This window comes from Clostridiales bacterium (assembly GCA_025757645.1).
Taxonomy (GTDB): domain Bacteria; phylum Bacillota; class Clostridia; order Oscillospirales; family Oscillospiraceae; genus CAG-103.
The window spans coordinates 615172-672108 of record CP107216.1; the positions used below are offsets into that span (position 1 = coordinate 615172).

At 60.5% G+C, this 56937-nt stretch carries 52 protein-coding genes, 3 tRNA genes and 1 riboswitch (2 of these 56 cut by a window edge); of the genes, 23 read left to right on the top strand and 32 right to left on the bottom strand.

The genetic code is table 11. The annotated features are described in order from the left end of the window. Positions 1-487, top strand: partial view of an insulinase family protein gene (locus OGM61_02895; protein UYI85031.1) — the end only. It extends 761 nt beyond the left edge of the window; the window shows 487 of its 1248 coding nt (coding positions 762-1248); the start codon falls outside the window, past its left edge; its stop codon occupies positions 485-487. 189 nt (positions 488-676) lie between these two features. On the opposite strand, the gene OGM61_02900 is transcribed toward OGM61_02895, so the two are convergent. The 8 genes from OGM61_02900 to recJ all read right to left on the bottom strand — a co-directional run bounded on the left by OGM61_02900 (position 677) and on the right by recJ (position 10530). Continuing rightward, positions 677-1684 carry an aspartate-semialdehyde dehydrogenase gene (locus OGM61_02900; protein UYI85032.1) on the bottom strand — a complete coding sequence of 336 codons (1008 nt, stop codon included), beginning with the start codon at positions 1682-1684 and terminating at the stop codon, positions 677-679. A gap of 18 nt (positions 1685-1702) precedes the next feature. After that, positions 1703-3013 (bottom strand): aspartate kinase, encoded by a 1311-nt coding sequence (locus OGM61_02905; GenBank protein UYI85033.1) that lies wholly within the window; start codon positions 3011-3013, stop codon positions 1703-1705. Positions 3014-3023: 10 nt separating this feature from the next. Further along, a complete protein-coding gene (locus OGM61_02910) occupies positions 3024-4163 on the bottom strand; it encodes a homoserine dehydrogenase (protein UYI85034.1) in 1140 nt (379 codons plus the stop codon). 175 nt (positions 4164-4338) lie between these two features. Further along, positions 4339-4962 (bottom strand): helix-turn-helix domain-containing protein, encoded by a 624-nt coding sequence (locus OGM61_02915; protein UYI85035.1) that lies wholly within the window; start codon positions 4960-4962, stop codon positions 4339-4341. Between the two features lie 115 nt (positions 4963-5077). Further along, a complete protein-coding gene (locus tag OGM61_02920) occupies positions 5078-5695 on the bottom strand; it encodes an MBL fold metallo-hydrolase (protein ID UYI85036.1) in 618 nt (205 codons plus the stop codon). 13 nt (positions 5696-5708) lie between these two features. After that, positions 5709-6152 carry a D-aminoacyl-tRNA deacylase gene (dtd, locus tag OGM61_02925; GenBank protein UYI85037.1) on the bottom strand — a complete coding sequence of 148 codons (444 nt, stop codon included), beginning with the start codon at positions 6150-6152 and terminating at the stop codon, positions 5709-5711. Beyond that, the gene (locus tag OGM61_02930) at positions 6149-8467 is read right to left on the bottom strand and encodes a bifunctional (p)ppGpp synthetase/guanosine-3',5'-bis(diphosphate) 3'-pyrophosphohydrolase (GenBank protein ID UYI85038.1); all 2319 of its coding nucleotides are present in this window, start codon (positions 8465-8467) and stop codon (positions 6149-6151) included. The genes dtd and OGM61_02930 overlap by 4 nt, the downstream gene beginning before the upstream one ends. A 47-nt stretch (positions 8468-8514) precedes the next feature. After that, positions 8515-10530 carry a single-stranded-DNA-specific exonuclease RecJ gene (gene recJ / locus OGM61_02935; protein UYI85039.1) on the bottom strand — a complete coding sequence of 672 codons (2016 nt, stop codon included), beginning with the start codon at positions 10528-10530 and terminating at the stop codon, positions 8515-8517. A gap of 211 nt (positions 10531-10741) precedes the next feature. Here recJ and OGM61_02940 point away from each other — a divergent pair. Both OGM61_02940 and OGM61_02945 read left to right on the top strand, forming a co-directional pair. Beyond that, positions 10742-10828 (top strand) — tRNA-Leu (locus OGM61_02940). 254 nt (positions 10829-11082) lie between these two features. Continuing rightward, entirely contained in the window at positions 11083-12207 is a 1125-nt protein-coding gene (locus tag OGM61_02945; protein ID UYI85040.1) for an acyltransferase, read from the top strand. Positions 12208-12263: 56 nt separating this feature from the next. On the opposite strand, the gene OGM61_02950 is transcribed toward OGM61_02945, so the two are convergent. From OGM61_02950 to OGM61_02980, 7 genes are all read right to left on the bottom strand, one after another. Then, positions 12264-13301: a flippase-like domain-containing protein gene (locus tag OGM61_02950; GenBank protein UYI85041.1), complete on the bottom strand. Its 1038-nt coding sequence runs from the start codon at positions 13299-13301 to the stop codon at positions 12264-12266. Between the two features lie 111 nt (positions 13302-13412). Beyond that, positions 13413-13742 carry an AzlD domain-containing protein gene (locus OGM61_02955; protein ID UYI85042.1) on the bottom strand — a complete coding sequence of 110 codons (330 nt, stop codon included), beginning with the start codon at positions 13740-13742 and terminating at the stop codon, positions 13413-13415. After that, positions 13739-14443: an AzlC family ABC transporter permease gene (locus tag OGM61_02960; protein ID UYI85043.1), complete on the bottom strand. Its 705-nt coding sequence runs from the start codon at positions 14441-14443 to the stop codon at positions 13739-13741. The genes OGM61_02955 and OGM61_02960 overlap by 4 nt, the downstream gene beginning before the upstream one ends. A 140-nt stretch (positions 14444-14583) precedes the next feature. After that, positions 14584-16053 carry a sodium-dependent transporter gene (locus tag OGM61_02965; protein ID UYI85044.1) on the bottom strand — a complete coding sequence of 490 codons (1470 nt, stop codon included), beginning with the start codon at positions 16051-16053 and terminating at the stop codon, positions 14584-14586. Between the two features lie 198 nt (positions 16054-16251). Beyond that, entirely contained in the window at positions 16252-17175 is a 924-nt protein-coding gene (locus tag OGM61_02970) for a DMT family transporter (protein ID UYI85045.1), read from the bottom strand. Positions 17176-17178: 3 nt separating this feature from the next. After that, on the bottom strand, positions 17179-18477 hold the full coding sequence (locus tag OGM61_02975; protein UYI85046.1) for a methionine gamma-lyase family protein: 1299 nt from the start codon (positions 18475-18477) through the stop codon (positions 17179-17181). 24 nt (positions 18478-18501) lie between these two features. Continuing rightward, positions 18502-18735 (bottom strand): AbrB/MazE/SpoVT family DNA-binding domain-containing protein, encoded by a 234-nt coding sequence (locus tag OGM61_02980; protein ID UYI85047.1) that lies wholly within the window; start codon positions 18733-18735, stop codon positions 18502-18504. A gap of 205 nt (positions 18736-18940) precedes the next feature. Here OGM61_02980 and OGM61_02985 point away from each other — a divergent pair, with 205 nt between their 5' ends. The 5 genes from OGM61_02985 (at position 18941) to OGM61_03005 (ending at position 24819) form a co-directional block, all read left to right on the top strand. Continuing rightward, a complete protein-coding gene (locus OGM61_02985) occupies positions 18941-19513 on the top strand; it encodes a xanthine phosphoribosyltransferase (GenBank protein ID UYI85048.1) in 573 nt (190 codons plus the stop codon). Positions 19514-19626: 113 nt separating this feature from the next. Further along, positions 19627-19726, top strand: a riboswitch (purine riboswitch). Positions 19727-19868: 142 nt separating this feature from the next. Continuing rightward, positions 19869-21080: a BMP family ABC transporter substrate-binding protein gene (locus OGM61_02990; protein ID UYI85049.1), complete on the top strand. Its 1212-nt coding sequence runs from the start codon at positions 19869-19871 to the stop codon at positions 21078-21080. A gap of 140 nt (positions 21081-21220) precedes the next feature. Next, positions 21221-22726 (top strand): ABC transporter ATP-binding protein, encoded by a 1506-nt coding sequence (locus OGM61_02995; protein UYI85559.1) that lies wholly within the window; start codon positions 21221-21223, stop codon positions 22724-22726. After that, positions 22719-23831 carry an ABC transporter permease gene (locus OGM61_03000; protein ID UYI85050.1) on the top strand — a complete coding sequence of 371 codons (1113 nt, stop codon included), beginning with the start codon at positions 22719-22721 and terminating at the stop codon, positions 23829-23831. The genes OGM61_02995 and OGM61_03000 overlap by 8 nt, the downstream gene beginning before the upstream one ends. After that, complete coding sequence (locus OGM61_03005) at positions 23824-24819, top strand: ABC transporter permease (GenBank protein UYI85051.1); 996 nt, start codon at positions 23824-23826, stop codon at positions 24817-24819. The genes OGM61_03000 and OGM61_03005 overlap by 8 nt, the downstream gene beginning before the upstream one ends. Before the next feature lie 120 nt (positions 24820-24939). Here the strand turns inward: OGM61_03005 and OGM61_03010 are convergent, their stop codons facing one another. After that, positions 24940-25173: a helix-turn-helix domain-containing protein gene (locus OGM61_03010; GenBank protein ID UYI85052.1), complete on the bottom strand. Its 234-nt coding sequence runs from the start codon at positions 25171-25173 to the stop codon at positions 24940-24942. Between the two features lie 262 nt (positions 25174-25435). Here OGM61_03010 and OGM61_03015 point away from each other — a divergent pair, with 262 nt between their 5' ends. Further along, complete coding sequence (locus tag OGM61_03015; GenBank protein UYI85053.1) at positions 25436-26581, top strand: hypothetical protein; 1146 nt, start codon at positions 25436-25438, stop codon at positions 26579-26581. A 79-nt stretch (positions 26582-26660) separates the two neighbouring features. Here OGM61_03015 and brnQ read toward each other — a convergent pair whose 3' ends face one another. Then, positions 26661-27989, bottom strand: a complete 1329-nt coding sequence (gene brnQ, locus OGM61_03020) for a branched-chain amino acid transport system II carrier protein (protein UYI85054.1) — start codon at positions 27987-27989, stop codon at positions 26661-26663. Positions 27990-28191: 202 nt separating this feature from the next. Between brnQ and OGM61_03025 the strand changes: the two genes are divergently transcribed. Further along, positions 28192-29052 (top strand): LysR family transcriptional regulator, encoded by an 861-nt coding sequence (locus tag OGM61_03025; GenBank protein UYI85055.1) that lies wholly within the window; start codon positions 28192-28194, stop codon positions 29050-29052. A gap of 113 nt (positions 29053-29165) precedes the next feature. Here OGM61_03025 and OGM61_03030 read toward each other — a convergent pair whose 3' ends face one another. The 3 genes from OGM61_03030 to OGM61_03040 are packed head-to-tail and all read right to left on the bottom strand — an operon-like array spanning position 29166 to position 32392. Further along, positions 29166-31067, bottom strand: coding sequence for an FAD-dependent oxidoreductase (locus OGM61_03030; GenBank protein UYI85056.1), 1902 nt, complete (start codon positions 31065-31067; stop codon positions 29166-29168). Positions 31068-31127: 60 nt separating this feature from the next. Then, entirely contained in the window at positions 31128-31889 is a 762-nt protein-coding gene (locus tag OGM61_03035; protein ID UYI85057.1) for an SDR family oxidoreductase, read from the bottom strand. Continuing rightward, a complete protein-coding gene (locus tag OGM61_03040; protein UYI85058.1) occupies positions 31889-32392 on the bottom strand; it encodes a nuclear transport factor 2 family protein in 504 nt (167 codons plus the stop codon). Before OGM61_03040 ends, OGM61_03035 begins: the two co-directional genes overlap by 1 nt. A 353-nt stretch (positions 32393-32745) precedes the next feature. Here OGM61_03040 and OGM61_03045 point away from each other — a divergent pair, with 353 nt between their 5' ends. Genes OGM61_03045 through OGM61_03055 form a run of 3 tightly spaced genes read left to right on the top strand, consistent with a single transcriptional unit; the run spans position 32746 to position 35089 of the window. Beyond that, the gene (locus OGM61_03045; GenBank protein ID UYI85059.1) at positions 32746-34161 is read left to right on the top strand and encodes a helix-turn-helix domain-containing protein; all 1416 of its coding nucleotides are present in this window, start codon (positions 32746-32748) and stop codon (positions 34159-34161) included. 34 nt (positions 34162-34195) lie between these two features. After that, complete coding sequence (locus tag OGM61_03050) at positions 34196-34666, top strand: 8-oxo-dGTP diphosphatase (GenBank protein UYI85060.1); 471 nt, start codon at positions 34196-34198, stop codon at positions 34664-34666. Positions 34667-34696: 30 nt separating this feature from the next. After that, positions 34697-35089: a hypothetical protein gene (locus tag OGM61_03055; protein ID UYI85061.1), complete on the top strand. Its 393-nt coding sequence runs from the start codon at positions 34697-34699 to the stop codon at positions 35087-35089. Between the two features lie 145 nt (positions 35090-35234). On the opposite strand, the gene OGM61_03060 is transcribed toward OGM61_03055, so the two are convergent. The 7 genes from OGM61_03060 to OGM61_03090 all read right to left on the bottom strand — a co-directional run bounded on the left by OGM61_03060 (position 35235) and on the right by OGM61_03090 (position 41889). Beyond that, entirely contained in the window at positions 35235-35402 is a 168-nt protein-coding gene (locus OGM61_03060; GenBank protein ID UYI85062.1) for a hypothetical protein, read from the bottom strand. Between the two features lie 270 nt (positions 35403-35672). Further along, a complete protein-coding gene (locus OGM61_03065; protein ID UYI85063.1) occupies positions 35673-36899 on the bottom strand; it encodes a dicarboxylate/amino acid:cation symporter in 1227 nt (408 codons plus the stop codon). A gap of 36 nt (positions 36900-36935) precedes the next feature. Next, a complete protein-coding gene (locus OGM61_03070) occupies positions 36936-38225 on the bottom strand; it encodes an aminotransferase class V-fold PLP-dependent enzyme (GenBank protein UYI85064.1) in 1290 nt (429 codons plus the stop codon). A gap of 143 nt (positions 38226-38368) precedes the next feature. After that, positions 38369-39325: a LysR family transcriptional regulator gene (locus OGM61_03075; protein ID UYI85065.1), complete on the bottom strand. Its 957-nt coding sequence runs from the start codon at positions 39323-39325 to the stop codon at positions 38369-38371. 48 nt (positions 39326-39373) lie between these two features. Then, positions 39374-39541 carry a hypothetical protein gene (locus OGM61_03080; protein UYI85066.1) on the bottom strand — a complete coding sequence of 56 codons (168 nt, stop codon included), beginning with the start codon at positions 39539-39541 and terminating at the stop codon, positions 39374-39376. Positions 39542-39662: 121 nt separating this feature from the next. Further along, positions 39663-39739: transfer RNA gene (locus tag OGM61_03085), tRNA-Arg, on the bottom strand. Between the two features lie 584 nt (positions 39740-40323). Continuing rightward, the gene (locus tag OGM61_03090; protein UYI85067.1) at positions 40324-41889 is read right to left on the bottom strand and encodes a helix-turn-helix domain-containing protein; all 1566 of its coding nucleotides are present in this window, start codon (positions 41887-41889) and stop codon (positions 40324-40326) included. 248 nt (positions 41890-42137) lie between these two features. Here OGM61_03090 and OGM61_03095 point away from each other — a divergent pair, with 248 nt between their 5' ends. From OGM61_03095 to OGM61_03110, 4 genes are all read left to right on the top strand, one after another. Continuing rightward, on the top strand, positions 42138-44075 hold the full coding sequence (locus OGM61_03095) for an NAD(P)/FAD-dependent oxidoreductase (GenBank protein ID UYI85068.1): 1938 nt from the start codon (positions 42138-42140) through the stop codon (positions 44073-44075). 24 nt (positions 44076-44099) lie between these two features. Next, a complete protein-coding gene (locus tag OGM61_03100; protein UYI85069.1) occupies positions 44100-44939 on the top strand; it encodes an SDR family NAD(P)-dependent oxidoreductase in 840 nt (279 codons plus the stop codon). A gap of 81 nt (positions 44940-45020) precedes the next feature. Continuing rightward, positions 45021-45881 carry an SDR family oxidoreductase gene (locus OGM61_03105; protein UYI85070.1) on the top strand — a complete coding sequence of 287 codons (861 nt, stop codon included), beginning with the start codon at positions 45021-45023 and terminating at the stop codon, positions 45879-45881. 29 nt (positions 45882-45910) lie between these two features. Next, positions 45911-46444: a hypothetical protein gene (locus OGM61_03110; GenBank protein ID UYI85071.1), complete on the top strand. Its 534-nt coding sequence runs from the start codon at positions 45911-45913 to the stop codon at positions 46442-46444. Positions 46445-46895: 451 nt separating this feature from the next. On the opposite strand, the gene OGM61_03115 is transcribed toward OGM61_03110, so the two are convergent. Both OGM61_03115 and OGM61_03120 read right to left on the bottom strand, forming a co-directional pair. Further along, positions 46896-48611, bottom strand: a complete 1716-nt coding sequence (locus OGM61_03115) for a hypothetical protein (protein ID UYI85072.1) — start codon at positions 48609-48611, stop codon at positions 46896-46898. Between the two features lie 160 nt (positions 48612-48771). Then, complete coding sequence (locus OGM61_03120) at positions 48772-49548, bottom strand: YpbF family protein (GenBank protein ID UYI85073.1); 777 nt, start codon at positions 49546-49548, stop codon at positions 48772-48774. Positions 49549-49658: 110 nt separating this feature from the next. Here OGM61_03120 and OGM61_03125 point away from each other — a divergent pair, with 110 nt between their 5' ends. Both OGM61_03125 and OGM61_03130 read left to right on the top strand, forming a co-directional pair. Beyond that, positions 49659-49877, top strand: a complete 219-nt coding sequence (locus OGM61_03125) for a helix-turn-helix transcriptional regulator (GenBank protein UYI85074.1) — start codon at positions 49659-49661, stop codon at positions 49875-49877. A gap of 47 nt (positions 49878-49924) precedes the next feature. Beyond that, positions 49925-50554 carry a hypothetical protein gene (locus OGM61_03130; GenBank protein UYI85075.1) on the top strand — a complete coding sequence of 210 codons (630 nt, stop codon included), beginning with the start codon at positions 49925-49927 and terminating at the stop codon, positions 50552-50554. A gap of 81 nt (positions 50555-50635) precedes the next feature. Here the strand turns inward: OGM61_03130 and OGM61_03135 are convergent, their stop codons facing one another. The 3 genes from OGM61_03135 to OGM61_03145 form a co-directional block, all read right to left on the bottom strand. Continuing rightward, a complete protein-coding gene (locus OGM61_03135) occupies positions 50636-51850 on the bottom strand; it encodes a site-specific integrase (protein ID UYI85076.1) in 1215 nt (404 codons plus the stop codon). Positions 51851-52007: 157 nt separating this feature from the next. Continuing rightward, positions 52008-52084, bottom strand: a tRNA-Arg gene (locus OGM61_03140). A 90-nt stretch (positions 52085-52174) separates the two neighbouring features. Further along, positions 52175-52354: a hypothetical protein gene (locus OGM61_03145; GenBank protein UYI85077.1), complete on the bottom strand. Its 180-nt coding sequence runs from the start codon at positions 52352-52354 to the stop codon at positions 52175-52177. A gap of 190 nt (positions 52355-52544) precedes the next feature. On the opposite strand from OGM61_03145, the gene OGM61_03150 reads away from it, so the two are divergent. The 4 genes from OGM61_03150 to OGM61_03165 form a co-directional block, all read left to right on the top strand. After that, on the top strand, positions 52545-53318 hold the full coding sequence (locus tag OGM61_03150) for a YmdB family metallophosphoesterase (protein ID UYI85078.1): 774 nt from the start codon (positions 52545-52547) through the stop codon (positions 53316-53318). Continuing rightward, on the top strand, positions 53315-54418 hold the full coding sequence (locus tag OGM61_03155; protein UYI85079.1) for a metallophosphoesterase: 1104 nt from the start codon (positions 53315-53317) through the stop codon (positions 54416-54418). Before OGM61_03150 ends, OGM61_03155 begins: the two co-directional genes overlap by 4 nt. Beyond that, positions 54415-56334, top strand: coding sequence for an AAA family ATPase (locus OGM61_03160; GenBank protein UYI85080.1), 1920 nt, complete (start codon positions 54415-54417; stop codon positions 56332-56334). Before OGM61_03155 ends, OGM61_03160 begins: the two co-directional genes overlap by 4 nt. Positions 56335-56466: 132 nt before the next feature. Next, positions 56467-56937 carry the 5' portion of an NCS2 family permease gene (locus tag OGM61_03165; protein UYI85081.1) on the top strand. Its footprint extends 957 nt past the window's final position, so 471 of the gene's 1428 nt are visible here — the first part of the coding sequence; it begins with the start codon at positions 56467-56469; its stop codon lies off the right edge, out of view.

The window sequence follows — 56937 nt, forward strand, 5'->3', positions numbered from 1 at the left end:
GCTCTCGTCCATCCTCGGCGGGAACATGTCCTCGCGCCTGTTTCAGACCGTGCGCGAGAAAAACGGTCTGTGCTACGCCATCTACACCTACACGGCGAGCTTTCTCGACTGCGGCATGTTCGGCATCTCCGCCGCCGTCGGCCGCGAGACGGAGCAGCGCGCGCTCGCGCTCATCCGCGACGAGCTCGAGCGCTTCCGCACCGACGGCGTCACGCAGTCGGAGCTCGACCGCGCGCGCGAACAGGTGCACGCGAGCGTGCTCATGGCGGAGGAATCCACCGCCTCGCGCATGAACAAGCTCGGCTATTCCGAGCTGTACCTCGGCCGGGTGCTCCCGGCGGACGAGGTGCTCGCGCGCTACGACGCCGTCACGCGCGAGGACATCCTCGGCCTTGCGCGCGAGACGCTGGACTTTGACCGCGTGTCGTTCTCGGCCGTCGGCCGCCTGCGGCCGCAGGAGGAATACGCGCAGCAGCTCAGGGGATAACAAAAACGCCGCGGAAGCCTCCGCGGCGTTTTCCTTTTCAGTCGTCCGACTCACCGGCCATGACCGTGTGCCGGATGCGGCGGATACCACACCCGCGCCGCTTGCGCAAGGGGGCGGATCCTGTCGCCATGTATCGCAAAACGTCCCCCGGCGGCTTCAAGAAGAAGCCGCCGGGGGCGTTTTGCTTTTTCAGGCGTTTTGGATCAGCAGCTCCGCGATCTGCACGCAGTTGGTGGCCGCGCCCTTGCGCACCTGATCGCCGCAGCACCAGAGGCACAGGCCGTTGGGGTCGGTCAGGTCGGGGCGGATGCGGCCGACGAACACGAGATCCTGATCCGACGTGTCGAGCGGCATGGGATACTGCAGCGCGTCGAGATCATCCACAAGGCGGCAGCCGGGGGCGGCGGCGATGGCCGCGCGCGCCTCGTCAACGGAGATGTGGTGCACGAAGTGCACGGCGGCGGAGATGGAGTGACTGCGCACGACGGGCACGCGCACGCAGGTGCACGAGACGTTCATGTCCGGCAGGTGCAGGATCTTGCGGCCCTCGTTCTGGAGCTTCATCTCCTCGGAGGTGTAGCCGTCGCACTGCTCGCCGCCGATCTGCGGGATGACGTTGTAGGCGATCTGGTGCGCGAACACCTTCGGCGCGTAGCTCTTGCCGGCACGCAGGGCGTCGACCTCGTTTTGCAGCTCGATCGGGCCGCCCGCGCCCGCGCCGGATACGGCCTGATACGTCGACACGACCATGTCGCGGATGGGTGAGAGCTTGCGCAGCGCGTTGATGGCGGTCAGCGTGATGATGGTCGAGCAGTTGGGGTTCGAGATGATGCCGTGGTGCAGCTTCACGTCTCCGGCGTTGATCTCCGGCACGACGAGCGGTACGTTTGGGTCCAAGCGAAAGGCCGAGGAGTTATCCACGAACACGGCGCCGGAGCGCACGATCGCAGGGGCGAAGCGCTCGGCAATGTCGTTTTCCGCCGCGCCGAGGACGATGTCCATGCCGGAGAAGGCGGCGTCCGTCGCCTCCTCGAGGGCGATATTCTGTCCCTGCCACGACACGACCTTGCCGGCCGAGCGGGCGCTTGCGAGCAAGTGCAGCTCCCCGACGGGGAACTTGCGCTCGGCGAGGATCTTCATCATTTCCTGCCCGACGGCGCCGCTGGCGCCGAGAATGGCTACGCGATACTGCTTCATATTTGAAAACTTCCTTTCTTATTTCACAAAGCTGTTGTACAGGACCTGGATGGCGGGCGCGAAATCCTTCGTATCCACGCCGACGATGATGTTGAGCTCATCCGGCCCCTGCGAGATCATGCGGATGTTGATGCCGTGCTCGCCGAGCGCGGCGAAGATGCGGCCCGACGTGCCGGGGCGGAAGGCCATCTTCCGGCCGACGGCCGCGACGATGGAGATGTTCTCCGTCATGTGCAGATTGTCCGGGTGCAGCTGCTTTTCCAGCTCGCCGAGGATGGAGTACAGGCAGGGGGCGACCTTTTCGCTCGAGACGACGAGCGACAGGCAGTCGATGCCGCTAGGGGCGTACTCGATGCTCACGCCGTGGCGCTCGAACACTTCGAACACATGCCGGAACGTGCCCACGCTCGAGGACATACCGGACTTGGCGATCGTGATGATAGAGTAGTTTTTCTTGCCCGCGATGCCGGTGATGAGCCGACCGTCGTCCACGTCGTCGAACGACTCCATGATGAGCGTGCCGGGGTGGTCGGGGTCGTTGGTGTTGCGGATGTTGAGCGGGATATTCTTCTCGCGCACGGGGAAGACCGTGCCCTCATGCAGCACCTGCGCGCCGACGAAGCTCAGCTCACGCAGCTCGTTATAGGTGATGCGCTCGATGGGCAGCGGGTCGGGCACGATGCGGGGGTCGGCCATAAGGATGCCGGACACGTCCGTCCAGTTTTCGTACACGTCGGCATCGAGCGCCGCGGCCGCGAGCGCGCCGGTGATGTCGCTGCCGCCGCGGGAAAAGGTGCGGATCTTGCGGTCGGGCGTCACGCCGTAAAAGCCGGGGATGACAACGCTGCGCCCGTCGGCCAGCCGCCGGAGCGCGGCGTAGGACGCCTCCTTGTCGATCGAGCCGTCAAACTGAAAGCGCACCCACAGCTCCGCGTCCAGAAACGAGTAGCCGAGGTAGTCCGCCATGAGCAGGGCGGAGAAATATTCGCCGCGCGACACGAGCTCCTCTTCCGAGATGCCGGCGCGCATCTGCCGGCGCAGCACGTCGAGCTCGGCCTCGATATCGACGTTCAGGCCGCATTCGTCGCGGATGGCGATGTAGCGATCGCAGATCATCTGAAAGACGGCGTCGCAGTTCACGCCGTACTGCAGGTGCGCGTAGCACAGGTACAGCAGGTCTGTGAGCTTGTGGTCGTCCGCGCTGCGCTTGCCGGCGGCGGACACGACGATCACCTTCCGCGCGGGGTCGGCGCGCACGATGTCGCGCACTTTTTCAAACTGCTTGGCGTCCGCCATCGACGAGCCGCCGAATTTTGCAACCTTCAGCATGGGGCCCTCCTTACTGCAGCGCGGCAAAGAAGCTCTCGCTGTCCTGCACCAGCGCCTGCGCCATGAGCGCGTGCATCCGGCTCACGGGCACGGGCTGCGTGATGACCGCACCGTCCCAGTCGCCCTCGGCGAGGGCGGCCAGCTCCGGCAGCGCGGCGCGCGTGCGCACGTAGTAGCGGTGCTGCACGCCGGAATTGTCCGGTACGGCTGGAACGAACGAGTCGGTGTAAAACGCATGCACGCCGCGGCGGATATCCACGAGATCCTGCACGACGTTGTAGGCCGTCGGGTAGCGGCCCGCGCCCTGACCGAAGAAGCTCTGCACGCCCATGCGGTCGCCCTCCATGCTGATGAGGTTGAAGTTCGCGGGCACGGCTGCCTCGAGCGCGTCATGGCTCAGCAGCGTCGGCTCGACGTAGGCGCGGATGCTGCCGCCTTTCTGCTCGGCCGCTGCGATCAGCTTGCACGTGCAGCCGTGCGCCTGAAAGCGGGCGATGTCCGCCTTGCGCACATTGCGGATGCCGAACACCGGCACGTCCGCCTCGCGCAGCGACACGCCGAAGGCCACGTTGGCGGACAGGATCAGCTTGCGCTGAATGTCCAGCCCGTCGATATCGGCCGAGGGGTCGGCCTCGGCATAGCCGAGCGCCTGCGCCTGCGCGAGCACGTCGGCAAAGTCGGCGTCGCTGCCGTGCATCGCGTCCATGATGTAGTTGGTCGTGCCGTTGAGGATGCCCCAGACGCGGGAGATGTGGTTGGCGTGCGCGGCCTTTTCAAGATTCGTCAGCCACGGGATGCCGCCGCCGACCGCCGCCGTGCACCGCAGTGCTGCGCCGTGCTCATTGGCGAGCGCGGTGAGTTCGTCGTAGTACCGGCACATGAGGTATTTGTTCGAGGACACCACGTTCTTCCCGGCGCGCAGCGCGGCCGCCACGTATTCATACGCCGGGTGCAGGCCGCCCATAACCTCCACGACGGTGTCCACCGCCGGGTCGTCGAGAATGTCCTGCATCTCGTAGGTGGTTCGGGCCGTCAGCTCGCCGAGATCGCGCCGGCACAGCACCCACACCGCGCGGATATCGTCCCGGCCGGCGAGCATATCGTAAACGCCCCTGCCGACAACGCCAAAGCCCAGAAGTCCGATGTTCATGATGTTCCCTCACTTTGTTTTGATGAAAATTGCCCGCGTATAGCGGACAGATGTTTTTCGAGCGAGAACAATATACCACGTCTGCCCCCGGATTGCAAGGGCGCGCGGGCACATTTTCCCGAAACCGGCAAAAAACCGGCAGAAGCGCACTTCTGCCGGTTGCCTTTGTGCAGTTTTACGGCCCGGCGTCCGGCTGCGTCAGCCAGAGCAGCGCGCCGAGGAGGAAAAACAGCGCTGCCGTGGCGGCACGGCCGCCGTAAAGGCGCGGCAGCATCACGCCGGCCGTGGGCAGCGCGACGCTGACGACCAGAAACGCCAGCCACAGGCCGAACAGCGCCCAGACGAGCGGGTGCACCCAGGGCGCGCCGCGCCGCGGCCGCAGGCGCGTGACCATGCACAGCGCCTGCAGCAGTGTCCACGCCAGCGCGCACAGCAGCAGCGGCTCGGTTATGAGCATGGCTGCCAACGGCGTCATGTCCCCGTGCTGGTACTGCCGGAGGCAGACCGCGTGCAGGTACGCCCACAGCCCGGCCAGCACGAGCGTGACGGCCCCCATGATGCACAGCCTGCGCAGCGCCGCCCGGCGGGCATCGGCGGACGGCGCCCCGTCCAGCAGCTCCGTGAGCTCTACGCCGAGCGTGTCCGCGAGCCGCTGCAGCGTCTCTACGTCCGGGCGAGAGCGGCCGGTTTCGTAATTCGATATGGTCTGCCGCGTCGTGTGCACGGTCTGCGCCAGATCGTCCTGCGTCAGCTTCCGGCGCACGCGGGCGCGGCGGATGTTGGCTCCAATGTCGCGCATGGTGTTCACCTCGCCCAAAGCATACCATGCGCGGGCGCGATTTGTCACGCAAAGAACCTTTGCGCGCGCAAAAAACCGGCAGAAGCGAACTTCTGCCGGTCGTGTTTGTGCAGTTTTACTGTCCGCGGTTTTGCAGCGCGGTCAGGTAGGGGTTGAAGCGGCGCTCGGTCTCGAGCGTGGAGCAATCCATGTGGCCGGGGTAGACCTCGTAATCGCCGGGCAGAGCCGCGATCTTGGCCAGCGACTGCAGCTCGACCTCCATGCTGCCGCCGGCGAAATCCGTGCGGCCGCACGAACCGGCGAAGAGCGTGTCGCCGGTGAAGAGCGCGTCGCCGCAGATGAGCGTCACGCCGCCGGGCGTGTGGCCGGGCGTTTCCATGACGCGGAAGGTCAGATTGCCGACCTTGACCTCGTCGCCCTCCTTATAAAAGATCGTGCCCTCGGGCGGGGTGAACGTGTAGCTGTCGAAGGCGACGGCCGTGCCTGCGTCGAGCGCGTTCATGTACACGGGCGCACCGGTCTCCTCGTGCACGGCGTAGACGGCACCGGTGTGGTCGTAGTGGCCGTGCGTGAGCAGGATGGCGCGGCAGGTGAGGTGGTTGTCCTCGAGGTAGTAGAGGATGGTGTTAGACTCGTCGCCGGGGTCGATGACGGCGCACTCGAGCGTGGTCTCGTCCGTGACGATGTAGCAGTTGGTCATGAGGTGCCCGACGGGCAGACATTTGATGAGCATGGGGTGGCCTCCTTTATAAATGATCGGTATCGAGCAGGATGGTGACAGGGCCGTCGTTGACGGACGCAACTTTCATGTCCGCGCCGAACACGCCCGTGCGCACCGGGAAGCCGCGGGCCTCGCAGCCCGCGATCACGCGCTCGTAGAGCGGCACGGCGGTCTCCGGCCGGGCGGCGGCCGTGAAGCCGGGGCGGCGGGAGCGGCAGTCGGCAAAGAGGGTGAACTGGCTCACGATGAGCAGCTCTGCCCCGGCGTCGGCGGGGCTGACGTTCATTTTGCCATTGGCGTCCTCAAAGACGCGCAGGCCGCAGATGCGGTCGACGATGTGGTCGGCCTCGGCCGCCGTATCGGACACGTGCACGCCCAGCAGGACAAGGAAGCCCCTGCCGATGCGGCTGTATTCGGCGCCGTCGATCGTGACGGACGCCTCGGTAACGCGGGTGACGACGGCTCTCATGCTTTGCCCTCCTGTTTGGCCTTCTTTTCCTGTTCCGCCTGCAGCTCGGCGGTGTGCGCGGCGGCTTTTGCGGGGTCGGACGCGCCGCTGCGCGAGATGCGGATGACGCCGCGGATGGCGCTCAGGCGGCTGATGATCGTGCGCAGCTCAGCCAGGTCGTGCACCTCGACGGTGATCGTGATGGTCGAGCGGCCGCTGTCCACGTCGCGCGCGGTGAGCGTGCGCACCTTGGCGTTGAGCGTGTTGAGCGCCGTGGCCACGTCCATGACGAGGCCCGAGCGCTGCGCGCTGAGCATCATGAGCGTCGTGCTGTAGGCATCGGTGGTGCGCTCGGCCCAGCTCACGCGGATCCAGCGGCCGGCGGTCTCCGGATTGTCGCGGCTGGCGAGATAGTTTTCGCAGTCCGTGCGGTGGATGGACACGCCCGCGCCGCGCGTGATGAAGCCGATGATGCTGTCGCCGGGCACCGGCGTGCAGCAGCGGGAGAATTTGATGAGGCAGTTGTCCAGCCCCTCGACGAGGATGCCGTGCACGGCGTGGCGCGGGCGCTTGTTGCGGCGCTCGGCCGCCTCGTTGATGCGGTCGATGGCGTTTTTCTGGTTGGCCTTCTGGTTGCGCAGGATCTCATCGCGGATGCGGTTGACGGTGCGCGTGGCGGTCACGCCGCCGTAGCCGATGGCGGCGTACAGATCGTCGAGCGAGGTGAAGGCCAGCCGCTTGAGGATCAGCGGCAGGATCTCGTCGCCCATGATGTCGGCCGGGGCGATGCCGTTGGCGCGCAGCTCGCGCTCAAACTGCTCCTTGCCGTGGACGATGTTCTCCTCGCGGCGCTCTTTTTTGAACCACTGCTTGATCTTCGTGCGCGCGGCGCCGCTCTTGGCGAGGTTCAGCCAGTCGCGGCTCGGGCCGGGCGCGTTTTTCGACGTGCGGATGTCGACAATGTCGCCGTTTTGCAGCACGTAGTCGAAGTTCACGATGCGGCCGTTGACCGTCGCACCGACCATGCTGTTGCCGATCGCGGAGTGGATGCTGTAGGCAAAGTCGATCGGCGTCGCGCCGGCGGGCAGATTGATGACATCGCCCTTCGGCGAGAACACGAACACCTCGTCGGCGAACATATCCACCTTCAGGTTGTGGAAAAAGTCCTGCGCGTCGGACTCCTGCTGCGTCTCGAGCAGGCGGCGGATCCAGGCGAACTTCTCCTCGTCGCCGGGCTTCGTGCCCTCGCCGCTGCCGGTCTTGTATTTCCAGTGTGCCGCAACGCCGTACTCCGCCGTCATGTGCATCTCCCAGGTGCGGATCTGCACCTCGAACGGGATGCCCTCCGAGCCGATGACCGTCGTGTGCACACTCTGGTACATGTTCGGTTTCGGCGTGCTGATGTAGTCCTTGAAGCGGCCGGGCAGCGGCTTATACATATCGTGGATGATGCCGAGCACGTTGTAGCAGTCGGGGATCGTGTCCACGATGACGCGAAACGCGCACAGGTCGAAAATGCCGTTGATGTCGAGCTTTTGCGCGTACATTTTGCGGTAGATGCTGTAGATGTGCTTGATGCGGCTCGAGATCGTCGCGTGCACGCCGTCTGCCTCCAGACGCTCGCGGATCTGCGTGCGCATCTCGCCCATGAATTTTTCGAGTGTCGGCATGCGCTGATCGAGCGCGTCCGTGATGGCCTTGTAGCCCGTGGGGTCGAGATACAGCAGCGAGAGGTCTTCGAGCTCCCACTTGATCTTCTGCATGCCGAGGCGGTGCGCGATGGGGGCGTAGATCTCCATCGTCTCGAGGGACTTGATGCGCTGCTTTTCCTCGCTCTGGTAGGCCATTGTGCGCATGTTGTGCAGGCGGTCGGCCATCTTGATGAGGATGACGCGGATGTCCTTGGCCATGGCCAGGAGCATCTTGCGCATGTTTTCCATCTGCTGCTCTTCGACGCTCGTGTACTGCACGCGCGTGAGCTTCGTGACGCCCTCGACGATGTCGGCCACCGAGGTGCCGAAGCTGCGCGCAATGTCCTCGTGCGTGAGCGAGGTGTCCTCGATCGTGTCGTGCAGCAGCGCGGCGATGATCGAGTCCTCGTCGAGCCCCATCTCCGCCGTGATGATGGCGGCGGCGATGCAGTGCGACACGTAGGGCGAGCCGTCGCGGCGCTTCTGGCCGGAGTGGGCCCGGTCGGCGCACTCGAAGGCCGCGCGCACGCGGCCAAGATCGGCCGGGATGCCGGCGGCGGTGATCTTCTGTTCCAGCTCCTGATAGTGGGCCTCAAGGTCGTAGGGCTTCGGGGCCACGTTTTCGGCGCGGGTCGCTTCAGACATAGGGACAGCTCCTTTCCCGAACGGAATGGGGATTTCTTGCAAGTGTTTCATAGCAGGCTCTGGCGGCGCTCGCGCAGGGTCTGCAGCAGCTTCGACGCGCCAAGGTCCACCTTGCCGCTCGTCGGCAGGGGGCGCAGGCGCAGCGTTTCGCCGTCAAAGTCCACGGCGGCGAGACCCATCTCGGCCATGACGCGCAGGCACACGCAGAACTTCTCCGGCCGCATGGGCGCGCGCGCGGGCAGCTCCTCGAGCGGGAAGGCCACCGGCGCGTTCAGCCACCGCCACGCCACGGCGAAGTCCGCGCGCAGGGGATAGAGATCCACCGTGTCCCACGCGGGGATGCACTGATTTTTCAGCAGCGCGCGGCACAGGGGCAGCGGGTCACTCGGGCGCACGTCGGTCACGAGCAGCTGCACGCTGCGGCGGCCGCGGAATTCGTTGATCTGCGGCGTGAAGGCCACGTCCACCCACTGGCCGATGCGCACGCCCAGCTGCGCCGGGGTGCACGAGAAGAAGATGCCGGCATAATTATACCCGCCCTTGGCAAAATGCAGCCGCAGGTGGCGGCCGCCGCCGATGGGCACGGCGTTGACGAGCCGTGCGCCCGTGATGCACAGCAGGGGCTTGGGGTTGCCGTTGCCGCACGGCTCGAGCGCGTCGAGCGACTCGATGCACGGCATGGTCAGCAGGTGCGGATCGTTCACGCGCAGGTCGCACGTGAGCTCCGGCAGGTCGTCGGCCGGGTTCTGGCGGTAATACTCGCCGAGCGCGCGGCGGAAGCGGTCGATGTTCTCGCGCCGGATCGTCAGCCCGGCTGCCAGCGCGTGGCCGCCGAAGCCCTCGAGATACTCCGAACAGGCGCTCAGGGCATTGTACAGGTTGAAGCCGCCGAAGCTGCGGCACGAGCCCTTGCCGCGCTCGCCGTCGCAGCAGATCATGATCGTCGGCAGGTGGAACTCCTCGCTCAGGCGCGAGGCGGCGATGCCGATCACGCCTTGGTGCCACGAGTCGCTCGCAAGCACGAGCGGCATCCGCGGCGGGTAGCGGCACGCGATGGCCGAGGCCTCCTCCCAGATCTGCTGCTCGAGCGCCTGCCGCTCGCGGTTGAGCTGGCAGAGCCCGGCGGCGTAGCGGTCGGCCTCGCCGTCGTCATTCGTCAGCAGCAGCAGCGCTGCAACGGCCGTCTTGCCCAGTCGGCCGGCCGCGTTGATGCGCGGCGCGAGCGTGAAGCCGATGGTCGTGGCCGTGACGGGGCGGCCCTCAGCGCCGCACTCGTGCAGCAGCGCGCGGATGCCCGGCCGGGGGCGGGCGTTGATCTGCGCCAGCCCCTGCGCCACGAGATAGCGGTTCTCGCCCGTGAGGGGCATCACGTCCGCCACCGTGCCGATGGCGACGAGGTCGCCGTATTCGCGCAGCACCCGGTCGCTGCCGTCCTCGAGCGCGCACAAAAGCTTATATGCCACGCCCACGCCCGCGAGCCCGCTGTTCGGGTACTGCGAGCCGGGGCGCTTCGGGTCGACGACGGCCACGGCGTTCGGGATCGCCTGCCCGCTGCACTCGTGGTGGTCGGTGATGACCATGTCGATGCCGCGCTGCAGGGCGTAGTTCGTCTCGTCGATGGCGGTGATGCCGCAGTCGACGGTGATGATGAGCGTGATGTCGCTCGTGCGCTGGAGATTTGTGATCGCGTCCATGTTCAGGCCGTAGCCCTCTTCGATGCGGTCGGGGATGTACGGATGCACGGGCACGCCCTGCCGGCGCAGATAGTCCGTGAGCACGCACGTGGATGTGATGCCGTCGACGTCATAGTCGCCGAACACGGCCACGTTTTCCCTGCGCTCGATGGCAGTGCGGATGCGTGCGACGGCCTTGTCCATGTCCTGCAGGAGCATGGGGTCGAACGCGCTTTGGTCGCCGCCGCTGAGAAAGGCGCGCGCCTGCATGGGGTCAGCATACCCGCGCAGGGCCAGCAGCACCGCCAGCAGCGGCGAGTAGCCCGCGCGCAGCAATGCCTCCGGCGGCTGCGGCGCCGTGTATGGAATTTGCCAGTTGCGGTATTTCATAAGTGCAATGTGCCTCGAATCCCAAAACGATACCTATAGAAATAATTTATTATTTTATCAAATTTTCTGGCCGGATGCAAGAGGCGTGTGTCGGGTATCGGCGGCTGCCGCGCAGATTTGTCGAACAGATCGGGCGATGTGCGCGCGGCGGCCGTCCGGGTTTCCTGTGCTTGACAGGTGTTGGCTGCGGTGGTACGATGTGACGGAGCGTGCCGGCGTGGCGAAACAGGCAGACGCAAGGGACTTAAAATCCCTCGGTGGCAGCACCGTGCGGGTTCGAGCCCCGCCGCCGGCACCACGTCGGAGCGGACTGCATATCGTTCGCTCCGACCTTTCAGCAAGGCCGGAGCTCATTCATTTCGTCGCTCCTCCTTTTCAGCTGTGACCCGCTTGCGCTGGGCTCACATCTGAGATGCGCCGGGTTGTACGAGGCGCGTGGAGAGCGATGTGTGCGGACTGCATATCGTTCGCTCCGACCTTTACCATGACGGAAAACCTTTTTTTCGTACACAACGCAAGCCGCGCTTTCCGCGCGGCCGGGAGGGAACTGTTTTGAACGAACGACCGCACGTGGATTACTTTGACGGCCTGCGCATTTTCGCCGCGCTGTGCGTCATTTTCATGCATACGGCGGCGGGCCCGCTGCGCGCCGGCGTCAACACGGACTGGCACCTGCTCAACGTATGCACGTCGCTCGCTTTTACGGCGGTGCCGCTGTTTTTCATGATGTCGGGCTATCTGCTCATGACGAGCCGGAAAACGGCCGACATTTCCGTCCTGCTGCGCCACCGGCTGCCGCGGCTGGTCGTGCCGCTCGCGGGCTGGACGGTCGTGGCCGTGCTGTGGCAGATGTTTCTGGCGCACACGCTCACGCCCGGCGCCATCTGGGCGCAGCTCGTCACGGCGCTGCACGGTCCGGTCATGGTGCACTTCTGGTATCTGTATACGCTCATTGCGCTCTATGCGCTCTCGCCGATCCTCTACGGCGGGATCCAGGTGCTCGGCAAGTCCGGGCGGGTGTATCTGTTCGTGCTGGCGGCGGCCGTGTCGGCGCATACGATCCTGATGACGGTGCTGCCGGATGGTGCGGCGCAGTATGTCGATCTGGACATTTTCGACAAGCTCAAGATCTTCGGTGGGCACATGGCCACGTTCGTGCTCGGCTACCTGCTCGGCAGCTACGAAAAAGAGATCCCAAACTGGCTGCTTGCGCTCGGCGCGGTCGTGCTGCTCGCGGTGATCTCGGTCGGTACGTGGGTGCGCACGGTGCGCACGGGGGAGTTCAACCAGAGCTTCCAGAACCAGAGCGCCGGGTTCGAGATCGTGCTGGCATCGTGTATTTTCCTGCTGTGCAAGCAGACGTGCAATCGCCCGCCGCGCGCATGGGTCAAGGCCGTCACCGGCCCGGTCGTCGCGCTGTCGATGGCGATCTACCTCATGCACAACATCTTCCTGAGTATGCTGTTTTCCGTTGGTGTGTCGGTGCACTCGTTCGGCAGCACGGTGGGCGTGACGCTGCTGGCGTTCGCCGCCTGCTTTGTCGTGACCAAGACGGTCGCAACCATCCGGCCGCTGTGTTATCTCGCCACGGGCAAGACCTATGCCGAGGCGTGCCGCAGCTGCAACTGGGTGTATACGTTCCGCAGACTGCGCGGGCACAGCGCGGCGGAAAAGTGAAAACACAGCCGGCCGGAGGAAATCCTCCGGCCGGGCGCTTTTCATGTACATATATATCACGTTTCCGCGCGGCGCAGCGTCACGCGCTCGGCCACGACGGCGATGTAGCCCAGCACGATCGTGAGATAGTACGACGCCAGACGCCAGATGAGCATGGCGGTGGTCAGATAGTCGCCGAACAGCGGCGAGAAGGCGAGGTAGAACGTGCCCTCGCTCGCACCGGACGCGCCCGGCATGGGAAAGCAGCTTGCCCCGATGTACAGCAGCACCTGCGTGCCCGTGACCTGCCAGAACGGTACGCCGCGCAGACCGAAGCCGCGGTACGTGCAGTAGGCCACCGACATGTACGCCGCGCACTGCCCCAGCGCGAGCGCGAGCGCCCCGGCGAGCTTGCCGCGGTGGCGGATGCCGGCGGCGAACGCATCGTGATACTCCGCCACGAAGGCGCACCATTTTTCGGCGGCCGCCTCGGGGTCTGCGCCCCGGCGGACGAACGGCTTACGCCGGTACAGCCAGCGGATGCACGCCGTGCCGAACGCGGACATCGGCTTCGGGAAGATGGCCGAGAGCAGCACGAGCGACAGCAGCCCTGCGTGCACGAACAGGCCCAGCGCCAGCACGGGAATCCACGCCGCGCTCTGCGCTGCGAGCTTGCCGCCGCACAGGCACACGCCCACGATGCCGAGCGTCACGAGCGCGATGTTCCACAGGCTGTAGACCGTGCAGATGACGGACGTGGCCGTGCCGGTCGGGATGCCGCGGCGGTGCATGTGCAGCACCTGAAACGGCTGGCCGCCCGCGGCCGCGGGCGTCACGGCCGAGTAGAAGAAGCCGATCATTGACACGTCGATGCTGTCGCCCAGCGGCTGCGCGCAGCCGAACGCGCGCGTGATGAGCCGGTACTTGAGCGCGTCGCACAGATAGTACAGCAGCATGCAGCCCACGATCGCAGCCGTCCAGCCCGGCAGCAGCGCCGCGAGCGAGGCGCGCACGTCGCCCGCGTCGAGCGTCGCGGCGGCGAACACCGCCAGCGCCGCCGCGCCGAGCGTCAGCAGGCCGATCGAGAGCCATTGTTTTTTCTTGTCGTGTTTCATGGGCAGACCTCGCTGCAGGAGAAATTTCTTTTTAGGCCCTATATTATAACGGATATGCAGGAAAAGTGCAACCAGAAACCGGGCGCCCCAGTCGGGACGCCCGGTTTGGCATCAAAAGACGAGCTGCACGAGCAACATGTAGCACACGGTGCCGGCGGCGATGCTCAGCAGTGTGTTGCGCCGCCACCAGTGCAGACCCGCCGTCACGCCGACGGCGATGACCTGCGGCACCCACGCCCCGGCGGCGGTAAACTGCATCCCGCGCAGGCAGTAGACCAGCAGCGAGACCATGACGGCCATGGGCAGGATCTTGCCGAAGTACTCCACGACCTTCGGCACGGCGCGGTGGCCGAACAGCAGCCATGGCAGCCAGCGCTCCAAAAACGTGCACGCGGCGCAGACCGCGATGATGGCGATGCTCTGTCCGACGGAGATGGTCATGCCCCGGCACCTCCTTCGGCATACTTCGGCTCGAGCACCGGGCGCAGCAGCGTGAGCGCCGCGACCGTCACGAGCAGCGACGGCAGCAGAAACTTGTCCGGCCCGAGCAGCAGCAGCGCGCCGATGCTCGACACGGCGGCGACCGCGGCGGGGATGCGCGTGCGCGCGCCGCGCAACTGATCGACCACGATGACCGTGAACAGCGCCGTGAGCGCAAAGTCGATGCCCGTGGTGTCAAATGGGATGAGCGAGCCGACGAGCCCGCCGAGCATGGACAGCGCCACCCAGTAAAACGTCACGAACGCGGCCGTGAGCACGTAGGCCCACTTCTCGTTGACGTCGGGGCCGAAATCGTGCGAGCAGTGCAGCGAATAGTTCTCGTCGCACAGCGAGTAGATCAGAAACCAGCGCCACGGGCCGAAGGAGCGGAACTTGTCGATGAACGACAGGCCGTAGAAAATATGCCGGCTGTTGAGCAGCAGCGCCAGCACGGCCACCGTGGCAAGCGACACGCTGCCGGCAAAGAACGTGACCATCAGAAACTGCAGCGAGCCTGCCAGCACGAACAGGCTGCACGCGCCCGACCACAGGAAGTTATAGCCCGCCTGCTGCATGAGCAGCCCGTAGGCGAGGCCGACGGGGAAGAAGCCGATCAGGATCGGGATCGAGTGGTGGAAGGCGTAGGCGGCCGTTTTGTGCATGGCGGGTCGCTCCTTTCTGCCGCAGGGTGCGGCGCGGAGTCAGTATAACAGAGCGTTTTCGCTTTTTCAACAAAGGTTATAAAAATGTCAGCGCCCGCCCGTTGGGGCAGACGCTGACGGAACTTTTTGTGATGCGGGGTTCAGCTCAGGCCGGGGATCTTCAGGCCGAAGAAGTCGATGAGCTGGCAGAAGAGGATGAACGCGAGCAGCACCGGCACGATGAACTTGAAGCAGAGCTTGAAGTAGCCGGCGGCGCGGTACTTCAAGCCGCTCTGCTCGCACTCGAGCTGCACGACCTCGGGCTTGAGCACCCAGCCGATGAGGATCGTCATCACGAGCGCACCGAGCGGCATGAGGATGCCCTCGGCGACCATGTCGTACAGGTCGAGCCAGCAGTCGTTCCATCCGTGCACGCTCAGGCCGAACAGGGTGGCCGGCGTCTCGACGGCGGCGCCGCCGGCAACGCCCGCGCCCAGCCCGTCGAGCGCGACGAGCGAGCCCGCCACGAACACGAGCGCCGCGACGCTGGCCGTGTGCTTGGCGCGCTTGGGCGTGAGGCCCTTGTCGATCTGCTTATCGACGGCGTAGGCCGTGCACAGCTCGAGCATGGAGATCGACGACGTGAGCGCCGCGATCAGCACGAGCAGGTAGAAGATGAAGCCGATGAAATTGCCGATGCTGCCCATGTGGGCGAACACCGTCTGCATCGAGGCGAACAGCAGTCCGGGGCCGGCGCCGTACTCCACGCCGAAGGCGGAGCAGGCGGGCATGACGGCCATGCCGGCCATGACGGCGATGAGCGTGTCCGCGCCGCAGACGATGAGCGCGTTGCGCTGCAGGTGCTCCTGCTTGCCGAGGTAGGAGCCGTAGGTCATCATGACACCGAGACCGATCGACAGGGAAAAGAACATCTGCCCGGCGGCGTTTTTGAGCACGCGGCCGAAGCCAATTTCCGGATTGCTGAACACGGAGAAGTCGGGGCTGAACATGAACTTGTAGCCCTCGGCCGCGCCGGGCTGGCAGGCAATATAGAGGATGATGAACACGAGCAGGCAGAACAGCGCCGGCATGCCGACGTTGCAGAACTTCTCGATGCCGCCCTGCACACCGCCGGACACGACGAGGATGTTGAGCAGGATATAGAGCACGAAAAACAGGATCATGCTGTTCGTATCCGTCAGGAAATAGCCGAAAAAGCCCGTGCCCTGACCCGACCAGGCAAACTCACTCCCGCCAAAGATGGCCAGGAAGTAGCCGACGGCGTAGCGCAGGACGATGCCGCCGAGCACGAAGTAAAAGCACATGATGCAAAAGCCGCACACGATGCCCGCGTAACCGAGCCAGGTGTACTTCTTCGACAGGCCGCGGTAGGTGCTCACGGCGCTCTTGCCGCTGCGGCGGCCGAGCGCGAGCTCGCCGAGCATGACCGTCACGCCCACGAGCACGACGAGCACGAGATACAGCAGCAGGAACACGGCGCCGCCGCTCTTGCCCATCTTATACGGGAAGCCCCAGATATTGCCGAGGCCAACGGCCGAGCCGATCGAGGCCATGAGGAAGCCGAAGTTGCTGCCCCAGCCGCCGCGTTTGGATTTGATTTCCGTATCCACGAGATCCCTCCTGATTTTTCACATTTCTCCCAAAATACTGTACCGAAAGGTGCAGATATGCCATCATTATACCAGACAAACGGCCAATTGCAAGCCGCCGTTACACACTTGACAAATATTTGCGCAAAAACGCGGCCGCCCGATCGGGGCGGCCGCGTGGAACAGACCGGAAATCTACGCTGCGGGGGGGGGCAGCGCTCACAGGTCGAGAATGCCAATCAGCACGATGCCGACGACGATCAGCAGCAGCATGAGATAGTGCCGCCACGAGAGCTTCTCGCGCAGGAAGATGCGGCTCCAGAGCACGGACGCGGCGCAGTAGGCCGAGATGATGGGCGCGGCGTACATGACGTGGTCCTCGTCCGCGATGGCGTAGATGTACGCGAACTGGCCGGCCGTCTCGAACAGCGCGCCGACGTACTTCGGCCCCTCGCGTTTGGGCAGGAAGCGGTCGTGCCGGATGAACTTGACATACACGAATGACACCACCGCCGCGAACAGAAACGTCAGCTCATAGGCGCAGTTGGCGGCGTCCGGGTCAAGGCGCGTGAGCACGCGGCTGTCGGCAAACGTGCCGGCCGCGTCGAGCAGGCAGTAGGCCACCGGCAGCGCGAGGGCGAGCCAGCTCTTGGCGTAGCGGTAGTTCGAGGCCGCCTGGCGCGCGCGGCGCAGCTCGTCGTCCTCGCGCGACTCGACCACGCCGAGCCCGATCACGCCGACGCACACGAGCGCGATGGCCAGCAGCACCATCACGCGCATCCCGCCGCTGAGGTCTTCGTCCAGCCCGCCGAAGCACAGGTACAGCACGGCCACCACCGCGCCGGAGGCGTTGCAGATCGGCGACGAGATGGACAGCTCAATATAGCGCAGGCCGACATAGCCGAGCGCCATCGACACGATGTACAGCAGCGACACGGGCAGGTACGTCCAGATGACGTGCCACGTCACGCTCACGCCGCCGATGAAAATTTCATACGCCGCGTGCAGACCCATGACGACGCCGACGGCGATGACCATTTTTAAATGTGCCAGATGATCGTCCGCGTCGCGGCAGCCGATTTTTGAAAACAGATCCGAGCCCGACCAGCACAGCAGGGCAATGAGAGAAAGCCAGAACCACATACTTTATTTCTCCTCCAGTTGATCGAGTGTAACGAGACCGGCGTCCACGAGCTTCTGCAGGCTCATGAGGATGCCGAGTTTGGCGTGATACCACGTCAGGCCGCCCTGAAAATACACGGCGTAGGGCGGGCGGATCGGCCCGTCGGCCGACAGCTCAATGGACGAGCCCTGCACGAACGCACCGGCGGCCATGATGACCTCCGAATCGTAGCCCGGCATGGCCCAGGGAATGGGGTCGACATAGCTGTCCACGGGCGCGGCCGCCTGAATGCCCTTGCAGAAGGCGACCATGCGCTCCGGCGAGCCGAGCTCCACGCACTGGATGATGTCGTGCCGCGGCTCCGCCGCGTTCGGGATGCAGCGAAAGCCCAGCCGCTCGTAGACATTCGCCGCGAACACCGCGCCCTTGAGCGCGCCGGCCGTCACGGTCGGCGCGAGGAAAAAGCCCTGATAAAACGCCGGCATGAGCCCGAGGTTCGCGCCGACCTCCTGCCCGAGGCCGGGGGCGCTCAGGCGGTAGGCGCAGCGCTCGACCACATCCTTGCGGCCGCAGATGTAGCCGCCGATGGGCGCGAGCCCGCCGCCGGGATTCTTGATGAGGGAACCGACGATCATGTCCGCGCCGAGGTCGGACGGCTCGATCGTCTCGACGAACTCGCCGTAGCAGTTATCGACCATGCAGATGACGTTCGGGTCGATGCGCTTGCAGAACGCGATCAGCTCACCGATCTGCTGCACGGAGAACGTCGGCCGCGTGGCGTAGCCCTTCGAGCGCTGGATGGTTACGAGCTTGACGCCGCCGCGCAGCGCCTGCTCGATGGCCGGATAGTCAAAGCCGTAGTCCGGCAGCAGGTCGACCTGCCGGTAGTGCACGCCGTATTCCTTGAGCGAGCAGGCGCTCGGGCGGATGCCGATGACCTCCTCGAGCGTGTCATACGGCGCGCCGACGGGGCTGAGCAGCGTGTCGCCGGGCAGGAGGTTGGCGCTGAGCGCCACGGTCAGCGCGTGCGTGCCGCAGGTGATCTGCGGCCGCACGAGCGCGGCCTCCGTGTGGAAGCAGTCGGCATAGACGCGCTCGAGATTGTCGCGCCCGGCGTCGTTGTAGCCGTAGCCCGTGGTGGCGGCAAAGTGCGTCGCGTCGACACGGTTTTTCTGCATCGCGCCGATGACCTTGCACTGGTTATATTCCGCGACGCGGTCGATCTCGTCGAAGCGCGCGCGCAGACCGGCGAGCACCTCCTCGCCGAAGCGGTGCACCGCCGGCGTGATGCCGAGCGCGGTGTACATGGACTCTGTATTCATCGTTCCTCTCCTTATATCCTTATATCATTCGTCAGATTCGTCGAAAATTTTTGCGGCCACGTCGCGCATGACCTCCGGCCGCGTGACCACGATGCCGCGCGCCTCGTCGCCGAGCACGAGCAGCGTGTCTCCCGGTTGAATGCCGAAGACCGTGCGCGCCTCCTTCGGGATCACGATCTGGCCCTTTTCGCCGACCTTCACCGTACCGAAGATGTGCCGGTCGCGGCTCTGGCCGAGCACGTGCTTGCCTCCGGGCATAGCCTCGCCTCCTGTTGCGGAAATTCATACTTTTCCTACTTGTAGGAACCGATGATACCGCACATCGACGGGAAAGTCAACCGCGTCCGGCACAAAAACCGTCCATTCGGCGATTTGCCGGATTTTTTGCGAAAAACGGTTGCGCGCGCCCGGCGCGGGTGCTACGATAAAGACCATCTTAGTGATTGTGGGAGGATGGAGCGATATGCAGCTTCTCGAGCAGCGCATTCTCGCCGAGGGCGAGGTCAAATCCAGCGAGATCCTGAAAGTGGACCGGTTTTTGAACCATCAGATGGACCCGAAGCTGTTTCTGGCGATGGCGGAGGAATGGAAGCGGCTGTTCGACGGCTGCGGCGTGAACAAGCTCGTCACGATCGAGGCCAGCGGCATCGGCATCGCGGCCGTGGCCGGGCTCGTGTTCGACTGTCCGGTCGTGTTCGCCAAGAAAACCAAGAGCCGCAACGTCTCCGACGATGCGTACACGACGGTCGTGCACTCGTTCACGCACGGCAATGACAACACCATCCGCATCTCGCGCGAGTATCTCTCGCCGGACGACCGCGTGCTCGTCATCGACGATTTCCTCGCCAACGGTGCGGCGCTCGACGGACTCATCACGCTCATCGAGGGCGCGGGCGCGACCGTGGTCGGCGCCGGCATCGCGGTGGAAAAGGCGTTTCAGCCCGGCGGTGCGCGCATCCGCGCGCGCGGCTACCGCGTGGAATCGCTCGCCCGCGTGCAGAGCATGGACCCCGAGACGGGCATCGTGTTCTGCTGAGCGGCGTTGTGCAAATCGACGGGGAAAATGTTTCAAAAGTATGAAATTCGCTCATTTCGACGGTTGACAACCCCGTTCGCCCATGGTAACGTATAAGTGTTCCCGCGCTGCGGGAGCGATCGTAAATAGCAGTCGATATATACCAAAGGATATGGCTTGGCGTTTCTACCCGGCATCGTAAATTGCTGGACTATCGATGTGAAATTCCCCGCGGGAGATGGCAGTACCGGCATCTTCCCGGTTCCACATTGGCAGGAGCGCCGAAAGGTCAGCACCTGCCAATGTTTTTTTGTATCTTCTTTGCGCAAGCAATGCAGATAAATACAAAATTTGATGATTTGAGGGAGAGCTGAGAATGAAAAAGTTCGTTTCGATGCTGCTCGCGCTCGTCATGGTGTTCGCACTGTGCGCCTGCGGCAGCAAGACCGAGGACGGCGACAAAGCCGAGAGCATCAAGGTCGGCTTTATCTGCCTGCATGACGAGAACTCCACCTACGACAAGAACTTCATCGACGCCGCGAAGGCTGCCTGCAAGAACGCCGGACTGAGCGAGGATCAGTACATCATTAAGACCAACATCCCCGAGGGCCAGGAGTGCTACAACGCCGCGGCCGAGCTCGTGGACGCCGGCTGCAACGTCGTCTTCGCCGACAGCTTCGGCCACGAGGACTTCATGATCCAGGCCGCCAAGGATTTCCCGAAGGTGCAGTTCTGCCACGCCACCGGCACCAAGGCCCACACCGAGAAGCTCAGCAACTACCACAATGCGTTCGCCTCCATCTATGAAGGCCGCTACCTCGCCGGCGTCGCTGCCGGTATGAAGCTCAACGAGATGATCGAGGCCGGCAAGTTCACGGCGGACGAGGCCAAGATGGGCTACGTCGGCGCCTTTACCTATGCGGAAGTCATCTCCGGCTACACCTCTTTCTATCTGGGCGCCAAGTCCGTGTGCCCGACCGTGACCATGGACGTCACCTTCACCGGCTCCTGGTACGATGAGGCCCTCGAGAAGGAAGCTGCCAACAAGCTCATCGCCGGCGGCTGCAAGCTCATCAGCCAGCACGCCGACTCCATGGGCGCTCCGACCGCCTGCGAGACGGCCGGCGTCCCGAACGTCTCCTACAACGGCAGCACCGAGTCTGCCTGCCCGAACACCTTCATCGTTTCCTCCCGCATCGACTGGACCCCGTACTATGAGATGGTCATCAAGGCCGTTCAGGACGGCACCTCGCTCGATTCCGACTGGACCGGCACCCTCAAGACTGGCTCCGTCGTGCTGACCGATGTCAACGAGAAGGTCGCTGCCAAGGGCACTGCCGAGAAGATTGCCGAAGTCACCAAGCAGCTCGAGGACGGCACCCTGCACGTCTTTGACACCTCCACCTTCACCGTCAAGGGCGAGACCCTGACCAGCTACATGGCCGATGTTGACACCGACGCCGACAACGCCGGCGACACCGAGGCCATCAGCGACGGTTACTTCCACGAGTCCGAGTTCCGCGCCGCTCCGTACTTCAATGTGCAGATCGACGGCATCAACCTGCTCGACCAGAACTTTGGCAGCTGATATCTGAATCTACCGCAGAGGGAAGGCCTGTCAACCCGGGCCTTCCCTCATATGTACTTTAAAGCGCGCCGCCGTCGTGCGGCGTCTGCCGCCATTTCGGGAGGGACACCATATTGGACAACAAGATCGCAGCGGTCAAAATGCGCGACATTACCAAGCGCTTCGGCTCCGTCGTCGCCAATGACCGCGTCTGGCTCGATATCTACCGGGGCGAGATCCTGGCGCTGCTCGGCGAAAACGGCAGCGGCAAGACCACGCTCATGAACATGCTCTCGGGCATTTACTTCCCCGACGAGGGACAGATCCTCATCGACGGCGAGGAGGTCGTCATCCGCTCCCCGCGCGATGCCTACCGCTACGGCATCGGCATGATCCACCAGCACTTCAAGCTGGTCGACGTCTTCACCGCCGCTGAGAACATCACGCTCGGCCTCGATGAAAAGCTCGATCTCAAGGCCACGGCCGCGCGCATCCGCAGCATCTGCGAGCGCTACGGCTTCGACCTCGACCCGAACCAGAAGATCTACGATATGTCCGTGTCCCAGAAGCAGACGGTCGAGATCGTCAAGGCGCTCTACCGCGGTGCGGACATCCTCATTCTCGACGAGCCGACCGCCGTGCTCACCCCGCAGGAGACGGACAAGCTCTTCGCCGTCCTGCGCAGCATGCGCGACGACGGCAAGGCCATCGTCATCATCACGCACAAGATGCACGAGGTCGAGACGCTCAGCGACCGCGTGGCCGTGCTGCGCCACGGCCAGTTCGTGGGCGACATGCTCACGAAGGACACCAACGCGCAGGAAATGACGAACATGATGGTCGGCCACGCCGTGACGCTCAATATTGCCCGGCCCGACCCCGTCGACCCCAAGCCGCGCATCGAGGTCAAAAACCTCACCGTGCGCAGCATCGACGGCATCGTCAAGCTCGACGACGTGTCCTTCACCGCCAACTCCGGCGAGATCCTCGGCATCGCGGGCATCTCCGGCTGCGGCCAGAAGGAGCTGCTTGAGGCCATCGCCGGCCTGCAGCCGACCGAAAACGGCAGCATCTGCTACGTCGAGGACGACGGCACGCGCGAGGAGCTGCTCGGCAAAGATCCGCTGAGCATCGCCGAGATGGGCGTGGCGCTGTCCTTTGTGCCGGAGGACCGCCTCGGCATGGGCCTTGTCGGCAACATGGACCTGTCGGACAACATGATGCTCCGCTCCTTCCGCAAGGGCCGCGGCATCCTCACCGACCGCAAGTCGCCGCGCAAGCTGGCCGAGACCGTCGTCGAGGAACTCGACGTCAACACTCCGGGCGTGACCACGCCGGTGCGCCGCCTGAGCGGCGGCAACGTGCAGAAGGTGCTCGTCGGCCGCGAGATCGCCTCCGCCCCCACCGTGCTGCTCACGGCCTATGCCGTGCGCGGCCTGGACATCAACGCATCCTACACGATCTATGACCTCATCAACCGGCAGAAGGAGCGCGGCGTCGCCGTGATCTACGTCGGCGAGGATCTCGACGTGCTGCTCGAGCTGGCCGACCGCATCCTCGTGCTCTGCGGCGGCAAGGTCAGCGGCATCGTCCCCGGCCGCGGCGCCACGAAGCGCGACGTCGGCATGATGATGACGCAGTTGGGAGGGAACGAAGCCCATGCATAACAAAGTCCGGGAACCGCTGTTCCACATCGTCAAGCGCGACACGCTGCCCTGGTATCAGGCCTGGGGCATCCGCGCGGTCGCCATCGTGCTGGCGCTGCTGCTGTGCGCGCTCATCACGACGCTGTGCACCCACCTCAACCCCATCAAGGTGTTCGGCACCATGTTCAGCGGCGCGTTCGGCTCGCCGCGCAAGATCTGGATCCTGGGGCAGAACCTCGCCATCCTGCTGTGCATTTCGCTGGCCGTGACGCCCGCGTTCAAGATGCGCTTCTGGAACATCGGCGCCGAGGGCCAGGTGCTCGCCGGCGGCCTCGCCGCCGCGGCGTGCATGATCTGCCTCGGTGACAAGCTGCCCAACGGCCTGCTCATCGTGCTCATCGTGATCGCCGGCATCCTTGCGGGCGCGGTCTGGGCCGTCATCCCCGCCATCTTCAAGGCCAAGTGGAACACGAACGAGACGCTCTTCACCCTCATGATGAACTACGTTGCCACGCAGCTCGTGGCCTATTTCATCATCGTCTGGGAGTCGCCGAAGGGCTCGGGCAAGGTCGGCATCATCAACCAGAGCACCGAGGCCGGCTGGCTGCCGCAGATCGGCGGCTACAAGTACCTGCTGACGATCCTCGTCGTCGCGGTGCTGACCGTGCTCGTCTATGTCTACCTCAACTACAGCAAGCACGGCTATGAGATCTCCGTCGTCGGCGAGAGCGAGCGCACCGCCCGCTACGTCGGCATCAAGGTCGGCAAGGTCATCGTGCGCACGATGCTGCTGTCCGGCGCGCTGTGCGGCATCGCGGGCGTGCTGCTCGTGTCCGGCACGGATCACACGATCACGACCACCATCGCCGGCGGGCAGGGCTTCACGGCCGTCATGGTCTCGTGGTTGGCCAAGTTCAACCCACTCGGCATGATCTTCACGAGCTTCCTGCTCGTGTTCCTCGACCGCGGCGCGGGCGAGATCTCGACCGTGTTCGGCCTCAACCAGTCGTTCGCTGATATCCTCAGCGGCATCATCATTTTCTTCATCATCGGCTGTGAGTTTTTCATCACCTACCGGCTGAGCTTCCGCAAGCCGGCGAAGAAGGAGGCGGCGGAGCATGTTTGATTTTGTGTCCTTTATCCCCCGCGCCATCGTACAGGGTATCCCGCTGCTGTTCGGCAGCACCGGCGAAACGCTCACCGAAAAGTCCGGCAACCTGAACCTCGGCATCGCGGGCATCATGTATGTCGGCGGCATCAGCGGCGTCATCGGTGCGTTCCTGTATGAGCAGGCGGCCGGCGGAGCCGCCGGGATGAACGGCTTTCTCGCCATCATGATCCCGCTGCTGTCGTGCCTGCTCGGCTCGCTGCTCATGGGACTGCTGTACTGCTTTCTCACCGTCACGCTGCGCGCCAACCAGAACGTCACCGGCCTTGCCATGACGACGTTCGGCGTCGGCTTCGGCAACTTCATGGGCGGCTCGCTCATCAAGCTCACCGGCAGCGAGGTGCCGTCCATCGCGCTCTCGGCCACGAACAGTTACTTTTCCAAGGCGCTGCCGTTCGCGTCGAAGCTCGGCTGGTTCGGCCAGATCTTCCTGTCCTACGGCTTTCTCGCCTACCTCGCCGTGGCCATCGCGCTCATCGCGGCCTACGTGCTTAAACACACGCGCGTGGGTCTGCACCTGCGCTCCGTCGGCGAAAATCCGCAGACGGCCGACGCCGCCGGCATCGACGTCAAGAAATATAAGTATGTCGCCACCTGCGTCGGCAGCATGATCGCCGGCCTCGGCGGATTGTACTACGTCATGGACTACGCCTGCGGCGTCTGGTCCAACGACGCCTTCGGCGACCGCGGCTGGCTCGCCATCGCGCTCGTCATCTTCACGGTCTGGAAGCCAAACATCGGCGTGCTCGCGTCATTCCTCTTCGGCGGCCTGTACATCCTGCACATCTTCCTGCCGAGCGGCACGAACCTCGCCGTCAAGGAACTGTACAAGATGATCCCCTATGTCGTCACGATCATCGTGCTCATCATCACGAGCGTGCGTTCCAAGCGCGAAAATCAGCCCCCCGCAAGCCTCGGCCTGCCGTATTTCCGAGAAGAACGGTAAGTACGGGTGCAGCGGAAACAGAGAGATCAAAAAACAGGAGAGCAGACCGCTCTCCTGTTTTTTTCATGCCTGCTGCCTGCGCGTTTCGCTGCGCAGAGGATGCGGCGTTTGCCGCCGGGCTCATGTGTTTCTTTCCAACTCCGCCTCGATCTCCGCCAGCACCGCGCTTGGCCGCATATGCAGCGCCTCACCGATGCGGTAAAAGGTCTCCAGCGTCGGTTTGCGTTCCCCGCGCTCAATGGCGCTCAAATGCGTCCTGCCGATCCCGGCGAGACCGCTCACGATCTCCTGCGACAGCCCGCGCTCCTCCCGCAGCCGCTGCAGCACGCTGCCAACCACTTTTGCATCCAGCATCGTCCATGCTCCCTTCACTGTTTGTGCTTTCAGTGTAGAGAGAAATTCTGCAGATTATGAATACATATGTTGTCATTTGAACACAAATGTGTTATTATCGGTTTGGAAGTTTCCGCGATTTTCCGAAATTGACCGGAAACAGCCAAATTCGCCGGGCGCAGGGAAGAGAGAAACGCCCCGTTTTCCAACGTTTGTTTGGAAGAACAGGCCGGCGGCACCATGCCGCGCGGACAGAAAGATAAACCGAAAGGAGAACAGGAACATGAAATGCAGTCATTGCGGTGCAGAATTTGAGGGCAATTTCTGCACGGCCTGCGGCGCGAAGGCAGAGCCGTGCCCGCAGCCGTCGCCAGAGATCCCGGCAGACCGCCCGAGATCTCAAAAACCGAAGAAACCGATTTACAAGAAGTGGTGGTTTTATGTGATCGTCGCCGTGGTCGTGATCGCGATCGCCGGCAGGATCTCCGGAGGCAGCAAGTCGGAAAAAATAGATTGGGACGATATGGTCCTGGGCGCGCAGCTCCCGCAGCCGCCTGCGAAGAAAGGTCAGATCCATACCAACACGGCCGATGAGCTGTGGGTCGATATCGAAAAGATCTCCGACAAGCAGTATGCGGACTATGTGCAGGCGTGTCAGACGGTTGGGTTCACGGTGGATGCGGAGTCCAATTCCTCGTCGTTCGGCGCTTACAACGCTGAGGGATACAAGCTGGAGCTGAGCTATTACGGAAACAGGGAGGGATTGTCCATCCGGCTGGAAAAGCCGATGGAGATGGGCCCCATCACCTGGCCGGACAGCGAGGCCGGCCGACAGCTGCCCGCACCCAAATCCCTGACCGGCAAATTCTCTTTTGAGTATGATGACAATTTCTTCGTTTACATCGGCGGCACGAGCAGAGACGATTACAACGCCTATGTCAGCGCCTGCCGGGATAAGGGCTTTACGGTCGACTACAATAAGGGCGACAACTATTATCGTGCCAATAACGACGCGGGGTGGCAAGTCTCGATCGATTATGAGGGCAACCAGATCATGAGCATTCGTATAGACGCGCCGGACACGAGCGCGGGCAGCACGACTTCCGAGCCGTCGCCGGATTCCTCCACGCCATCCGCAACGGCGCAAAACGATGGCAAGCTCGTCAACGGCATGCGCAAGGATTTCAAAGAAGCCATGGACAGCTATGAGGCCTTTATGAACGAATATGTCGCGTTCATGAAAAAATACAACGCGAATCCGAACGATCCCACGCTGATGGCGGATTACGCACGCTACATGAGCAAGTATGCGGATGCGTGCGAGAAATTCAATCAGTGGGAAAGCGCGGACATGAACGACGCAGAGACCGCGTACTACATCGACGTGCAGGCGCGCGTCAGCAAAAAGCTGCTGGAAGCGGCGGGCTGACGGACAGCGCGGGCGCACCGTCCAAAGCGAAAAAATCCCCCGGAACGGATGTTCCGGGGAATTTTTGCACAGGGAGCGGTCATCCCTGTTTGCCGTTTGCGCCGGCGCAGGCGGGCTCAGCCTTGCCCGCTTTCTCCTTGCGGTGCGGCAGCACGGCAGCCACAGCGCCGAAGAGCACCGACGGCAGCACCCACGCGAAGCCCAGCTCAAACAGCGGCAGCTTGTGCAGGAACGTGAGCGGCACACCATAGCCGTCGAGCGTGCACAGTACGCTCATGAGCAGCGCGCCGATGACAGCGCCCCGGCTGATGCGGTCGGGCAGCCGCGGCACGACAAGCGAAATGAAAATGAGGACGAGGGTAGGCGGATAGACGACATCCAGCACCGGTGCGGCGATGGCCACGATGCGGTCGAGACCGAGGTTCGACACGACGGCGCTGAACACGCAGATGACGATGACAAACACTTTGTACGGCACCTTGCCGCGGCAGAGCTTGGCAAAATACGCGGCGGCGGAGCTGGTGAGCGCCACGGCCGTCGTGACGCACGCGAGGCCGACGACGATGCCGAAGATGATCATACCGGTCTTGCCCATGAGGGCCTCAACGATAGCCATGACGAGCTGTGCGCGGCCGATCTCGCTGGTATACTGCGCGGAAACGGTGGCGCCGAGATAGGCAAGGCCCATATAGACCGCCAGCAGCAGCACGCACGCGAGGATGGACGACCCGCTCATGATGCGGAATTTCTTGCCGGACTCAGTATAGCCCTTGTCGACCACGCTCTGCAGCACGAGAATGCCGAACGGCAGCGCGGCGAGCGCGTCCATGGTCTGGTAGCCGGCCTTGACGCCGGTGACGACGGCGCTGTCGATTAGCGCCTCGGGCGCGATCGTGCCGAGCGGCGTGACGATGCCTTTGATGATGATGGCCGCAAGACCGGCGAGCAGCAGCGGCGTGAGCACCTTGCCCACGATGTCCACCACGGCGGACTCGCGGATGCACAGCGCGAGGATGAGCGCGAAAAACAGCACCGAGAACACCACGGCGGACACGCCGGGCAGGTTCGGGGCGATGGCCATTTCAAACGTGCTGGCCGACGTGCGCGGGATGGCGACCATGGGGCCGACGCACAGAATGATCGCGCACATGAGGATCTCCGACGGCACACAGCCGACGCGCTGGAGCACGGCCTCGCTGCTGCCGACACGCAGCAGCGCGAACATGGCGGCGAGCGCAAGCCCGATGTCCGCGATAAAATACGCGCTGAATCCGGCCAGCCACTGCGGACCGGATTCCATGCCCAGGTATGGCGGGAAGATGACGTTCCCGGCGCCGAAGAACATGGAAAACAGGGCGAAACCGACAACGATCACGTCGCGTGCCGCCCGATTTTTCGTCTCTTTCATGGTTTCTCTCCTTTTGCCGCCCGAAGCGGGACGGCTGCTTTCAATTTCCGAATATAGGGTATCATTCTTTTTGATAAATGAGAAACGAGAGTTGTTCATGGGGGTATGAAAAAAGCAAATGGCATGGGTCAGAAAATTTTATTGGTTGAGTTGAACAAATTCGTGGTATTATGAAAAAAGAATGATAAAAAGGAGGCAGCATATGGACGACGGAAAACTGCGGGCACTGCTTACGGCGGTGGAATGCGGCAGCTTCAGCAAGGCGGCGGCCCAGCTTGGCTACACGCAGTCCGCCATGACGCACCTGGTCAACAAACTGGAGGCTGAAGTCGGCTGTACGCTGCTCGAGCGCGACAGTCAGGGCATCCGCCTGACGGACGCGGGCAAGCAGCTGCTGCCTTATATTCAAAATGTGATCTGCGCGTGCGACACGCTCCTGCAGGAGGCCGCCGAGCAGAATGACCCACGCACGCGCACGCTGCGCATCGGCTGCTTTGCGAGCATTGCCCGCGCGCGTCTGCCGGAGCTGCTGCGCGCCTTCCGCGAGCTGCACCCGGAAATTAAAATGGACGTGCTCGTGCGCGGTGATGAGCTGCCTGCCGCGCTCGCAAGCGGGGAGATCCAGCTCGCCCTCGTGGACGAGGCGCGCGCGCAGGGCTTTGACTTTCTGCCGCTGGCGGACACGCCGCTCGTGGCCGTCGTGCCGCCGGACTTCCCGTGGGAGGGGGAGACCATCCCGCTCGAGCGGCTGCTGCGCGAGCCGTTTCTCTCGAGCCCGGACCAGTACATCGAGCCGTTTCTCCCGCCGGACACCCCGCGGCTGGAGGTCACGGCGTCGGACGACGGGTCGATCCTGTCCATGGTCGCCGGCGGCCTCGGCGTGTCGGTGCTGTCGTCGTTTTCCCTCGTCGGGTACGAGGGGCAGGTGCGGGTGCTCCAGCTGGAGAAACCCATCGCGCTGCGGCTCGGCGCGGCGGTCAAGTCCGTGAACACCATCGGCACGTCGGCGCGAATGTTCCTGACGTTCCTGCGCGAATACTACGGCAAAGACGATACGCAGTGACGCGGTAAGACGCAGCAATGAAATAGCAAGAGCGGCCCGCACCGGATGGTGCGGGCCGCTTGCGCTGTGGAAATGGGAACATGATGCGTGAAACGATGCAGGTGCGCTCGGGCTCAGTCCGAGAGTTTGCGCACGGCCTCGTGCGCGTCGCTGACGGCAAAGAGGATCTTGCGCGGCTGCTGCGCGTCGCCGAGGACCGTCACAGGGGCGACGGCTTCAAACGCGGCCGCGGCCTGCGCCGTCGGGGCAAAGCCCAGCGCCAGCAGCACCGTGTCGCACGCGATCTGCTGCTGCTCGTGCGCGTGCTCGACCGTGACGCTGCACGTGAACGCATCGCCGTCGATGCGCACGAGCTTCGTCGCGGGGCGGAAATCCACGTTCGAGCGCGCCATGTAGTCGCGCATGAGCATGTCGTTCATCTTGAAGCCCGGCTCCGACGGGATGGTCTTGGCCATGTCGATGCACGTCACGTGCTTGCCCCACATGTCCATCTGCAGCGCCGTCTCGACGCCGACGAGTCCGCCGCCGATCACGACGACGTGCTCGCCCACATCACAGCAGTCGCACAGGGCCTCGGTCGCAAGGTACACCTTCGGGCAGTCGAGTCCCGGGATGGCCTTCGGCGCGATGGGCCGGCCGCCGGCCGCCCAGAGGATATGGTCAGGCGCATAGGCCGCGGCGAGCTCCGGCGTCGCCGTGGTGTAAAAGCGCACGGGGATGTCGTGCACGAGCAGCTCGCGCTCGAAGTAGCGGATCATGCGGTGCATGTCGCGCTTGAAAAACGGCTTGCAGGCGCACAGAGCGTTGCCACCGATGTGGCCGCCCGCCTCCCAGATCTCGACCGAATGGCCGGCCTGTTTGGCATAGAGCGCCGCCATGCAGCCGGCAGGGCCGGCGCCGACGACGAGAATCTTTTTCGGGTGGGCAGCCGGCGGAATGTCGATGCTGCCGTCCTCGTGGCCGCAGCGCGGGTTGAGCGCGCAGGTCGCCGTCTCGCCGTTGTAGACGCGGGCGATGCAGCCCTCGTTGCAGGAGATGCACGGGCGGATCGTGTCCGGCCGGCCGGCCAGCACCTTGTTCGGCAGGTCGGGGTCGGCGAGCAGGCCGCGGCCGATGACCGCGATGTCGCACACGCCGTCGCGCAGGGCAGCCTCCGCCTTGTCCACGTCGCCGAAGCGGCCGTGCGTCATGACCGGCACATCGACCACGCTGCGGATGATCTTGGCCGAGCGCGACTGCAGCGTCATCTGCTGCATGCCGGCGGGCGGCATGGCGTTGGGCCAGTTTTCATGGCAGCCGGCGTCCACGTGCAGTGCGTCCGCTCCGGCGGCGACGATCAGCTTTGCCAGCTCGATGCCCTCGTCGATGGCGCGGTAGCCCTCGCCGTCCATGTAGTGGTCCGGCGTGAACTTGACGATGACGGGGAAGTCCGCACCGCCCTCTTCCTTGCAGATGGCGATGAGCTCGGTGAGAAAGCGCGCGCGGTTTTCCAGACTGCCGCCGTAGGCGTCGGTGCGCGTGTTCCAGCGACGGGTCAGAAACTGGTCGGTCAGATAGCCGCCGTAGGCGTGGATGCCCACACAGTCGGCCCCGCTGCGCAGCGCGATCTGCACGCTGCGGCGGAAATCTTCCTCCAGCTCGTGGATCTCATCGATCGTCAGCGCGTGGCAGCGCATACGCGGCACGTGCATCCACGGGCAGGCGGACGCGCTGATGGGCACTTTGTAGCGCACGGACGGCCCGCCGATGCGCCCATCGCCGGGCTGGATCTGCGCGGCGAGCTTGCAGCCGCAGGCGTGGCAGCGCTCGGCCAGGTCGCGGAACAGCGGCGCGGTCTCATCGTTGAGGTAGATGGAGTGCTCGCCGGACTCGAACGCGAGCGAGGCGCGGATGTTGCAGAACACCATGGCCGCGCCGCCCTCGGCGCGCGCGGCAAAGTACGCCACCGAGGCGGGGCTCAGGTTGCCGACCGTGACGCCCATCGGCGCCATGACCATGCGGTTTTTAAGTTCCATGCGGCCGATTCGGATCGGCCGGGACAGAATAGAAGGCATAATTACATCTTACTCCTTGGATCACTTCTGCACGGCCCAGCCGCCGTCGACCGGCAGGCAGACGCCGTTGATGTACTTGGCCTCGTCCGAGCACAGGTACACGACCGCCCAGGCCGCGTCCTCCGGCATGCCGACATAGGGCATCGGCGTCGTGGCCTCAAAGTGCTCGCGGTACATATCCCAGACCTTCTCCTGCTTGGGCACCCAGACGTAGTTCGGGGCGAGGCAGTTGAAGCGGATGCCGTACTTCTTGCTGACCTGGTTGACCATGTTCTGCGTGGCCAGCTTGATGCACGCCTTCGAGAACGGATAGCCCTGCACGGCCGAGCCGTTGTAGGCCAGCGCCGTCGAGGACGAGAAGTTCAGGAAGCTGCCGCGGATCTTCTTTTTCATCATGTAGCGCAGCACCGTCTGGTAAGAATAGAGCATGGAGTCGATGTTCACGCGCATGACGTCCTCGATCATCTCGGACGTGATGTGCGCCCAGTCGTGCGTCGGGGGCGAGAACGCCGCCGCGCCGTTGACGACCGTGTCGATGCGGCCGTACTTTGCGTCGGCCAGCTTCTTGAGCTGCACCCAGGTGTCGCGCTGCGCCACGTCGGCCACGACCGCGATGCTCTCGCCGCCGTTGGCGTTGATCTCGGCGCTGAACTGCTCGACCTGCGGGTCGATATCGACCATGACGACCTTCGCGCCCTCCTGGCAGAAGAGCTCGGACGCTTTGTGGCAGATGCCGCCGGCAGCGCCCGTGATGATGGCCACTTTTCCTTTGAGTCTATCCATTATTTTGTCCTCCTCAGTTTGCCGTCGAGCAGACGGTAGGTCAGGCGCAGCGTCTGGATGCGCCAGCGATCGTCGTCACATTTGACCAGGTCGTCCACATACAGGCCGTAGCCGGAGTAGGTCTGGCCGTTGTCCTTGTAGGTGTGGTAGTCATGCATTTTGGTCAGCAGCTGCGCGCTGCGCGGACCGGTGAAGTGCACGATCTGGTTGTAGCCGAAGTGCATCGGCACCATGTCGTCGCCGCAGGTGCTGCGGTTCTGGGCCACCTGCGCGTCACGGTCGCGGAAGCCGGGGCGGCCGCTCCAGAAAGTGCGGAAGCCCGTCTCCGTGAACACGTCCGGCATGAGGTCAAACTCCTGGTTGTCAATGCACCAGAAATAGCGGTTCTTGGCCGCGAGGATCGCGGGGATCTCCGCGAGCTGCTCCGGTGTGTAGGGCAGGCCCGCGTCGGCGATGATCGCGCGCGCCAGCTCTTTGATCTTGCGATCGGCATCGATGGTCAAGTGCAGTCCCTCCTTTGAAGCTGTCATGCTTGGGCTGATTCGTTGTCCGTTCCGGCAGGCAGCCGGCGCCGCGCGGCGCTGACTCGGGAAACGCCTCCGGAGATCGTCAATATCTTATCACACGTTTTTCGCCCTGCACAGTGCATCCGCTGGATGCAGATTGCTTTTCGTGCATAAAAATTGCCCCAACTTGACCAAGTGCTTTTGCGCGGTCATATTGAAAAAATCACGCAGCCGCGCGATTTTTTGCATCCGGACTTGCCAGCACGGCGCGCAGCGCGTATACTGGATGGGAAAGATGCGTGACTTTTTCGTCACTGAGTCAAGAAATGCGCACGCGAGGAGGCGAGGATATGACGTTCGGGCGCACCCTTCAGGAGCTGACACGGCTGTGCGGTGTCAAGCGCTGCAACCTTGCCGACGCGCTCGGCTATGACCCGTCGTACATCAGCCGGTGGATCAACGGCGTCAAGCACCCGTCGCTGCGCAGCAACGATGCGCTGCCCGCGCAGATCGCCGCCTATCTGACCGCCAACGCCGCGCCGGATGTGCGCGCGCGCATTGCCGGGCAGTTTGACCTGCGCTGTGATGCGGCCGACGATGCCGGCTTTTCGGCGGCGCTGGCGTCCTTGCTGGCGGATACGATCGCGGCCGACCGGGCGGCCGGCCCCGAGCGGCCGCAGCCGACCGGCGCGGAAAATGCCGGCCTGAGCCCGGTCAAGGACATCGCGCTCTTCCCCGAGGGCATCTTCATGGCCTTGCAGCAGGCGCCATCCTCGGCGCGGCTGGACATGATCTGCACGATGCCGATCCACATGCAGTTCAAGAACAACGACGCCTTTTTCCGCCGCGTGCGCGGCATCCTCTCGGCGGGCACGGCGCTGCGCGTGGTGCAGTTCGTGGACATGGAGGATGTCTCCGCGCGCACGGACAGCTTCTGCCGCTCGCTCTGCTATCTGCTGGGGCTGGGGAAGCAGATCCGGTACGAATTTTACGAATTTCGCGCCAGCCGCACAGGGTATGTCTACCTCATCCGCGACGCGCTCATGCTGCAGTACCTGCGCGAGCCGTTCTCGCGCGAGGTATACCTGCTCGAGACGGCGGACCCCGCGCTCGTCGGGCGCTACTGCGCTGCGGCCGATGCCTACATCCGCGACCGGCTGCCGCTCGCGCAGGCGCCGAACCTGCAGCAGCTTCGCCGCCAGCAGTATTTCCTCGATTACTTCACCCAGCCGCACGGCCGATGCCTGCTGCGGCATATGCAGCCGTTTTTCCTGCCGGAGCCGCTGCGGGAGCGTTTTCTGTCCCGGCACCCCGAGCTGCGGCAGGAGCTGCAGCTGTTTCTCGGCAGCGCGGAGTTTTTCGAGACGATCTTCCTCTACCAGCTCGCGCTCGTGGACTATATTTATACCGGGCGGCTGCACTTTCTCGGCACGGTCATCGACGTGCCGCCCGAGGCGCGGCGCGAGCATCTGCGCAGCATGATCGAGCAGCTGCGCCGGACGCCGGAGCGGCTGTGCATCCTGTGCACGCAAAACCGCGTCTGCAATTACGACGACCTGTCGGTGTCCGTGTTCGTCAACCAGCACGCCGCCTTCGTGCTCGACGGCGCATCCGGCGGCGCGCAGCCGGCCTACACCGTCAGCTCCGGCGCGATGGTGCACCAGCTCAATGTCTGGATGGATCATTTCCGCAAGCTCCCGGCCGCGCAGCGGCTGACCGGGCAGGACGCCATCGACTACCTCACCCGCTGTATGCGCCTATTGTGAGCCGCGGCGTACCGATCGACAAGGAGGAAGCACCATGCGCAACACCACACTCTGCTATATCGAGCGCGGGGAGCAGTATCTCATGCTGCACCGCGTGAAGAAGGAACACGACCTCAACCACGACAAATGGGTCGGCATCGGCGGCAAGTTCGAGCGTGACGAGACGCCGGACGAGTGCCTCCTGCGCGAGGCGCAGGAGGAGACCGGCCTGACGCTGACCGACTGGCGCTGCCGCGGCGTGGTGACGTTTTTGTCCGACGAGTGGGAGGGGGAATACATGTACCTCTTCACGGCGACGGGCTTCACCGGCACGCTGCGCGAATGCGACGAGGGGGATCTCGAGTGGGTAGACAAGGCGGCCGTGCCGTCGCTGCCGTTGTGGGCGGGCGACAAAATCTTCTTCCGCCTGCTGGCGGAGGACGCGCCGTTTTTCCTGCTCAAGCTGCGCTATCGGGGCGACACGCTCGTCGAGGCCGTGCTCAACGGTGCGCCGGTCGCGCTTTGAAAAGCCAATTCATGACAGGGGGGACCATATATGAGACGCAAAAAACAGATCCAGGCCATGCAGCAGGAGCTCGCGCTCCTGCGCCAGACCATCGACAGCGGCAAGGAGCTGGCCGCGCTGGCCACAAACACCGCGCAGCAGCTCAAAAAGCCGAGCATCAAGACCGTTGCCGTGCAGCTGATGCGCTCACCGCGCTTCCGCCGCACCGCGCTCATCGTGGGCGGGGCCGCCTCCGTCGGCACGATCGGCGCTGTCGCCGTGCGCTACCGGTTTTACCAGACCATCGTCGCGCAGGAAGTGGAAAAGGCGCTCAAGCCCGTGCATGCCCAGCTCGACGATCTGCAGGCGACCGTGGACGCCATGGCCGAGGCCGAGGGCATCGAGCCGGAAAAAACCCGCAAGGGGAAAAAGCACCGCCGCTGAGGCGCAGCGAGCAGGCAAAATTCAAGCGAGCAGCACGGGCGCAGCACGTACTGCGCTGCAAGCTTGGCGCCGACACGAAGTGTTGGCTGCCGTTGGGGGCAAATTTTGCGGTATAAAAGGAAACGCGAGAAACTTTCCCCGCCTTTCACGTTTTGCCTGTCCCAATCCTTGTGATGATTTGTTTGCCGTAGTTTGGGCTCGCTGTATTGCCAGAGGCTTTCCTGATCGCATAGCCATAGGGCTTCATAAAATGATGGAAGCTGCGGAAGCGCTGACCAATGACGGTTTCGAGATATGCCTTGATTTCCTGCACAGCACGCTTTTCGAGCGGTATGTTCAGAATGTCATATACGCATCCATCCTCTGCTGCTTTTTGCGCAGGAAAGATCCCGGAACGTTATGCCGGCACCTGTGCGCGCGGTCTGCGGGGAGCCCGCGTTGGGCGGTCGATGCGGAATTAGAATTGCGGCCTTCTTCATCGTCTCCGCTGCATCGAATGTCCTGTATGCAGACAAGCGCTATTCCGCTGCAGCGGAATAGCGCTTGTTTATTTTTCTATGCTGCGGGACGGGACCCGTGTATCTTATTTTGCGTTGTTGTACACGTCCATATCCATGCGGTCAAGGCTTCTGGCCACGACCGTGGTGCCGACCAGATCGCCGACGTTATTGAGCGTCGTGTGCGCCGGGTCGATCACAGGCCAGATCGCCGCAAGAATGGGGATCAGAGTCAGCGGCATACCAAGTGCCTCCAGCAGCACGCCGGACATCACGACGCCCGCGCCCTTGACGCCAGCTGCGCCGATGGACAGGATCAGGCCGAAGAAGACGAACTGGAGCACGCTCGAAAACGTAACGGGGAAGCCGTAAAGATTCGATGCAAAGACACAGCACAGGCCGATGAACACCGCGAAGCCGGTCATACCGGCCGTGTTGCCCAGAGGCAGGGTGAAGCCGTAGATGTTCTCGGGAATGCCGAGATCCTCTTCGCTGATTTTGATGGACACCGGGAGGGTGGCTGCGGAGGAAGAGGTCGAGACCGCAACGAGGATCGCGGGAGCGATCTTGCGCATAAAGCCAAACGGAGGCAGCTTGGCAAGCAGCTTGATGATCAGCGGGTAAACCAGAATCAGAATGAGGAGGCAGATCACGTTGTCGGTAATCAGGAACACGAGAACTTCCTTCATCATCGCGCCGCTGATGGTGGAGACCATTGTCGCAATCAGAGAAAGGATGCCGAACGGAGAGAACTCAATGACATACTCCGTGATCTTGAGCATGACCTCGCTGCCTTCGTCGATGAACCGAATGACTGTTTTTGCCTTATCGCCCAGAGCGAGCAGCGCAACGCCCAAAAACAGGCAGAACACGATGATCTGCAGCATGTTGGCATTGGCCATGGACTCCACAATGTTCGTGGGGAACCAGCTGATGACGTTGTCAATGAAGCTGTAAGACTGTGCCTCCGCCGCCTCGGCGGCGGCGAGGAATTCGGTCGTTCCGCGGCCGGGCTGAACGATCAGGCCGCCGATCACGCCGCAGATGGCGGCAATCACCGCGGAGGCCATGATCCACAGAACATAGCGGATGCCAACCGTGCGGAGCTGTTTGACATCGCCCATCTTGCACACACCACTGGTAATGCTGAAGAACACCAGCGGTACGATGAGCATTTTCAGCATACGGAGGAAAATGTCGCCGAGCGGCGAGATGACCTCCGCGGCCTTCGGGGACACAAGACCGATGATCAGACCGATCACAACGCCGATCAGAATCTTTTTCCAAAGTGCTACCTTTTTCCATTTACTCATAAGATTACGCCCTCCTTCTGTTTGTATCTTTTTTCCTTATGCCTTCACGGTAGCTGCGATCTCGGCGGTAACGCGCAGGAAGTCGTCGATATCCTGCGTGCTGTGGCAGTGCAGCGGGGAGACGCGGATCGCGCCGGTCAGGCCGAGAGATTCCACGATGCGCTTGGAATACAGGCTCGTGTTCACGCGCTCAAAGACCGTGATGCCGCGTTTGTAATACTCCGCCGTCAGCTGTGTGAAGTCGATGCCGTTGATGCCGATGGCGCTGATAAGGTCGCGGTCCACGGTGTCCGCAGAATCGAGGAACACCTGCACACCGGGAATATGGCGCAGGCCGGGAACCTCGTCGGTTCCCTCCATCATGTGGATCAGCAGGGAGTGCTCCTGCAGGTGGATGCGCGTCATACCGGTAACGAACTGCTCGCGGCGATCGTCCGAATCGGTGAAGTGTCTGCCGATCCAGCAGACGTAATCGACGACCGCCGTGATCGCTGCATAGTTGGGATGCGGGAAGGTGCCGAGCTCCCACTCTTTTTCCGGCTTTGCGAGCAGTTTGTGGTGCGTCATTTTCGCAACACGGTCGGACACGTAGCCATAACCGCAGCCGCGGATGCCGAACATCTTATAGGGGGCAAAGGTCACGCCGTCGAGGCCGCACTGTTCCACATCCAGCACGCCGTGAGGTGCATGCTGCACGGCATCGGAGAGGATATAAATATCCGGATTGATCTTGCGCGCTTCCCGAACGATGGTCTCGATATCGAAAATATAGCCCGAGATGTTGGAGGCGCTCATCACGCTCAGCAGCAGCGTGTCCTTATCGATCTTGCTAAGGATCTCATCGAGATCGACGCCGCCGGTCTTGGGGTTCGCCATCGCCACGCGGAATTCCCGGTTGGTCAGACCGCAGTAAAGCTCCACAGAGTCATAAGCCGATGGATGCTCAATGGATGTTACGACTGCGTTGGTGCCCCATTTTTCATTGCGCATAATGGTGCTCACGATCTGGAACATCACCTGAGAGGACGTCAGCTCCGTCACCAGTGCGCCGGACTTTGCGCCGAAGATCACCTGCATGATATCGCGCATGCCGTCCGCTTTGACCTGCTTGAGCATCATGGAGGTGTCGTGGATACGTTCGGGGCAGTCGGGGATTTTTTCCAGCCGCGCTTTTTCCTCGACAGCGGCCTTCAGGCGCAGAGAACCGCCGGAATTTTCAAAAAACTGGCGCTTTCTGCCGAGATAATCCTCGTGCACGTAGTAGAACTTGTCCTGGATCTCCTTCAAAAAAGCATCGTCGAACAAAATTTTCTCGTCTGTAATCATGATAAACCTCCTCACTTTCTGTTCTGACTTTTGCTATCATTTTTTTCGAATCAAACATTTATTTAATTTGATTATAGAAAAAATACACTTTTCTGTCCAAGACAAAAAAGTGTATTTTCTTATAGCCAAAATCGTATGGCAAATTATTCTATTTTCTGCACGCCGCCGACCATGTCGCGGATAAACGCAAGCAGCGTTTCCTCCACCCTGGACCTGCCGGCCGCACGGTAGTAAAGGAAAATGTCCCGCACGTTCAGCGGGTCGGCGATCCTGAAATAGCACAGTTTGCCCGATGCCTCGATCGACAGGGCGGAAAGGCGGATAAAGGCGGCGCCATTGCCCGCGGCTGCGAGATGATACGTGGTCATGGAAGAATCCACCTGCATGATGATGTTCGGCGTAAAACCGGCATTTTTGCAGATCTGGATTCCACGGGAATAGCTGTCATTTCCCTCCCGAAGAAAGACGAAGGGCACATCCCGGAACAGGCCCACATCGATCGGCTCCGCCTCGTAAATACTGTGCACACCGTTGCTCGTATCACCCGGGCGGAAGCAGCAGCTGCGCAGATGCGCATTGGTCACAAAGGTGGTGGGCACAGTCAGGATCAATTCCTCCGAGCCAAACTTCAGCGAGGTGATGCCATCCGTCTCGATCTTGTCGACCTCAAAGGCAAAGTCGATTTTTTTCTGGAGGATCTGACTGGCCAGTTCGTCGTTGCGCAGTTCCTGCCAGCCGATATGAATGTCGGGGTATTCGCTTTGAAACTGCCGGATGATCCCCGAGAGCATATTGGCACAGAAAAAGCTCGCGCCGCCAAACATCACACTGCCGTTGAGCCCCTTGGAGCACTCGCGGAAATGCTGCCGCATGTCGGCGTCCAGCCTCAGGATCTTCTTTGCCGCGGAGATATAATATTCTCCTTCCGGCGTCAGCGAGATCGGCGTTGTGGTTCGGTCAAAAATGGTGATATCATAATCGCTCTCCACTTTCTTCACCATGGCGCTGAGCGACGGCTGCGAGACGAACAGCCGTTTAGCCGCCTTGGAAAAGCTCTTTTCCTCATAGACGGTGTAGACATACCACATTTTCTTGAGCATCTGTCTCTGCCCCCTCGCTGCTATTTGCTTACATGATTCCATAATAGCTTATAGCTTTTTTCCGACCGATGCAACACCAATTCGCCCGCAGACAGCAAAATTATCTGAATTTTTAGCGGGTAATTTCTTTGGCAGCGGAAAAATCCGGTGGTTTTTCTGATCCACGCAGGCATAAAAATCATGTTTTCCATTACGGCAAGCAAAGGCAGCGGTCACGGTATTCTGCGGCAGAATGGATCCTGATCTGATAGCTGTGCGGCTGCTCCATTTGCGGGGGAACACAAACGCGGAAGAAAATAAAAAAAGCTCGTGAAATCCTTGGATTTCACGAGCTTTTTGGCACGCCGTGAGGGATTCGAACCCCCGGCCTTCTGGTCCGTAGCCAGACGCTCTATCCAGCTGAGCTAACGGCGCTTAGTGCGCTCCTAACGCAGAAGGAATCCCTGAAAAGCTTGATACTCCAGTGTTTTTACGCATTTATTATACCGTAAATATTCCAAAAATGCAAGCGCAGCGAAGGCAAACCAGCTGCGCATATTTGGCCGCGAGCGCATCAGCTGTGCGCTTTTTGTGCGCTGGGAATCAGATGGGCGGGGTGCTTAAAACGAACTGTGCAGATGCAATATTCGGCTTTGCTTGTAGGTGGTTGACTCATGCACTGGCCTGAGAATTGACGATTGATTCCTCCGAAAAAATTGCTCTGTATCCATGGCGAGCACACTTGTTTGCGATGGTACTATTCATACGATTGTGTTTTTTGATTGAGTTTTGGCTGACGAGCGCAGCGAGCAGGCAAAATTCAAGCGAGCAGAACGTGCTGCGCTGCAAGCCTGGCGCCGACACGCAGTGTTGGCTGCTGGGGGTGAATTTTTTCGGTATAAAAGGAAACGTGAAAGCTTTCCCCCAGTTTTGCGTTTTGGCCGTCCTGATCCTTGTGATGACATAGTTTAGGCTTACCGTGCGCCGGCAGATTTATTTCAGCGAAAATACGCAGGCGTTTAATCGCCGTTGAGCCCGGTAATGGTTTGCCTTTGATTCAATTGGAAGATGAATTTCTCAAGGCGGAATGAGTACTGCATTGCAAATTGTACATCCGGTTTTTCAAAATCCAGCCCCGTCATGTTGCTGATTTTTTGCAAACGGTAACTCAAAGTGTTCCGATGCAGGAACAGTTCCGCTGCCGTCTGTGCATTATTAAAGCCGCAAGCAGTATAAGTTTCCAGCGTTTCATAGAGCTGACTGCCGCTTTGCTTATCATATTTGCGCAGCAGTGACAGTGCCGGATGGCAGCAGAGACTCAAGCGTTTCAAATCGCGCGGATGGTCAACAATGTCATAGAATGCCAGCCTTCGATATTCAAACACGTTCCCGGGAATGTCCAGAATGGAGGCCAATCGTATCGCTTTGGCCGCCTGCTCATAGCAGGATTTTGTGTAATTGATTTTGGAATAGGGGTTGCTGATACCGGCGATCGACTCGTGCTCGTCACAGAATTCTATGATCTTGTGCATCAGCTCCGATTCGATCTGTAAACTGTTTTCTGCCACAGGGATCATGGAAACAATGGATTTGTTGTAATAAACGGTTCTTGCAGTTTCAAAAATTTCTTGAAACTGTCGGCACAATTTGTTCTGCACATGGCTCTCCGTAGAAAAATAGCGAGGCTTCACCAGAACTAGGGACATTCGCTTCGGAAACTGTATCTGCGCGGCGTTGATGCGCGCCTGAATCTGCTCCAAGGGAATCCCGTTGAGCAGGTCTGTCATAAAATCCGTCACGACCCGGCTGCGTACCACATCCATGTTCTGTTCTTTCAGAATCAAATCTGTCGTAATTTGCGTGATGAGCGGCAGGACGCTATAACAAAGCGGATCGAACGCTCTTTCTCCTTGAATCATGAATATGTAACCATACAATTCGCCTTGGAGAATAATCCGATTGGAAAGATAAAACAAATGATTGTCAATACAATGACGAAGGAAAGGCCCGTTTCCGCCTTCTTCACCATGCTGTGATTTGACATCTTTGATGTGCTCGATAAACAGCGGCGGACAATAGCCGTTCTTGATGCTCTCCTGCCAAACGGGTTCGTCGACCTGGAAAGGAATCGAATTGGAAATGACTTTCCCGGACATGTCAATGATGGCAATGGAAGTGTTCAATGCATTGCCCACATTTTCCAGCATGGCACCGATCCCTTTGCCGCGCATGACCGCATTGAGCATTTGAATATAAATGTCCTGCAGTTTATAGTTGGAATGGAGTAGTTCCTCCGCATCCTCCAAAAAAATGCTCATTTCCTTCTCTGGCATCTGGATCGTGTTGGGGATCAGCTGTTCAGATATGAAACTGGACTCCCCGCAGAAAATCAGATTCCGAGGCAATTTTCGATTGTGCAGAGTAGACAAATCATATGTAAAATAGACAACATCGGATTTTGGCTGCTGCGCTTGTTGCAAATCAGCTATACTTTCCAACGAGTAGACCTGTCGATTATCATAACAATGTTTGTCAAAAATGTCGTGTTTTTTCTCTAGTTCAGAGACCAAATCCAGAAACATCATGGTTTGTCACCTCATTCACAATACTATGCGATTTCTCCGACAAATGCAAGAGCGAAATGATAATTATGCGCACTGCACAATTTTTGATTTCACTTTTAGGCCGCGCGCACGTTAACAAGTTAACAATCTCGCTATATACTCAAGTTGTGCACAGGAAAACGACTGTGCCGTGCCAGGGAAACCCGAATGCTATCTTCTTATCTGGTTTCCAACTCGTAAAACTGAAGTGATCAGGAGGTTATGTATGTATGAAATACGAAAAGCTTTTTGAAAAGGGCAAAATCGGAAAACTCACAATTAAAAACCGCATTGTCATGCCCCCCATGGGCACTGGCTTTGCCGCTGCGTCCGGCGAAGCATCTGAAGAAATCACGCGCTATTACGAAGAGCGCGCGAAGGGCGGTGTCGGTCTGATCATCACGGAGGTCTGCCGTGTGGATGAACTGTCCGGCGTTGCACAGCCGTGTCAGCTGCGCGCAACGGATATGGACGTGATCCCCAGTTTTACCCGTATGGTGGATCGTGTTCATGCATATGGCACCAAGATGTTCATGCAGCTGCATCACCCCGGCAATGAGGCTTTCCCAATCACGCTGCACGGCAATCCGGTCATTGGCCCCTCTCCCGTGATGTGCAAGACCGTGGGCGTTGTGCCAAAGGAAATGACGACGGCGGAAGTCGAGGCCATGGTCAAGTGCTTCATCAAGGGCGCCGTCATTGCCAAGACCGCCGGGTTCGACGGCGTGGAAGTCCACGCTGCGCACGGCTATCTGGTCAATCAGTTTATGTCGCCCCACACCAATCACCGCACGGACAAATATGGCGGCGACTTCTTCAACCGCATGCGTTTCGCCACAGAAATTATCGTGGGTATTCGCTTTGCCTGCGGCGCTGACTTCCCGATCTCCGTTCGTATGGACGGAACCGATTTCTGGGATGACGGTATGGACGAAAAGGAATGCCAGCACATCGCGCGGTACCTGGAGAGCATTGGCGTTGCCAGCCTGAATATCTCCTCCGGCAGTTATGAATCCGGCTGGTCCATCATTGAGCCCTATACGTTTAAGGAGGGCTGGAAAAAGCACCTGGCCAAGGGCATCAAGGAGAGTGTGCACATTCCTGTGATCGCCGTCAACACAGTTAAGCATCCCGCTTTCGCAGAGCAATTGCTGGAAGAGGGTGTCTCTGATTTCGTTGGCATCGGTCGTGGAAATCTTTGTGACCCCGAGTTCGCCAACAAGGCAAAGCGCGGCGATGATGCGCGTATTCGCAAATGCATCGGCTGCCTGAACTGCTTTAAGCAGTCTGGCGTCGGGCGCGCAATTGAATGCGCAGTCAATCCGCTGCTGGGACGTGAAACTTATCGCGGCGATGACAAACTGATCAAGGACGGAAATCAGCAGACCGTTGCCGTCATCGGCGCCGGCCCTGCCGGTTTGCAGGCAGCCATCGTTCTGGCCAAGCGCGGATATAAGCCGGTCGTGTTTGAAAAGTCTGACTCTATCGGTGGTTCTATGAAGCTAGCTTCTCAGCCGCCCTGCAAGGAGATGATCGGCGAGTTTATTGACACTCTGAAGCTTGAAGCAGAGGATCTTGGTGTTGAAATCCGCCTGAACACGCCCGGCACTGTAGAGGCAGCCAAAGCGATCGGCGCTGTCGGTGCGATTGTTGCCGCTGGCGGCACAAAGATTTGCCCGCCTGTTCCGGGGATTGAAAAGGCTGTTTCTTACGAGCAGGTTCTTACCAAAGATGTGGAGTTTACCGGTAAGAAGATCGCAGTGATCGGCGGCGGCCTGACCGGTCTGGAAACGGCAGAATATCTGGCGGCGAAGGGCAATGAAGTGACCGTGATCGAGATGGCCCCCGCGGTTGGCACCGCAATGTACCGCAGCGTAACTGCCGCAGTCGTTGGCAACATCGAAAAAGATGGCGGTCACATCATGACCAGCCATATGTTCAAGGGCGTGAAGGACGGCGCTGTTGTTGTGAACAGTCTTGCGAGCGGTTATGACCTGGATGTGCCGGCGGACGCTTGTGTCATTGCAATGGGCGTTCATCCCGATGAGACCATCGCGGATGCCTTTGAGGCTGCATTTGACCGTGTGGCCGTTGTTGGCGATACCGCAAATCCCGGAAACATTGCGGATGCAACCAGCTCCGGCTATGCAAAGGCATTCGTATTTTGATTTGCTCAGAAAGGAGTATGCATAATGAAAGAATTTAAGGATAAAGTTCTTGTCGTCACCGGCGGCTCTCGCGGCATCGGAAAAGCGATTGCCGTGGAAGGCGCAAAGCGTGGTATGAAAATTGTTCTCAATGATATCGACGGTGACCAGCTGGCCAAGACCTGCGAAGAAATCAAGGGCATGGGTGTGGAATGCATCGGACAGCATGCGGATATTTCCCTCTATGAAAACATTGAGGCCTTGCTGAAATTGGCGATGGACAGCTTCGGACATGTGGATATGCTGGTCAATAATGCCGGCTGTGCGGTTTCCGGTGCTATCTGGAAGCTGCCGAAACAGGATATTGACTGGATCACGGAGCTGAATTTCCTGAGCCACCTGTATGGTATGAAAATTTTCCTGCCGCAGATGATCGCGCAGGGCACCCCCTGTGAAATTGTCAATGTGGAGTCGACCGCCGGTCTGATGACCTCCGGAAAGGCAACCATGTATCATGCAACCAAGGCCGCCGGTGTTGCTGCATCTGAGAGTGTATATATTGCCATGAAGGAGCAAGGATACCCCATCCACATCCACTGTCTGGTGCCCGCTTACGTAAAGACGACCATTCATCTGGCTGATCTGCATCGTCCGGAGCGCTTTGCCATGAACGATGACCCCTACTATACCAGCGACGAGTACAAAGCCGGACAGATCCGCGGTGAGCGGGGCGTCATGAGCGGTATTCCCGATTGGTATGTCGGTGAATGCGTGTTTACGGCCGTGGAAGATGAGAAGTTCTACATCTTCACGCATCCGGAATCTCAGGTAGTTGCGCAGCCGCGCGTGCAGCGTCTGGCATCTGGCATTAATCCGCAAACCTGATACAATATAAATATAGACGTTCCCCGCGCCTGAATCGTGGGAGCGGGGAACATTTGAAAATGCTGATAGGAGGCGTATACAATGTTTACTGCTTACAAAGATGCGCATGTTGTTGTGACTGGCGGCGCAAATGGCATCGGTAAGGCTCTGGCACTTGGCTTTGCAAAACGCGGCGCAAATGTCGCCGTTGTAGATATTCATGGTGATGAGGCAAAAGCTGTTGCAGCCGAAATCACTGCAATGGGATGCAAAAGCATCGCCATTCAGGCGGATGTGAGCGTGTTGGACGAGTGTGCCAAAGTGTATGATACCGTGATGGATGCGTTCGGCCGCTGCGATGTTCTGGTGAATGATGCCGGCGTATCGGCACTGTCCGATGTGGAGCACATTCCGGAAAAGGACTTGCGCTGGGTGTTTGAGACCAACGTTTACTCCCACTGGTTCATGATGCAGAAATTCCTGCCTCAGATGCGTAAGCAGGGCACGCACTGCCAGATCTTGAATGTTTGCTCCATTGCCGGTCTGATTTCTATGAACGGTGCGCCTGCATACTTCAGCTCCAAGCACGCTGCCGTAGCGCTGTCTGAATGCGTGTACAAGCAGCTGAAGGCTGAAAACGCGAATATCGACATCTCTATCTTCTGCCCTGGATATGTCCAAACGGAAATGCACCTGACCGATCGCCATCGTCCTGAGCGCTTCGCTATCCACGATGACGAGCCGTACTATCACACGGAGCAGTACGCCGGCATGGTTGCATTCAACAAAATGCTTCTGGACAGTGGGGCTCCGCTGGATATTGCAGTTGAAACCATCTTTACTGCTCTGGAAAAAGAACAGTTCTACATCCTGGACAGCGCCAAATACGAGCGTCTGCTGTGTGAGCAGGGCGTATTTGAGGCGGAAAAAGTTCGCCCCGTGGACTTCTATACGCTAAATTGACCACCACTTCCCGATTGGAGGAAATGAAAATGGGAGAACAAATCAAAAAGAAATTCTTGCTCTATTTCAGGCTGATGCTCCTCGTCTGGATCGTAATTGCAAACGCAATTCTGCACGTGATCAACTTTCAGTACAGTTGGCTCATTTTCATCAGCAATATCATGCTGTTCACAATGGAAGAAGGAACCGTCAATGATCGGTTTATAACCGTTGAATTGGGCGGACTCGTGGGACTGGTTCTGACAGCGCTCACGCTGCTTGCCGTGACTGCGTTGACCTCCGTTCTTGGCAGCCTGTTTGGCTTCCTGATTCCTCTTGCGATTGTGCTGTTCATTTTGATTGTCCTGCACCCCTATGCGCCGAAGGTTTTGAACAACGTGGGTTTTGCATATCTGACTTGCGCTTGTATCGACACCACTGCCTTCGCGACCCATATCCCCCTGTTTTTCGGAACCTTTATCGTCGGCTCTCTGATTTTTAACGGTGTATGCATTTTGCTGATGAAACCGGCACAGGCACTCGCGGTAAAAACAGTAACAAAAGCCGAGAACGCAGCAACCTGATTCCGGCCCTCCCGGCCACGGCTTTCTAAACAATCCAATTCGCTAATATGGGCGTCCTTTTCGACAGGGCGTCCATGTTTGTGTTTTTAATGGAAAATGCTTGTGCGATTCCAATTTTTGTACGCTCAGTAAGCGACAGACCGTGTAGAAATTGCATCTATTTCTGCTTCCGAAGCCGCACAAAAACGCTAAATGAGATCAGAATCACAAGGGTAACTGCGAATTGTCTTCGGAGACACCCTTGTAAACCTCGCGCCCTTTTTATACGTTATACGATTATGCTTTTCAACGAATTTTGGCTGACGAGCGCAGCGAGCAGGCAAAATTCAAGCGAGCAGAACGGGCGCAGCACGTACTGCGCTGCAAGTTTGGCGCCGACACGAAGTGTTGGCTGCCGTTGGGGGCAAATTTTTGCGGTATAAAAGGAAACGCGAGAAACTTTCCCCGCCTTTCACGTTTTGTCTGTCCCGATCCTTGTGATGATCTGTTTGCCGTAGTTTGGGCTCGTTGTGTTGCCAGAGGCTTTTCTGATCGCATAGCCATAGGGCCGCATGAAATGATTGAAGCTGCGGAAGGGCTGACCAATGACGGTTTCGAGATATGCCTTGATTTCCTGCACAGCGCTCTTTTCGAGCGGCACGTTCAGAACGTCCTGCGCATGGAAATACGCGTCGATTCTTTGCTGCTTCTTGTTGGCAAAGGCAATATCCGCTTGAGGGAACCACTTTCCAACGAGGGACAACAGGCTGCCTTCTTCTTTTGCGCGCACAAACGCCGCGTTTTGCTCAGCATAGTATCTCCGGCTGCTGTGCCTGTCCGAATAGAGGCAAAACGTATCGGCAAAATAGTCGTAGCAGAAATGTGGGAATTTCTTTTGGATGTACGCGATATAGCTCCTGATTTCTTCGTGCTCCTGTACAGACCACGGAGCCCCCTCTGCGATACCTGCGTCTTCTTTCTTCTGCGCAAGGAGTGCGTTCAGGCTTGCTTTCAAATCTGCGCGGCCGGAGAGTTCGTATTCAAACGGACTCTCCGGCGCGCTGTTTTGGACAGCATCCGTCACGATATACAGCTGATCCAGTCCCGCTCTCACACGTCCCGCCATCTGTATCGCGTCGATCTGCGAATGCGTCTCGATGTACATCGTCTTGATATCCGCGTTTTTTATGTTGATGCCCTCTTTGTTTTTGCTCGTCGTGAGAAAAAGCCGGATATCATCCGGCAGCTTTTGATTCTCGGCAATGTATGCCTGAATTTCGTCGCGTTTTTCAAGGATTTCGCGGGTCTCCTTTTCCTGCTTGTCCAGCTCATCATCAGAGGAAAAGGACACGGCTGCCTCGTTCCTGTATTCTTGGAGCGCATTTCGGTAGAGGTTTAAGACGGTACTGACCCTGTTTGCAAAGTAGATGACTTTTTCGCCTGCGGCCAGACGCTGCTTCATGTCCTCCGTGACTTCGGCTTTATCTGCAAGCAGGACGTGTTTGGGCTCAACGCGCACACATCTATCCATGAGGTCAATCGCGTGGCCGTTTTTCGGCAGCCGAAAGTCTTCCAGTATTTGCGGCGAGCCTGTCATGACAATGACTTTGCAGTTCGTTTTTCCGGCAGCGTTCATTTTGAGCGTTTGGTTTATCAGCGAATGGACGTAATAAGGTGCCGTTTGATAGGATGCATCGGCCACGACGGCGTGCGCTTCATCTACGACGATGATATCAAACCGGTTCCAGAGAAAGTCTTCCGCTTTGTCGGCTCTGTAGTGCTTTTCCAAATATCGCTCGATGGCTGCGTTCGTGCAGGCGATGCTTCGCTGGTAAATGGGTATCGTGCCCCAGATACCGTTACAGGACAGTTCACGCTTCGACGCAAAATAGCTGTCCAAATCCTCGACGTAATCAAGGCTTTCATATTCCAACACCTGCGTCCCATATGCAACGTCCTCCGCATTTTTCAGCTCGTCAACTTTGGCTCTGCGCGAGGTGATGCACAGGACGCGTTTGGGCTCAAGCGTTTCCATGCGCCCATCCGGCTGGCTTTCTTCATAGCCTTTGGCGAGCGCGTCAACAAACGTGTTTTTTCCGCTGCCAACGCCGGAATAGATTTGAATGAACGGATACGGCGCGATATCCGTCGTGTAACGGATGCAGTCTGAAAGGTATTTTTTCTCCATGGAATTCCTCCTTGCGTTTTTCTATATGATACCACAAAATCAAAGAAATGTCAAATTGTGGAGTTTAAATGCGCGGAGCATGTGTTTATGCGAGCGGCTGAAAAATTGGGTAAAAAAAGAGGGCTGCGGCACGAAGCTGCAGTCCTCTCTCCATCTTGAATTATTTGCTGCCCGGCTTAAATCGGTAGCCGCACTTTTGGCATACATTCCTCGGGCTTCCGCTGCCGTAGATACCCCACATCAATGAATATCCTCGGTTGACTGTTGCAATAGAGGTCGAGCCGCACTTGGGGCAGCTGACAGGCTCGTTCGCTCGGCGGCGTTTTTTCTCCTCGTCTGCTGCCGCTCGCTCTGCTTTCCACCGTTCGACGGCTTCTTTCTGTGCAGATCGTTTTGCTACTACAGCTTTGTATGCCTCAAAGTCCGTTTCTGCCAGCTGACGATCCTTTTTCCCGCTCCTATAAAGTGATAAGCTGCCCACACCTAAAACAATAAAAACAAGCCCTATAATGACGCAGAAGAACGATGCGAACAGACCAACAACAAAACAGAAGAGCCCAAAAGAAGTACACCCGATTCCCCAAAGCAGATTGCGCTTTATGTCCTTTTCCGTTGGTATTGGCACATCTGTTTTTTCTGCTCCATCCGACACGCCCACTTTTGCCTCGATGCGCACCGCTTGCTGCCCTTTTCCGCCTACTCCATCTATTGTGGCATCGCCGATCTTGAAGGAATCAGCATCCGCCGCTGAAACAGTATCGTCTTTCTCTCGATCCACTGTCAGCTGCCATCCATTCAAGTGCGCGAATTTATGTGCCTGTTCGAGGTTGATGCCGTGGAAGTATGCGGCCTCTTCTTCCCGCAGGCTGCGTGGTGCATGCACGGTTACGGCGAGTTTCCCGCTCGGATGCTCAACGAATGTCTTTGTGGATTCCATTGCTCGGCTCCTTTCATTTACCATTCGCCAACATTATAGCCTCTTTAACGACTATAGTCAATATCGCGGCTACTTTATAAGATAACAGCAGAGCTTTTGGAGGAATTCGCATGATAAGTTATGCTGCTTTTTGGAATACGCTGAGGCAATCAAATGAGTCAACATATACGTTGATCAAAAACCATCACATTTCCAGCTCGACGATTGATAAGCTGCGTAAAAATAAGCCCCTGAACACGACGACCATCAATGATCTGTGCCGGATATTGCACTGTCATGTTGCGGATGTGATGGAATATGTGCCATCCGACGATGACCAGGTGCTATAGCTCGCTGCGCAAGAGAAAAACGGGAGGGATAGATAATGGGCGGTTACATGCAGCAGCTAATAGAAGCTGTTAATGCATCTAATGCAACGACATTTTTGGATTGGGCACCGATTATCCTGTCGGTGATTTCAGTTTTGATCGCTGTTTATATTCCGGTTAAGTTGGCGAGAAAAGAGAATCAGATTGCAATATTCGAGAAGCTGTACGCTGCGTATTCTCAACTGCTTGCCGTACGGGCGTTTGTGGATTGTATTAAGGCATATAAATTTACCGGGGGAAAGCAAAGTGCTCAAGAGACGCGAGAACTGTATTGCGTACACTTTGAAACAAGTTTCGGCTATCGGCCGGTTTTATCAGAAGCAAGGGAGAGCGTCGGGAGAGCACTTGCTGCGCTGAGAAAAAATGAGTTGCAAGCAAATATGACGTCCTTGCTCATATCAGGAACAGATGAAGCAAAAAACGAATGCGAAAGCAAAATCACTGCCATTTATGAGTCGTTATTCTCACTAACTATGGAGGTTATATTATTTTTCCCAGATAAAGCGGTGGAAACAAATGAAGCAGTTATAGAGTTTGTTAAACATGTCGACACATTTTTTGATGCCTATTGCGACGTAATAGAAAGCGCTCTGTTGTGCGGGAATTTGCGGAAGAATCGCAAAGCGAAGAAAAAATAAATACGCAGTTGGTATCCTTTACCCAATCGACATGAGAACAAAAACCCCTGCTATCGAATCCTCTCGATAGCAGGGATTCTGTTATAGCCCGAACGCCGTGCCGAGCTTATCTGCTGCGGTTTTCATTTGCTGCAAGTCGGCCTTGACATAGAAGTTTAAGGTCGTGCTGGCGTTGGCGTGCCCGAGGATGGCCTGAACGCTTTTCACATCCGCGCCGTTATTGAGCAGCAGCGTTGCGCAGCTGTGCCGAAGATCGTGCGGGGACATGTCCGGCAGGCCGCTTCTGCACATAAAGCGCTTGACTTTGCGCGTAACGGCATTCGGGTCGCGGGGGTGAAAAAGGTCAGTGCTGCTCGGAAACAGGAACACTTCATCAAGGTTGATTCCCGGATGTGCGCTGCACTGTTGGTTCCGATAGGACTGCAGCAGAGACAATGTGGCCCCCAGCAGGGGAACCGTGCGAATACCGGCGGCTGTTTTTGGGGAACTGACGATGGTTCCGCTTTTGACTGTATAGGTCACATTGCGTGCAATGTTGAGCGTGGCGGCGCGGGCGTCAATATCCTTCCACTTCAGTCCCAAACATTCGCCGCGGCGGATGCCGGTTGTGATCAGCAGGTGCAGCATACACTGAAAATCCAGCGGACAGTCATGCAGACATTGAAAGAAACGCTGAGCCTGCGCTTGCGTGAGTGCGTCCACCGGCCGCTTTTCTTTCTTCGGCGCATTCACTTTGCGCATCGGATTTTTCGAAATGAGCTCCTGCTGTTCGGCGTAACCGAAAATCAGATGCAATGTGCTGTATTGATGTGAAAGTGTTTTAGCCGTGAGCGGCTTTCCGGACTTGCCTGTGTATTCTGTGCGCAGATAGATGAGGTACTTCTGGATGTCGATAGGTCTTATGTCTTGCAGGAACCAGCCGTCAAAGTACTTGCAGATCAGTTTGGTCATGCTTTTGTAAAAGTCCTCGGTTTTGGGCTTCTTGCTGCCGTTGCATACCTGAATGGGGAGCCATGTGTCAGTGATAAATGCGCAGAAGTCGGTCTTTTCTGCGCGGCGAGCGGCTGCACAGTCAAGCGCTTGCGTACCGTTTATGCCGTGCTTACGGATGGCTTGTTCCCATTGGGTTGCTTCCATCTGCGCGCATTTTCGAGCCTTCGCCGGAGCGTATTCACGTGGCGGCGTCCATGTGCGGTAATAGCGAATCTGCTTACCGTTTGCATCTCTGCCGACGCAGGCCGTAAATTTGTACGAAACCAGCTTGCCGTTTTTCCTGTTTTCCTGAATGGTGGCCATAGATAACATCCTTTCCTGCGGATGTATCTTGCTTTTGGGCGTGCTTTTTTCGGATTTGTGCGCTTTTTGTGCGCTTTTTTGCGGCAGCTAATCTGTCAGCAACACAAGAGAAAAAACAAAAAAGTCTTGCAATCCCAAGGATTACAAGACTTTTTCATGGCACGCCGTGAGGGATTCGAACCCCCGGCCTTCTGGTCCGTAGCCAGACGCTCTATCCAGCTGAGCTAACGGCGCTTAGTGCGCTCCTAACGCGCCTAAGTATAGTAGCATAGCCCGGCCGGAATTGCAAGCCCTTTTTCAAAAAAGTTTTCCTTTTTTGCGTTTTTACCAGCCCATCGTATCGCGGATGGTGTCCGTCACATCGCTGACCGTGCGCACCGCGTCCGCCACGATGTTGTTCGTGCGCTTTTTCTGCGGGTGCATCATCCAGCCCGCCGCCGTGCCGACCGCCATGCCGACACCCATGCCGATGCTCATGCCCTTGGCAAACTGCATTGCGTTCATTTTGCTGTCTCCTTTCACGTTTCTGCCTCCCTTCGCAGCTGCACTGCTGCGCGGATAGTATGTGCGCGGGCGCGCGGGAGTATGAAATCTGCGCCGCGCCAGTTTCTGGATTGATTCCCCGCCGCCGTCGGTGGTATACTATTTTTATTATCTTATCAAATTTTCTTCCGATCGTATGGGAGGGACTGTTATGATCTTGCGCATTCTGGCCGTGGGCGACGTTGTGGGCGCGCCCGGCCTGACGTTCCTGACTGAGCGCCTGCGCGCGTTTCAGGAGCAGGAACACATTGATTTCACCGTCGTCAACGGCGAAAACGCCAACGTCGTCGGCGTGACGCCGAAGCAGGCCGACGCGATCTTCGCCGCCGGGGCCGACGTCATCACGCTCGGCAACCACACGTGGACGCGCTACGAGCTGCAGCCGTATCTCGAGCAGAAAAAGCGCATCCTGCGCCCGGCCAACTTCGCGCCGCAGTGCCCTGGCCGCGGCTGGGGCGAATATTCCGTGCGCGGCGGGCCGATCTGCGTCATCAACCTCATGGGGCGCTTCACGCTCGACGCGAACACGGATAATCCCTTCCTCGTCGCGGACGACATCCTCGACCAGACGCAGGCGAAGATCGTCCTCGTGGACATGCACGCCGAGGCCACGAGCGAAAAGCGCGCCATGGGCTTTTATCTTGACGGGCGCGTGACGGCCGTCTGGGGCACGCACACGCACGTGCAGACGTCTGACGCCGAGGTGCTGCCCGAGGGAACGGGCTACCTGACCGACCTCGGCATGACGGGCCCGGCCAACGCCGTGCTCGGCATCGCGCCGGAGCAGTCGATCGGCAAGTTCCTCGGCGACCCGCCGCGGCGCTATGAGGCCGCCATGGGCGCGGCCAAGCTCGAGGGTGCGATCTTCGAGGTCGACAGCGACACCGGCCGCTGCCGCGACGTGCAGCTGGTGCGCCTGAGATGAGCGTGCGCATCCTGCACGCGGCGGATCTGCATCTCGACTCGCCGTTTGAGGCGCTCACGCTCGCGCAGGCGGCGCAGCGCCGCCGGGAGCAGCGCAGCCTGCTGCGCGCTCTGCCGGAGCTGGCGCAGGCGCACGGGGCGCAGATCATCCTGCTCGCGGGCGACCTGCTCGACAGCGCGAGCCCCTATCCCGAGACGGCCAAGGCGCTCGCCGAGACGTTTGCCGGCTGCGCTTCGGAGGTGTTTCTCGCGCCCGGCAACCACGACTATTACAGCGCGGGCGCGCCGTATGCGCGCCTGACGTTCCCGGAAAACGTACATATCTTCCGCTCGCCGCGCATCGAGGCGGTCGCGCTGCCGGAGCTGGGCGTGCGCGTCTGGGGCGCGGCGTTCACCGACAGCCGCTGCCCCGGCCTGCTGCGGGGCTTTTCCGTGCCGAAGCAGGCAGGGCTGCTCGACGTGCTCTGCCTGCACGGCGAGGTGGGCAATCCCGCCTCGGCGTATGACCCCGTGTCGGCTGCGGAGCTGGCCGCCAGCGGGCTGGACTACGCCGCCTTCGGCCACGTGCACCGCTTCGGCGGCGTGCAGCGCGCCGGGGGCACGGTGTACGCCTGGCCGGGCTGCATGGAGGGCCGCGGCTTTGACGAGACGGGGGAAAAGGGCGTGCTGCTCGTGGACGTCGCTGCGGGCGACGTGCAGGCGCGGTTTGTGCCCGTGCCCGGGCGGCGGTATGAGATCCTGCGCGTGGACGTCACGGACACGGACCCCATGCAGGCGGCGCTTGCGGCGCTGCCGGAGGGGGCTGCGCGCAATATTTACCGCATCGTGCTCACGGGCGAGACCGACCGCGCGCCGAACCCCGCCGCGCTGCGCGCGGCGCTCGAGGGGCGGGTGTTCGCGCTGCAGCTGCGCGATGAGACGCGCGCGCGCCGGGATCTCTGGGCGCGGGCGGGAGAGAGCACGCTGCGCGGGCAGTTTCTGGCCCAACTGAAGCAACAATACGACGCCGCGGACTCTGACCGCGCGCGTGAGACCATTGTCATGGCCGCGCGCTGGGGGCTTGCGGCACTGGACCACGACGAGGAGGTGGTGACGCTGTGATCATCCGGCATATGCAGGGCACGTTCGGCACGCTCGACGGCGAGCAGCTGCGGCTCGACACGGGTCTGAATATCATCTACGCGCCGAATGAGAGCGGCAAGAGCACGTGGTGCGCGTTTCTGCGCGCCATGCTCTACGGGATCGACACGTCCCAGCGCGCGCGCGCCGGGTTCGTGCCCGACAAGCAGAAATACGCGCCCTGGAGCGGCAAGCCCATGGCGGGCGAGCTGGAGCTCGAACAGGGCGGAAAATGCATCACAATCCGCCGCTGGACGGAGACGCCGGGCGCGCCGCTGCGCGGCTTTTCGGCGGTGTACACCGGCACGGACATCCCGGTGCCGGGGCTGACGGCGACGGACGCGGGCGAGCAGCTCACGGGCGTGTCGGCCGAGGTGTTCGCGCGCAGCGCATTCATCGGGCAGGGCGGCCTCGTCGTGACGGGTACGCCGGAGCTGGAAAAGCGCATCTCCGCCATCGTGACCTCCGGCGAGGAGGCGAGCTCCTATACCGAGGCCGACGCGCAGCTGCGCGCATGGCTGCGCCGCCGGCGCAGCGGCCGGCACGGCGCGCTGCCGGAGCTGGAGGGCCGCATCACGGAGGTAGAAGAGCAGCTGCACCGGCTCGAGCGCAACGCGCAGGAGCAGGCGGCCTGCGCCGCCGAGCTCCGGCAGACGGACGCGGAGCTGCAGACCGTGACCGAGCAGATGAACGCCGCCCGGCAGCGGCAGCGCCGCGCGGCGCTGAGCAGCATGGGCGAGGAAAAATCGAACCTGCGCACGCTCGAGCAGACGCTCGAACAGGCGCGGCGGGACGCCGCGGCCAGGCGCACCGCGCTCGAGCAGACGCATTTCGGCGTGCAGACGCCGGACGAGGCGGGCGAGACCGCCGAGCGCGACGCGCAGCGGGCGGAGGCCCTTGCTGACACGGCAGCCCACGGCGGCAAGCCGTACTTCTGGATCGCGGCGCTCGTGCTCTCGGCGCTGTGCGCGGTGCTGGGTTATCTTGTGGCGCAGCCGCTGTATTATGCGGCCATCGCGCTCGCGGTGCTGGCCGTCGTGCTGCTGGTCGCTGCCAATAACGGCAAGAAGCGCGCGCAGCAGGCCGCCGCCGCGCTCGGGGAGCTCCTGCGCAGCTACGGCGCGCAGGACGCGGACGGCATCTACTATCAGGCGGAGGTGCACCGGGCTGCCTACCGCGCGTGCGCGGCCGCCATGCAGGCGGAGCAGAAAGCCGCCGCCGCGCTCGAGGATGCGCGCGAGCACCAGTGCGAGACGCACGAGCGGCTGCTGCAGAGTCTGGACTTTGAGAGCGGCACGGGCGAGGCCGCCGCGCTCTATCAGCGCAGGAGCGCGCTCGAGAGCGTGTGCACGCGCCTGCGCACGCAGCAGGCGCAGCTCACAGGCGCGGCCCTCGCTATCGGCGACCCGATGGCGCTGAAAAGCGAACACGCGCAGCTGCTCGAACAGCGCGACGCGCTCGAGCGGCAGTATGCGGCCATCGCGCTTGCGATCGAGACGCTCGGCCGTGCGGACGCGGAGCTGCAGAGCCGCTTTTCCCCGCAGCTGGCGCAGAAGGCGGCGGACTACATGGACTACCTCACCGACGGACGCTATGACGAGCTCGTGCTCGCGCGCGACCTGTCGGCCAAGGCGCGCAGCATCGACGACCCGACGCCGCGCGACACGGCCTATCTCTCGGCCGGGACGGCGGATCTGCTGTACCTGTCCGTGCGCCTGGCGCTGTGTGAGCTGACGTGCCCGGCGGATGATCCGTGCCCGCTCGTGCTCGATGACACGCTCGTGAATTTCGACGATGCGCGCGCCGGGCGCGCCATGGCGCTCTTCCGGGAGATCGCGCAGCACCGGCAGGTCATTTTGTTCACCTGCCACGAGCGCGACTGCCCCGCGCAGGCGTAAAACACGCGAAAACAGCAGGACCGGACACGGGACATTCCGTGTCCGGTTTTTGTCGTTGACAGGCGGGGCAAATCGCGTTATACTGACGGCGTTTTGCGTTTCCGGCAAAAACTTTATGGAGAGGGGATCCCAATGGAAAAGCTCTTTCACCTGAAAGAAAACAACACCACCGTACGCACCGAGATCGTCGCCGGCCTGACGACGTTCATGACCATGGCGTACATCATCGCGCTCAACCCGAACCTGCTGACCGGCTTCGGCGCCCAGGGCGGCTCGCAGCTGTGGAACGGCGTGTTCCTCGCCACCTGCATCGCCTCCGCCGTCGGCACGCTCGTCATGGCGTTCGCGGCCAACAAGCCCTTTGCCATGGCACCCGGCATGGGTCTCAACAGCTTTTTCGCCGTCGTCGTGGCCAACATCGTCACCCTGACCGGCATGAGCTACCTGCAGTCGTTCCAGACGGCACTGTGCGTCATCCTCATCGAGGGCATCGTGTTCATCATTCTCTCGGTGCTCAAGGTGCGCGAGAAGATCGTCGAGGCCATTCCGCTCGGCATCCGGCTCGGCATCGCGCCGGCCATCGGCCTCATGCTGCTCAACATC

What these genes read in the sequence shown, in the direction of transcription:
- OGM61_03045 (UYI85059.1), top strand. Translation starts at nt 32,746, where the DNA reads ATGACGTTCGGGCGCACCCTTCAGGAGCTGACACGGCTGTGCGGTGTC.
- OGM61_03135 (UYI85076.1), bottom strand. Translation starts at nt 51,850, where the DNA reads ATGGCCACCATTCAGGAAAACAGGAAAAACGGCAAGCTGGTTTCGTAC.
- OGM61_02955 (UYI85042.1), bottom strand. Translation starts at nt 13,742, where the DNA reads ATGACCATCTCCGTCGGACAGAGCATCGCCATCATCGCGGTCTGCGCC.
- OGM61_03005 (UYI85051.1), top strand. Translation starts at nt 23,824, where the DNA reads ATGTTTGATTTTGTGTCCTTTATCCCCCGCGCCATCGTACAGGGTATC.
- OGM61_03150 (UYI85078.1), top strand. Translation starts at nt 52,545, where the DNA reads ATGATCTTGCGCATTCTGGCCGTGGGCGACGTTGTGGGCGCGCCCGGC.
- OGM61_03055 (UYI85061.1), top strand. Translation starts at nt 34,697, where the DNA reads ATGAGACGCAAAAAACAGATCCAGGCCATGCAGCAGGAGCTCGCGCTC.
- OGM61_03120 (UYI85073.1), bottom strand. Translation starts at nt 49,548, where the DNA reads ATGGAATCCACAAAGACATTCGTTGAGCATCCGAGCGGGAAACTCGCC.
- OGM61_03025 (UYI85055.1), top strand. Translation starts at nt 28,192, where the DNA reads ATGGACGACGGAAAACTGCGGGCACTGCTTACGGCGGTGGAATGCGGC.
- brnQ (UYI85054.1), bottom strand. Translation starts at nt 27,989, where the DNA reads ATGAAAGAGACGAAAAATCGGGCGGCACGCGACGTGATCGTTGTCGGT.
- OGM61_03090 (UYI85067.1), bottom strand. Translation starts at nt 41,889, where the DNA reads ATGATGTTTCTGGATTTGGTCTCTGAACTAGAGAAAAAACACGACATT.
- OGM61_02905 (UYI85033.1), bottom strand. Translation starts at nt 3,013, where the DNA reads ATGCTGAAGGTTGCAAAATTCGGCGGCTCGTCGATGGCGGACGCCAAG.
- OGM61_02930 (UYI85038.1), bottom strand. Translation starts at nt 8,467, where the DNA reads ATGTCTGAAGCGACCCGCGCCGAAAACGTGGCCCCGAAGCCCTACGAC.
- OGM61_03075 (UYI85065.1), bottom strand. Translation starts at nt 39,325, where the DNA reads ATGCTCAAGAAAATGTGGTATGTCTACACCGTCTATGAGGAAAAGAGC.
- OGM61_03030 (UYI85056.1), bottom strand. Translation starts at nt 31,067, where the DNA reads ATGGAACTTAAAAACCGCATGGTCATGGCGCCGATGGGCGTCACGGTC.
- OGM61_02980 (UYI85047.1), bottom strand. Translation starts at nt 18,735, where the DNA reads ATGCCCGGAGGCAAGCACGTGCTCGGCCAGAGCCGCGACCGGCACATC.
- OGM61_02910 (UYI85034.1), bottom strand. Translation starts at nt 4,163, where the DNA reads ATGAACATCGGACTTCTGGGCTTTGGCGTTGTCGGCAGGGGCGTTTAC.
- dtd (UYI85037.1), bottom strand. Translation starts at nt 6,152, where the DNA reads ATGAGAGCCGTCGTCACCCGCGTTACCGAGGCGTCCGTCACGATCGAC.
- OGM61_03095 (UYI85068.1), top strand. Translation starts at nt 42,138, where the DNA reads ATGAAATACGAAAAGCTTTTTGAAAAGGGCAAAATCGGAAAACTCACA.
- OGM61_02995 (UYI85559.1), top strand. Translation starts at nt 21,221, where the DNA reads ATGCGCGACATTACCAAGCGCTTCGGCTCCGTCGTCGCCAATGACCGC.
- OGM61_03155 (UYI85079.1), top strand. Translation starts at nt 53,315, where the DNA reads ATGAGCGTGCGCATCCTGCACGCGGCGGATCTGCATCTCGACTCGCCG.
- OGM61_03050 (UYI85060.1), top strand. Translation starts at nt 34,196, where the DNA reads ATGCGCAACACCACACTCTGCTATATCGAGCGCGGGGAGCAGTATCTC.
- OGM61_03000 (UYI85050.1), top strand. Translation starts at nt 22,719, where the DNA reads ATGCATAACAAAGTCCGGGAACCGCTGTTCCACATCGTCAAGCGCGAC.
- OGM61_02960 (UYI85043.1), bottom strand. Translation starts at nt 14,443, where the DNA reads ATGCACAAAACGGCCGCCTACGCCTTCCACCACTCGATCCCGATCCTG.
- OGM61_03125 (UYI85074.1), top strand. Translation starts at nt 49,659, where the DNA reads ATGATAAGTTATGCTGCTTTTTGGAATACGCTGAGGCAATCAAATGAG.
- OGM61_02970 (UYI85045.1), bottom strand. Translation starts at nt 17,175, where the DNA reads ATGTGGTTCTGGCTTTCTCTCATTGCCCTGCTGTGCTGGTCGGGCTCG.
- recJ (UYI85039.1), bottom strand. Translation starts at nt 10,530, where the DNA reads ATGAAATACCGCAACTGGCAAATTCCATACACGGCGCCGCAGCCGCCG.
- OGM61_03015 (UYI85053.1), top strand. Translation starts at nt 25,436, where the DNA reads ATGAAATGCAGTCATTGCGGTGCAGAATTTGAGGGCAATTTCTGCACG.
- OGM61_02950 (UYI85041.1), bottom strand. Translation starts at nt 13,301, where the DNA reads ATGAAACACGACAAGAAAAAACAATGGCTCTCGATCGGCCTGCTGACG.
- OGM61_02985 (UYI85048.1), top strand. Translation starts at nt 18,941, where the DNA reads ATGCAGCTTCTCGAGCAGCGCATTCTCGCCGAGGGCGAGGTCAAATCC.
- OGM61_03010 (UYI85052.1), bottom strand. Translation starts at nt 25,173, where the DNA reads ATGCTGGATGCAAAAGTGGTTGGCAGCGTGCTGCAGCGGCTGCGGGAG.
- OGM61_03105 (UYI85070.1), top strand. Translation starts at nt 45,021, where the DNA reads ATGTTTACTGCTTACAAAGATGCGCATGTTGTTGTGACTGGCGGCGCA.
- OGM61_03035 (UYI85057.1), bottom strand. Translation starts at nt 31,889, where the DNA reads ATGGATAGACTCAAAGGAAAAGTGGCCATCATCACGGGCGCTGCCGGC.
- OGM61_03130 (UYI85075.1), top strand. Translation starts at nt 49,925, where the DNA reads ATGCAGCAGCTAATAGAAGCTGTTAATGCATCTAATGCAACGACATTT.
- OGM61_03070 (UYI85064.1), bottom strand. Translation starts at nt 38,225, where the DNA reads ATGATTACAGACGAGAAAATTTTGTTCGACGATGCTTTTTTGAAGGAG.
- OGM61_03110 (UYI85071.1), top strand. Translation starts at nt 45,911, where the DNA reads ATGGGAGAACAAATCAAAAAGAAATTCTTGCTCTATTTCAGGCTGATG.
- OGM61_03115 (UYI85072.1), bottom strand. Translation starts at nt 48,611, where the DNA reads ATGGAGAAAAAATACCTTTCAGACTGCATCCGTTACACGACGGATATC.
- OGM61_02900 (UYI85032.1), bottom strand. Translation starts at nt 1,684, where the DNA reads ATGAAGCAGTATCGCGTAGCCATTCTCGGCGCCAGCGGCGCCGTCGGG.
- OGM61_03100 (UYI85069.1), top strand. Translation starts at nt 44,100, where the DNA reads ATGAAAGAATTTAAGGATAAAGTTCTTGTCGTCACCGGCGGCTCTCGC.
- OGM61_02990 (UYI85049.1), top strand. Translation starts at nt 19,869, where the DNA reads ATGAAAAAGTTCGTTTCGATGCTGCTCGCGCTCGTCATGGTGTTCGCA.
- OGM61_03145 (UYI85077.1), bottom strand. Translation starts at nt 52,354, where the DNA reads ATGAACGCAATGCAGTTTGCCAAGGGCATGAGCATCGGCATGGGTGTC.
- OGM61_02915 (UYI85035.1), bottom strand. Translation starts at nt 4,962, where the DNA reads ATGCGCGACATTGGAGCCAACATCCGCCGCGCCCGCGTGCGCCGGAAG.
- OGM61_02975 (UYI85046.1), bottom strand. Translation starts at nt 18,477, where the DNA reads ATGAATACAGAGTCCATGTACACCGCGCTCGGCATCACGCCGGCGGTG.
- OGM61_03065 (UYI85063.1), bottom strand. Translation starts at nt 36,899, where the DNA reads ATGAGTAAATGGAAAAAGGTAGCACTTTGGAAAAAGATTCTGATCGGC.
- OGM61_02920 (UYI85036.1), bottom strand. Translation starts at nt 5,695, where the DNA reads ATGCTCATCAAATGTCTGCCCGTCGGGCACCTCATGACCAACTGCTAC.